We start from the raw sequence: 57671 nt of genomic DNA on the forward strand, positions 1-57671 counted from the left end.
ATCGAGATTGGACTAGAGCGCACTGCTTTTATGCACGTTGCTGATATCACGCAGAATAATCCTCAGGCACAAATTGAAAAATTATTGTTTGAAGGTCAAACCCTTTTAGTACAAGTTCTTAAAGATCCTTTAGGTACAAAAGGAGCGCGCCTTACAACTCAACTCAGCATTGCTGGGCGTAATTTGGTTTACCTACCGCCTGCTGGCAGCGATGCTGCTACCGAAAAATATATTGGCGTCTCTCAACGCATCGATCAACCCGAAGAGCGTGAAGCTATCAAGGCTCGTCTCGCTAGCTTAATGGCATCCGATGAAAAAGGTGGCATTATCGTGCGCACCAGCGCTCAGGATGCCTCAGACACTGAACTGCAGCATGACATGCTTTACCTACGCACTACCTGGGACAACATCCATGCGGCGATGAAAAATAATCCCGCGCCCACCCTGCTCTATCAAGACCTCAGCTTGGCTGAACGCGTCTTGCGCGATGTGGCCGGAGAAGAAACCACGCAAATTCGAGTTGATTCGGCTGAGAATTTCGAGAAGTTGAAGGCTTTTACTAATGCTTACATGCCTAATCTTTTAGGTAAGCTGACATTGCATCGTGGTGAACGTGCACTCTTTGATTTATTTGATGTCGATGCTGAAATTAATAAGGCACTCGGTCGTCGAGTTGATCTCAAGTCCGGTGGCTATTTGATGATTGACCAAACCGAGTCTATGACAACGATTGATGTGAACACTGGCAGCTATGTTGGTGCGCGCAATCTGGATGACACTGTTTTCAAAACGAATTTGGAGGCAGCCCAAGCAATTGCAAGGCAGCTACGCTTGCGTAACCTCGGCGGGATCATCATCATTGATTTCATCGACATGGTTGGTAAAGATCATCAAGAGTCTGTATTGCATGAGCTCAAGCGAAATCTAGAACGTGATCATGCTCGCACCTCAGTCAGCGACTTTTCTGCGCTAGGCTTAGTGGAGATGACTCGTAAACGCACTCGTGAATCCTTAGCCCATATCACCTGCGAGCCCTGTGCTACCTGCCTTGGCAAGGGTGAAGTGAAAACTGCTCAAACTATTTGTTACGAGATTTTGCGCGAGATTGTGCGAGAACACCGTCAATTTAACCCAAGAGAATTTAGAATCGTAGCAGCGCCCGATGTGATTGATCTCTTCCTGGAAGAAGAGAATCAATTCTTGGCGCAGTTAGGTGACTTTATTGGTAAGCCAATTACTCTTCAGGCCGAAGGTAGCTTCCGCCAAGAGCAATACGATATTGTTCTGAGTTAAACCTACTCGTTAATTAAGCGTTAGAAAATTGGATGCGATGCAGGTTGGCATAGAGTCCATCTTGCTTAATCAAATCTTCGTGTGAACCATTTTCTACAATCTGGCCATGCTCCAACACCACAATACGATCAGCATGTTCAATAGTTGACAAGCGGTGAGCAATGACCAAGGTAGTTCTACCCGCCATTAGGCGATCAAGCGCATCCTGCACTTGGCGCTCAGACTCTGAATCCAGGGCTGAAGTGGCTTCGTCCAAAATCAAAATTGGGGCATTTTTATAGATTGCGCGCGCTATCGCCATACGCTGGCGTTGCCCGCCAGATAAGCGATTACCGTTATCGCCTATCAGGGAATCAATCCCTTCTGGCAACTCTTTAATGAGCGCACTTAAGTTTGCAGCCTCTAAGGCTTCCATAACACGGCCGCGATCGATGCCAGCTTGATCGCTAGCGCCGTAAGCGACGTTAGCAGCAATCGTATCGTTAAAGAGAATAACGTCCTGGCTCACAAATGCGATTTGGCGACGCACATCAGCCAACACAATATCTTCCATTGGAATGTCATCCAGGAAAATATGTCCGTTAGTGGGTTTATAGAATCGAGGCAATAAGTTGACGAGAGTGGATTTACCGCCACCAGACGGGCCCACAAAAGCAACGACTTCACCCGGCTTAATGGTGAGATTGATATTGCTGAGGGCATCTTTACGATCACCCTCCTGCTCATATGCAAACCCAACATTCTCGAATCGAATGCCGCCTTTAGCCTTGTCAAGTGGCTTCATGTTTTGCTTGCGCTCTTCACCCTCTTCAAAAGGTTGATCCATTAATCCAAAAATCATCTCTGCTGCAGTGAGGCCGCGTTGGAGGGGTTGATTAATGTCGGCCAAGTGCTTCAGCGGGGAAATCACCAACATCATGGCGGTAATGAAAGCTGCAAAACCCCCAACAGTAGTGCCTTCGGTGGCTGATTGCATCAAGGCAATCACGAGAACTACGGATAAGGCCATGGAGGCAATCAACTGAGTAATAGGTTGATTCAAGCCACCCGCCACTGCAGACTTCAGAGCAAATTGGCGTAAACGCTCTGCCTTTTGCTGGAATCGACCCATCTCATAGTCTTGGGCGCCATGCACTTTAACAATTTTGTAACCAGCTGCAGCCTCTTCAACGATATAAGCAAGATCGCTGGTAAGTGTTTGTTGTTCGCGATTAAGCGATCTTAGTCGACGATTAATTTTGCTCATGATGAATGCAATCACCGGGAAAATAATCAAGACAACTAATGTCAATTGCCAATTTAAATAGATTAAGTAACCCATCAAACCAACTACGGTTAGCGAATCTCGCACCAAGCTGATTAACATGCCGCCCATCACGGTAAGTACATTATTTACCTCAAATACCACGCCATTAATTAAAGTAGATGCAGAGTTCTTTTGAAAAAAGGTTGTACTAGCATGCAATAGCGTTTGAAACATTTGCTCACGCAATTTCAGCAACACAGAGTTAATCACCTTAGTTAGCAAATAACTCGACAGAAATTGTGCCAAGCTGCGTACCAAAGCCAAGCCCACCAAGAAAACCGGCACTTGCCAAAGCTTGCTATTGAGCTGTCCAGTAAAACCGCGATCCAATAAAGGCTTCATCAGGGCTGGAATGGAGGTCTCGGCAGCAGCCACTACAGCCATAGCCAAAAGGGACCCAATAATCAAGCCAATATGGGGCTTTAGGTACGTAATTAAGCGATTTAAGGAGGTACGGTCTTGAGCATTCATATAATGAATTATGCCCACGTTATCCGTCATACTCATCACCCGCAATGAAGAGGCCAATCTGGCCGACTGTCTGGCCTCCCTGGAGGGGATTGCCCAGCAGATCGTGATTGTGGATACCAATAGCGCTGACTGCACCCTAGAAATAGCCCAAAACCATGGGGCAACCATCTCCCAGCCTTCAGACTGGCCTGGATTTGGCCCCCAAAAGAACCGGGCTCTGGATCTTGCAACAGGCGATTGGGTGCTCTCTTTGGACGCCGATGAAAGGTTAACTCCTGCCCTGCGCTCAGAAATCCAGACGGCAATTCACCATAGCGCTCATGTGGACTGCTTTGCCATTCCCAGATTGTCTTGGTACTGCGGTCGATTTATCCGCCACTCCGGATGGAGCCCTGATTATGTTGACCGTCTCTTTAAGCGTGGGACTGCCCGCTTTTCTAATGACCTAGTGCATGAACGGCTCATTCCCAATGGGCAGGTCGCCAAACTAGAAAACCCGATGTTGCATTACAGCTTTATGAACTACTCTCAAGTTTTGCAAAAACTTGATCGCTATTCGACTGCATCGGCAGAGCAAGCATTTGCCAAGGGTAAAACTAGCAGTCCTCTAAAAGCTGTTCTTCATGGTGTTTGGGCATTTATTCGCACCTATATTATTCGCGTAGGTTTTTTAGATGGCGCGCAAGGGTTTGCTTTAGCCGTATCTAATGGTCAAGGCACTTACTACCGCTATATCAAGCTCTGGCACCTCAACCAGGAAGCGAATAAATGATTTCGATTTTGTTGGCCACCTACAACTGGCCACAAGCGCTTAAGCTTTGTCTCGAATCACTTGCAACTCAAACAGATATAGGCTTTGAGATCATTATTGCCGATGATGGCTCCACTGAGAGCACCAAACAGGTCATTGAATCGTTTAAGCATTCATCTCCCATAGCCATCACGCATTTATGGCAAGAAGATATTGGTTTTCGGAAAACCAAAATACTCAATCAAGCGATTGATGCAGCCCATGGTGACTACCTGGTATTTCTGGATGGGGATTGCATTGTTCAGCCTGACTTTATAGCGCAGCATCGCGAATTGGCACAAAAAGGATATCTCGTCACCGGTAGCCGAGTGCTACTCAGTGAAGATCTCACTCAAGAGTTGCTCACCTGGCCTCAATGGAACTTCTCCACCTTCTGCACAGCTCTATTCAGCAAAAGAATTACTGGAGGCATTAATAAATACTGGCCTCTCAAAATAAAGCTGGGTAATGGCTCATGGCGTAATTACAAAAAATTTGTTTGGCGCCGTATCAAAGGTTGCAATATGGCCTGCTGGAAATCAGATGCTAAAGCCATTAATGGCTTTGATGAAACTATGACTGGTTGGGGCCATGAAGATGCCGATTTTGTTTTTAGATTGCAGCAACATGGCATCGCCCGTAAATCGGGCTCCTGGTCGACTGAAGTACTGCACCTTTTCCATAAAATTCATGATCAAAGCAATGCTGCTGAGAACGCACGGCGCGTGCGTGAAAAAATCATGGCAAAGGCACTGTAAATACTCATACTGCTATGACGAATTACTCTGCCCTCAAGCCTAAGAAAGTGCTATTCATTGCCACACGGCAGATTGGTGACGTGCTGGTAACAACCCCCCTTATTAGCAAGGCAAGAGAGCTCTGGCCAGATGCGGAGTTTCACTTCTTGGGATATCGCGGCAAGCTAGAGATGCTGCATGGTAATCCCGATATCGCTGAGATCATCGAGACCTCTGATCGCCCAGGATTTGGTGAATACCTCTCTTTATTTAATCGCCTATTTCAGCGCTATGACCTGGCTGTTGTAACCCAACCTAGCGACCGAGCCTACCTATATGGCTTAGTGTCAGCTTTTAGAAGAGTTGGCGTTCTCGGTGGTCATCCTCAAGGCAAAGATTCTGCAGATCAACACAAGCGTAGCAAGAGTGAGAAGCAAAATGCCTGGAAGAAGTTCATCTGCATCCACACCGTGGATATTGATTACTTTAATCAACACGTCATTACAGAAAAGCTGCGCCTTCTAGAAGCCTTCTTTAAAAATCCAGCGGATTTATTCTCAAAACAGATCTCGGTGACGCCTCCTGAAGGCGAACCCTTAACACCCGTCATCGCTAGTGAACTCAAGCAACCCTATGTCGTCATACATCCAGGACCTCTGACCGCTTATAAACGTTGGCCACTCGCATACTGGCAAGAGCTCATTACCTGGTTGGTTAATCAAGGCTTTCAGATCGTACTAAGCGCTTCACCCGCAAAGCAAGATGTGCAACTGAATCACGACATCATGTCTTTATTGGCGGAAGATATAAAGAGTAAGGTGATTAACGCTGCTGGCAAGTTATCTATTCCACAGGCGGGGACGCTCATTCGTAGTGCTACTGTATACATTGGAGTAGATACGTCCATTACGCATTTAGCAGCAGCTTGTAATACTCCTACTATCGCCCTCTTTGGTGCCACACCCCCAACCAACTTTGGCCCATGGCCTAATGGTTTTGTAGGTGAGCAGCCTTTTCAACTACGTGCTCGCTCACAAACCGTGGGCTATGTCACCATTTTGCAAGGCCCAGGTGAATGCGTACCTTGCCGCAAAGCAGGATGCCTTGATAAAGCAGATAGCTATAGCGAGTGTTTGGATCTACTAGAGCCTAAACAAGTAATTGAAGCGATTCAGAGGATCTTGCCAAGCTAAAGTAGTGGCAAGCTCGAAAAACTTGCTTAGTGGTACTGAACCTGCACAGGGTCTTTTTGTTTGGAAGCCAAGATTTGGCTCAAACTATGTAAGCAAGCATCATCTGGATAGATGCGCAGCTCTTCTGGGAACTGCATTAAACAGGCGCCGCCGCTAGTTGTCACCGCAGCAGTCAACATCAAGCCCTTCATGCCATCATTTGAGCCTGATAAAGCTGGAGCAGTAGCTCCTAACTTAGGATCTCTGACACGATTGGCCATCAAGTAAGGATTGATTTGGCTACGCAGCATCTTGATATCAATAGCGTTATCAATACATACGTGAACGTTACGAGCAAAACGCATTCGAGCACCGGTGATGTCCATCACCGCCTCAGACACAATCCGCATGCCGCCTGAGAACTTATCTGGGGTCACATTCACTTTAGCGACCAAGAGCTCATCTTCCTTGAGCCATGAGCGATTAGGCTCATACACTTCGCTATACAAAGTGACTTCCAGGGCTGCAGTGCCATCATCAATTGTCGCAATCATCATACGGCCGCGCTGGCCAGTCAACATCCGTGCTGAAGTGATAATGCCAGCGATCAGCTGATCTTTACCTTCGGCAACTTTTGATAAAGGTTGACGAATGAAGTGGGAGGTCTCGTCACGATAGGCATCAAACATATGACCCGTTAAACAAAGTCCTAAAGCATTCTTCTCTTCTTGTAAGCGCTTCTTCTCAGACCAAACAGGCTCACGCACTAACTCTGGTAGATGGCGATTCTCTTCGCCAGCATCTTCAAATAAGCTCACCTGGTGAATCGAAGCCTCAGCTTGCTCGGCAGCTTCAATCGCTCTTGCTAAAGAAGCAAGTAAGGTAGATCGAATGTCATACAAATTACCACCGGCAGGCACGGAGTCACGATACAGGCTATCAAATGCACCAGCACGCATGAGTGCTTCAATCGCACGGCGATTCACCTGTCTGCGGTCTACACGGGCACAGAAATCAAACAGATCCTTAAATGGTCCGCCAGTTTCTCGCGCGTTAACTATCGACTCAATTGCAGCCTCGCCGGTACCGCGAACAGCACCGAGACCATAACGGACATGACTAATTGGGGAGTCTGGGGGTGCATCGGGTGCACGCAATGGCGTGAAATCATAAACACCCGTATTAATGTCTGGTGAGAACACCCGAATGTTGTTGGCCAAGCAATCGTCATACAGAATCTTTACCTTATCGGTGTCATCCATAGCGAGCGATAAGTTGGCCGCCATAAATTCGGCTGGGTAATACGCCTTAAGCCAAGCAGTTTGATAAGCTAGAAGTGCATATGCAGCAGCGTGAGACTTATTAAATCCATAGCCCGCAAAACGCTCCATCAAGTCATAGATCTCGTTGGCCTTACCTTCAGAGATACCACCGGCTTTTGCGCCATCGCTAAAGATCTTGCGATGCTGTGCCATTTCTTCTGGCTTTTTCTTACCCATCGCACGACGCAACATGTCAGCGCCGCCTAATGAGTAGCCGCCAATCATCTGTGCCATCTGCATCACCTGCTCTTGGTAAACCATGATGCCGTAGGTTTCACGCAAAACAGGCTCAATACGCGGATCGGGATACTCTACTTTTTGACGGCCATGCTTACGCTCAATAAAGTCTGGGATCAAGTCCATTGGACCTGGGCGATACAAGGCCACCAAAGCAATGATGTCTTCAAAGCGGTCGGGCTTGGCTTCACGAAGCATGCCTTGCATGCCGCGGCTTTCTAGCTGGAATACTGCAACAGTATTAGCACGCTTGAGAACATCAAATGCTTTTTCATCATCGAGCGGTATCTCCCCAATATTCCAATCTCTGCGATCAACATGTAAAGTTTTAATCCAGCGCTCTGCAGCCGCCAAGATGGTTAGGGTGGTTAAGCCCAAGAAGTCAAACTTCACCAAGCCAATCGCTTCTACGTCATCTTTATCAAACTGACTAATGACGGAGCTACTGTCTTGATCTTTACTTTCTTGGGTATACAGCGGACAAAAATCAGTGAGACGCCCAGGAGCAATCAACACACCACCCGCGTGCATACCGACGTTACGAGTCATACCTTCTAACTGCTGCGCCAAAGATAGTAATTGACGCACCTCGTCTTCATTCTTCTCGCGTTCGGCTAATTGCTTCTCTTCCTTCTTTGCCATCTCAATAGTCATATATTGACCTGGCTTATTCGGCACCAGCTTAGCAATGCCATCCACAAAGTTATAGCCCTGCTCTAGTACGCGACCCACGTCACGAATCGCCGCTCTGGCAGCCATCGTTCCAAAAGTCGCAATCTGACTGACTGCATCCTTACCGTATTTATCTTTTACGTACTGGATCACACGGTCACGACCGTGCTGACAGAAGTCAATATCGAAGTCGGGCATCGATACCCGCTCTGGATTTAAGAAGCGCTCAAAGAGCAAGTTGTAACGCAGTGGATCTAAGTCGGTAATACCGAGTGAGTAAGCCACCAAAGAGCCCGCACCAGATCCACGACCTGGACCCACCGGTACGCCATTATTTTTTGCCCAGTTGATAAAGTCGGCCACGATTAAGAAGTAGCCTGGGAAGCCCATTTGAGAAATGGTCTTCACCTCGAACACTAAACGCTCGTGATAACGCGCCATTTCTTTTTCACGCTCTTCTACGTCCGGGAAGTTGCGCTCCATGTGGCGCTTCAAACCGATCTCAGATTGCTGCAATAAATAATCTTCCAAGCTAATTCCAGGCGGAATTGGAAAATCAGGTAAGCGCGGCTGACCTAAAACTAAAGAGAGATTGCATCGCTTAGCGATTTCAACCGAGTTGGCTATGGCTGCTGGCAAGTCAGCGAAACGCTTTTCCATCTCCTCTTGGGTGAGGAAGTATTGCTCTTCATTAAACTTTTTAGTGCGGCGAGGATTGCCCAGCAATTCACCTTCGGCAATACAGACACGGGCCTCATGCGCCGTGAAATCACTTCTCTGCATGAACTGCACTGGATGGGTTGCAACTACTGGTAAATCCAAATCACTAGCAAGATGACATGCCAGTTGCAGTTGTTTTTCATCCTGAGGATTGCCGCCGCGCTGAACTTCAATATAGAAAGACTTTGGGAATAGCTTTTCATAACGCCGCGCAACAATCTTGGCATGATCTTCTTGGCCAGCTAACAATGCCGTTCCAACTTCACCCATACGCGCACCTGAGAGTGCAATCAATCCATAAGACAAAGTGCGTTTTGCTGCTTTATCCTCCGCTTTAGCAGCAGGCTCACTAAACCAAGCTGAATCCACTTCAGCGCGACCGCGAGATTGATTATCGAGAGATGCTCTACTGAGCAACTCACATAAATTGAGATAGCCAGAATGGTTTTGTACTAATAACAGTAAACGATAGGGCTGATCCGGATCCTGAGGATTACTAATCCAAACATCAGCACCCGCAATCGGCTTGATACCACTCGAGCGTGCAGCAGTGTAAAAACGCACCAAACCAAATAAATTACTTAAATCCGTGATGGCTAGGGCACCCATCTCGTCTTTGACAGCTGCTGCGACCGCATCATCAATGCGAACGACTCCATCCGTAATCGAAAACTCGGAATGGACGCGGAGATGAACAAAACGGGGTGAAGCCATGAGATGATTTTAGCTGTGTCGACACCTAAAAACCTTGCATCCCCAGCCGGCGGCTATCGCGGGCGATTTGCCCCATCCCCTACCGGACCACTCCATGCCGGATCCCTAGCCACAGCCCTTGGAAGCTGGCTAGATGCCCGTAAAAATGGGGGCAAATGGCTACTCAGAATCGAGGATTTAGACACCCCTCGCTGCATCCCCGAAGCAACCCAGCAAATACAGTCCCAATTGCTCGCCTGCGGGCTTTCTTGGGATGAGGAGATCATCTATCAATCCCAGCGCCAAGAGGCCTACCAAGCTGCCTTAGAGCGCTTAAATGGACAAGGATGCCTATATGCCTGCACCTGCTCCAGGCAAACCATTGCCAATGCCCTGATCAGGCTTGGCATAGAAACCCCTCGAAACCAAGAAATGGTCTATCCAGGCACCTGCCGGCCTACCACTTTGGGTATCGCCGATTTAAATCGTAATCCTCAGCCCACTCTTCAAGATTTAAAAAGGGCTTGGCGTATCGCTCTTCCGGCGGATTGCCATATTCAATTTCAGGATTTAGGGTTAGGCCAGCAAAGCCAAGATCTCAATACTGCAGTAGGTGATTTTGTTCTACGGAGAAGCGATGGCCTGTTTACCTATCAACTTGCTGTTGTCGTCGATGATGCAGAGCAAGGCATTACTCATATCGTCCGTGGCGAAGATTTATTAAGCAATACTGCAAGACAAATTTACTTGCAGGACTTGCTAGGATACATAAGACCAGAGTATCTGCACTTACCTTTAGTACTCGATGAGCATGGTGAAAAACTGAGCAAGCAAACATTGGCAACACAAATCAATACTCAAGATGAAAAACACTCGCTCATCGAGTTACGTAAGGCTGCCAAACATTTGGGGTTACGTAATTTGCCTGATGGCGAGAATGTCACTATTGCAGAGTGGCTACTGGCAGCCACTCATGTGTGGAAAAGCTAAATCACTTCGCTTTTCTTCTTGCAATTGATTTTTGGTTTCTTTATTTCTTTTTAAAGCCGCCAAGCAAAGCACCGACAGCTGGCTTAGCAGGAGTAATGCCTGCTTTTTTCTCTTCAGGCTTTGCAGCATCTGTGGCAGAAGCTGGTGCGGCAGAAGGCTCATATGGCTTGTAGAAGAAAGGGTCTGACATTTTGGCGGGTGCGCTGTTATAGCTACTAGAACCACCAGACGCTGGGCGGCTTTGTGAGGGCTCACCTGCTGGTAAAGGCTGTACATCCAGCTTACGCTTCATCAACTTTTCAATATCGTCGAGTAAGCGCTTCTCACTAGCATCAACTAAGGCAATCGCATCACCCTTGCTACCGGCACGACCAGTACGACCGATGCGATGAATAAAGTCTTCTGCGTTGTATGGCAACTCATGATTAATAACGCAAGGCATATCCGGAATATCTAAACCGCGCGCTGCTACATCGGTGGCTACCAGCGCTTCAATGGCGCCAGACTTGAACGCATCTAAAGTTAAAGTGCGCTCACCCTGACTCTTGTCACCATGAATCGCGCCCGCTTTAATACCATCACGCTCAAGTGCGCGTGACAATTTTGCACAACCCAAACGGCTATTGGTAAAGATGATGCATTGACGTGATAAACCAGCACGAGTGCGGGCCTCTAATACCTTCACAATTGCGCGTTGCTTATCCGCAGAGGAAACCATGTGCACCACTTGCTTGACCGTATCAGCTGCAGCATTTTGACGGGCGACCTCAACCGTTACCGGGGTGCGCAAGTAACTTTGCGCCAGCTTTTTAATTTCTGGTGAGAAAGTAGCGGAGAACAGCAATGTTTGTCTTTGCGCTGGAATCAAATCAATGATGCGCTGCAAGTCTGGCAAGAAGCCCATATCGAGCATGCGATCGGCTTCGTCTAAGACCAATATTTCTACTTGAGAGAGATTGGCCACTTTAGAACCAATGTGGTCGAGCAAGCGCCCAGGGGTAGCAATCAAAATCTCTACGCCATTGCGTAAGATTGCAACTTGTTCTTTCATATCTACGCCGCCATAAACCACTGCAGCGCGTAAATCTGTATGTTTGGAATAACTGGCTGCGTTCTCAGCAACCTGCACTGCTAACTCACGCGTGGGCGTGAGAACCAATGCGCGAATTGGATGACGCGCCGGAGACGCGCTATTACTAGCATGGCGCAAAATCTTTTGAATAATCGGCAATACAAAAGCAGCGGTCTTACCAGTGCCAGTTTGCGCAGCACCCATTAAATCGCTTCCCGCCAAAACATGCGGAATCGATTGCGCTTGAATGGGAGTTGGAGTGTTGTAGCCCTGCTCAGAGACCGCTTTTTGAATTTTCGGGTCTAAACCAAAGTCAGCAAAAGTGATAGTTGCTGGAGGGGTGTTACTAACATCGGTAGGGGTAGCGCTATCGCTAACCCCTGTAGAAGAATTTATTTCAGTAGCAGTATTTGTCAAGGTAACTTACAAGATGGCGGCAATGCCGGCCTTAGCGGTCTCAGCATCTTCCGCAGATTTAACGCCGGAAACGCCGACTGCGCCGATGGTAAACCCATTTACCTCGATATTGACGCCGCCTTCTAACATGCCCGATACATGGGGGGCAGATAAAAAGGCATGACGACCATTATTAATAATTTCTTCGTATACACGTGTCTCACGTTTACCCATTGCAGCAGTACGTGCTTTTTCTTGAGCAATATAGGCAGACAAAGGAGCGCAACCATCACGACGAATTAAACCCAACATATGACCGCCATCATCACAAACGGCAATCGTCACTGCTAAATTATTTTTAGCGGCGTGTTGATCGGCTGCATTCAAAATCTTTTGAACATCAGCTTGAGTTAAATAAGGTTTAGTAGCCAACATGGTTAATCTTTCTTTGTCTCGAATATGTTTTATATGATGAAAGTGCTATCTATACACAGCACCTGAATTATAAGGGGTGTAGCCCGACTCCGGTCTAGAAGCCTTGCTACACCCTGTCTCCACCCAACTAATTGATTATTTAAGGCTATTTGAGAAATTCTTGGGCAGCAACTACGCCGCTGGCCTTGGGCTTAAAGCCCATAGAGCCCAAGCTCATCTCTACACCACTTAATGCAGCCATCAAGCTCAATTCATTGCAATCACCCAAATGGCCGATACGGAATGCCTTGCCTTTGATCTTGCCCAAACCAGTGCCCAGGGAGAGATTGAATTTCTCCAGCGCATGTTTACGCAATACATCCGCATCCATGCCCTCCGGTGTGGCGATACAAGTAAGCACTGGTGAATAGCAATCTTTGTCTTGACACTGAATTTCTAAACCCCAGGCCTTTACTGCCTCACGACAAGCTGCTGCCAAACGTTGATGGCGTGCAAAGATCGTATCCAATCCTTCGGCCATCATCATGTCCATCGCTTCATGCAAACCGTACATCAAATTGGTGCTCGGAGTCGTTGGCCAGTAACCTGTTTTATTGGATTCGAGAATTTCATCCCAGGCCCAATATGCTTTATGCATTTTGTTAGTCTTACTGACTTCGATAGCACGGGGTGACAAGGCGTTAAAGCCAATGCCAGGTGGCAACATCAAGCCTTTTTGTGAGCCAGAGATCGTCACGTCAGCGCCCCACTTGTCATGCTCATAATCCGCCGAACCCAAGCCAGATACGCTGTCTACAAGTAACAAGGCTGGGTGCTTTAAAGAATCGATCGCTTTACGTACTGCTGAAATATTGGAAGTGACACCAGTAGAAGTTTCGTTATGCACTACACAAACGGCCTTGATCTCGTGACCAGTATCTTTTCGCAAACGCTCTTCGATTACTGCAGCGTCAACACCCCAACGCCAGCTATCTTGTCCTGCTTTACCAACTACCTCAACATCTAAACCAAGGCGCTTGCCAAGTGCGCGCCACAAGTTAGCAAACTGACCAGTTTCGTAGAACAACACTTTGTCGCCAGGACTCAGTACGTTTACCAAAGCACCCTCCCAAGAACCAGTTCCGGAAGCGGAATAAATAATGACCGGCTGCTCAGTTTTAAAAATCTTTTTGATGTTTTCCAACACCTTGAGACCAAATGCACCAAACTCAGGGCCGCGATGGTCAATAGTTTGATAGCTGATGGCGCGCAGCACGCGCGGAGGTACAGGACTTGGACCAGGAATATGCAAAAAGTGGCGTCCTGATGCGTGGTTATCAAGTTTCAACATGCTTTGTCTCACTTATGGGTATGTTTATGGGTGTTATTTCTGGCACTAGTGTATGACAATTTTTACTAATTTTCCATTTTGCATACAAATTATTTAAAATATCTATGTAAATAAACCATTAAATAGGCATTTAAAGCCTATATTTATGCTTTATGATGGCTTATTGTTAATTTTGTATACAAATATAGGATTTAGGGGATCTCAGTATGGCAGCCATAGAACAGCCTAATTCTCAGAATTTGCACGAGGCCACCTTTCAAAAACTCAGATCACTCTTAGTCGAGGGCAAGATCGCGCCCGGCAGCAAACTCAATGAGCGCGAGTTGGCTGAAAGCCTCAACGTCTCAAGGACTCCTATTCGTGAAGCGATTCGTCGTTTGGCTGCAGACGGATTGGTCGAGCTGATTACCAATCGCGGCGCCATTGCTGTTCAACTGAGTCTTGAAGATGTGATTCATACCTTTGATGTCATTGCTGATCTCGAAGGATTCTCTGGTGAGTTGGCTGCCAATAATGTTAGCGGCACCACCCTCTCAGAGTTAGAGGCCCTCCAATATGAAATGATGGCCTCATATGCTCGTCGTGATTTATCGAGTTATTACAAACTCAATCTGCGTATTCACCATCTCATTAATCAAGCAGCAAATAATCCGGTGCTCTCTAGACTCTTCACACAAGTTAATGCGCGCATCGAAGCATTGCGCTTTCGCTCCAACCAAGATGGTGTGAAATGGGAAAAGGCTGTAGAAGAGCACCAAGAGATGCTCGATGCACTCAAAGCTAGAGATGCTGCCCGCATGAGAAAAATCATGATTCAGCACGTACAGAACAAGCGCGATGTTGTAGTGCAGCTACTGAAATCAGAAGCAGAAATCAAAGATGCCGAGACAAGCAAGTCATGAATAAGCCTTTAGACCTCAAAGAACTGATGGTGGATCAGGCCGAGCTAGCCAAACGCTTGTGCCAAGAGACTTCTGGTGAAGTGATGACCGATAGCGCAAGTCGTGGCCGTTATGCAACTGATGCTTCCATCTATCAGGCCATGCCAGTTGCCGTATTTGTACCAAAGACTGCACAAGATATTGCCAGCGCCATTCAGATTGCAGCTGAGATGGGTGTGCCGGTGCTACCCCGTGGTGGCGGTACTAGCCAATGCGGTCAAACTACTGGCGCAGCACTGGTTATCGATAACACTAAATATTTCAGAAACGTTTTAGATCTCAATCTTGATAAAGGTTATGTTGAAGTTGAGCCCGGTATCGTCCTCGATCATCTCAATGGCTCACTCAAACAACATGGTCTTTGGTATCCAGTGGATGTATCCACTGCTGGACAAGCCACTATTGGCGGCATGGCAGGCAACAACTCTTGCGGTAGCCGATCAATTGCCTACGGCAATATGGTGCATAACGTATTAGGCATTGATGCTTGGTTAGCAGATGGCCGAATTGCCAATTTCAGCGATTACGCAAGTAGTACTGGAGCTGCAAAGCAATTGGGCGACTTTGTTAAAGATCTCGCAACCACCCTCTCCCCAGAAATCGAAGCACACTTTCCGAAGGTATTAAGACGGGTTGCTGGCTATAACTTGGATATCTTTAATCCTCAAAGTGAATTGCCTTATACCCAAGATGGCAGCGTGAACTTAGCGCACCTATTAGTAGGTAGCGAAGGTACTTTGGCGTATTTCAAATCTCTGAAGCTCAAACTCGCGCCATTACCTCAACATAAAGTGCTCGGTATTGTGAACTTTGCTAGCTTTTATAAAGCGATGGATAGCGCACAACATATTGTGAAGCTTGGTCCTACCGCGGTAGAGCTAGTTGATCGCACCATGATTGATTTAGCCCGTAGCAATCCGAGTTTTAAGAAAACCATTGAAACTGCTTTAATCGATCACACAGCACAGACCCCTGAGGCGATCTTGTTGGTAGAGTTTTCAGGCGAAGCACACGCGCCCCTCTTAGAAAAGCTCAAAGCATTACAAGAACTCATGAGTGATCTCGGTTTACCAGGTTCTGTTGTGCCAATGCCTGATGCATCCCTGCAAAAGAACTTATGGGAAGTACGCAAAGCAGGTCTCAACATCATGATGAGCCTCAAAGGTGATGGTAAGCCAGTGAGCTTTATTGAGGACTGCGCCGTGCCTCTGGAGAGTTTGGCGGATTACACTCAGGCATTGACTGATGTATTTGCTAAATACGGCTCTCGTGGCACTTGGTATGCCCATGCCTCTGTAGGTACATTGCATGTACGCCCCATCTTGGATATGCGTAGAGATGGCGCCCAGAAAATGCGCGCTGTTGCTGAAGAGGCTTCTGCTTTAGTACGTAAATACAAAGGTGCCTATAGCGGCGAGCATGGCGATGGCCTTTGTCGTGGTGAGTGGATCTCTTGGCAGTTTGGTCCGAAGATCACAGAAGCACTCGCAGAAATCAAATACGCATTTGATCCAAAGGGATTATTTAATCCAGGCAAGATCGTTAATCCGCCAAAGATGGATGACTCTATTAACTTTAGATTTCCGCCAAGTTATAAAGTAATCCCACTCCAGCCAGCGCTCGATTGGTCGGCTTGGAATGTACAGAACGATCCCGTCACAGAAGAAACTACTGCGCCTGGAACGGGCGGTGACCCGGCAATGGGTTTAGCCAAAGCTGTCGAAATGTGCAACAACAATGGTCACTGCCGTAAGTTTGATGCTGAAGTCATGTGCCCAAGCTATCGCGTTACCCGTGATGAGAAACACCTGACACGTGGCAGAGCCAATACGCTGCGCCTTGCACTTTCCAATCAACTCGATATCAAAGATGAATCCTCACCCCTAGGTAGCGATGCTATTAAAGAAGTGATGGAGCTTTGTGTGAGTTGCAAAGCATGTCGTCGCGAGTGCCCTACTGGCGTCGACATGGCCAAGATGAAGATTGAGTTCCTCTCCGCTTATAAGAAGCGTGTAGGCCACTCACTCAGAGATCTAGCAGTTGCCTATCTTCCCAAATATGCCAGCACGATTAGCAATATTCCTTTCTTGCCAGCAATCCTGAACCTGCGTAATCACATTACGCCTATTGCTAAGCTTCAAGAGTGGGTCATGGGTATCTCTGCACAAAGAAGTCTACCGATTTGGAAGAGCAAAACCTTCTGGAACCAGAAAACAGCAAACCCTTATCAATACACTCCTGAACAATTAGCAAGCAATGAGAATGGTAAGGGTGTAGTTCTGCTAGCCGATACATTTAACGCTTACTTTGAAGATGAGAATCTCCAGGCGGCATTAAAGGTACTTGAAGCTGCAGGCTATCGCATACATATTCCCAAGAAGAGCCAAAGCAAAGCAGCAAGTCAAGCCGATAACTCCTGCTCTAAAGAGTTTTGCTGTGGCAGAACCTATCTTGCAGCGGGCATGGTTGATAAAGCTAAAGCTACTCTAGGTGAACTGGTTGATCATCTTGCGCCTTATGCAGATAAGCACATTCCGATTATTGGCTTAGAGCCTTCTTGCTTATTCACTCTAAAAGATGAAGCCTTGGTGATGGGTTTTGGCGAACGTGCAGTCAGCGTTTCTAAAAAAGCACAACTCCTAGAAGAGTTCTTAGCGAGCGAAGCTAAAGCCGGGAAGCTCAACATCCAACTTAAAGCCGCGGATAAGCCTGTACTGTTTCATGGTCACTGCCATCAAAAGTCATTTGCTGCCGTTACTCCGGCCATGGAGTTGCTCAAACTCATTCCTAATGCAGAGCCTAAGCTGATTGAATCATCTTGCTGCGGTATGGCTGGTAGCTTTGGCTATGAGGCTGAGCACATTGAAGTATCTAAGCAAATGGCAGAGGCCAGCTTATTACCAAGTATTCGGAAGTCACCCGATAGCTGGGTGGTAGCTGATGGTACAAGCTGTCGTCACCAGATTGCGGATGGCACTCAAAGAGAAGCAGTACACATTGCCAGAATTTTGGCTGCGCATCTATAAAAACAAAAAAGATGGGCTGGCGCTATTTGGGTATTTAACGAATCACGCCGTAACCTACCATCAGCAAGGTTCCAGTCAACAAGGCTGGAACCAATCGCTTGGTAGGCTTAGAGATCATCACACCAATGGCTAAGGCGCAAATCAGAACGCGTATCCACAAAGGTACGGTTGCCATGAGGCCCAGCGGCATCACAATCAAACGCACTGTGAGTGCAGCAACCATTGCGTAGGTCACAGCTGCTAGCCAGCGAAATATCTCGCTATCTTGATTAATACTCTGAGACAGAAACACACCAATGGCGCGGCAGAAGTAGGTGCCTAGACAGGCGCCTACCAATGCAATCCATAAACCCCAACCAGTGAGGGCATCGCTCATGTGATTTAAAGCGTCTATTGCCCCGTTCATCCAAGTACTCCTGCTTTTTTGCGCAAGAACTTACGATCAATAAAGTAGGCCAAGGTGCCCGCAACCAAACCGGATGTCAACAAGCTGGTATCGCGATCGATCAGGAAAAAGATAGGGCCAAAAATACATCCTAGCAAAAGAGCGATGCGATTGATCCAGGGCTTTACCTCAGTAAAGGTCAGCAAGAAAAATAGTGGATTGATAAACACCAAACCCAAAGTAACTGGTTTAGGCACCATTCCTGCTAAGTAATAACCTAATACGGTTCCGGGCACAGAGATCAACCAACACAAGAGTCCTAGCCCAACAAAGTAACTGAGGCGATGTTTAATTTCAATTGCATGAAACTCCCGCATCGAGATAGCCCATGCAGTCATTGCTAATAAATGTACCGAAGCATAGAGACTGCGATTGCGATCCTTTTGATGAAACTGCGGAAAGAGCGTCACCGTCATTGTGATAAAGCGTGTCGATGTCAGCGTAACCGCTAAAGCAATCGCTACAACGGATGATCCGGTGATCGCCATCTCAAGCAAGACCACCTGCCCTGGTAAGGCGAACATGAAAAACGAGGTAAAGGTAGTAAACCAAACATCAAAGCCGTTGGTTTTACCCATCGCCCCAAAACCCACCATGCCAGCAAAGAGCACCATCGCCGGTGCACCAGCCGCATCCCGAATGCCAGACCAAAATGCATGGCTTGGATTTTTAAAGCGTTGTACCGCAGCCTCTTCTAGCGCGATTTCGCTAGGATCAATATAGGGCTGGTCGTTAGATGACATAGGGCAATTGTAAAGCTTGTGGGTATTTAAGTTGGCCGCGCATTTTGACCTAAGGCCCACTCAATGTGTTCAGTCACCAAAGGATCGGCACTAGGAAGTGCTGACTTCAATGCCTCAGTAATTGCGCCCTTCTCCACTCCGCTAGCCAAAGCATTGCCCATTGCTACAGCGAGATTGCGACGCCAGCGACTGTAACCAATTCTTCGAATAGCGCTTCCTTCATGGCGTTGCTCAAACTCTTGCTCAGTCCATGACCAGAGTTGCAGTAATGTCGCCTGTCCCAAGCCGTGACGTTGCGCAAAGTCAGGTAGCTGACTTCTCTTGGCAAATTTATTCCAAGGGCAAATGAGCTGACAATCATCACAGCCATATACGCGATTACCCATAGCCTTTCTGAACTCAACCGGAATGGAGTCAGGGTTTTCAATAGTTAAATAAGAGATGCAGCGACGAGCATCTAATTGATAAGGTGCGGTGATGGCTTGTGTAGGACAAACATCAATACAGGAAGTACAGGTGCCGCAATGCTCTTCAATCGCTTGATCAATTGGTAAGGGCACATCTACCAAGATCTCACCCAAGAAGAATGTTGAGCCAGATTCTCGGTTAAGCAAAAGCGTGTGTTTACCTCGCCAGCCTAATCCTGCTTTGCGTGCCAATTCCACTTCCATGAGTGGTGCTGAATCCGTAAATACACGATAGCCCAACTTCCCAATGCGCTCTTCGATGCGTTGTGCGAATTCTTGTAAGCGATTACGTAGCACCTTGTGGTAATCACGACCCCTCGCATACATTGATACCACTGCTTGCGAAAGATTCTCCAGCCGTTGCCACTCAGCATCAAAATCCGTCTCAGGTGGAAGGTAGTTCATCGAAACACAAATGACACGTACTGTGCCAGGAACCAATAACTCAGGATTGGACCGTAACTCTGCATGGCGCTGCATGTATTCCATCTGACCATGACAGCCCTGCTCCAGCCATTCTTTTAGGCGATCTGTCGCAGGACCTAAATGGGTGTCAGTAATACGCAAGCCATCAAACCCCAGCGCCATAGCCTGGGTATTGAGCCAATCACGTAGATTGGACTCGTCGATGGATTGAGGGCTGATAGATGAAGACATATGGAATACAGAATGTAGCGCAATAATTGAATAAACTAGGGGAATGACTCAAACACAGGCCAACCAGCCCCCGCTTACTGCTATTAATCTCTATTGTAGGCAGGAAGCCGATACCGCTTCTCTTGCTAGGCAGCTTGCCGCTAATTTTGAGCGCTTTCTGACTGAACATGCAGACTCACACCTAAATATTTCTCTAGAGGGTGATCTTGGTGCCGGTAAAACGACCTTTGCGAGATACCTTATTCAAGCCATGGGGCATGAAGGCAAAGTGAAGAGTCCTACCTACACCTTATGCGAGCCTTATCCGCTGCAATTTAAAGATCAAGCGATCACCGTCCATCATTTTGATTTGTATCGCATGCGAGATCCGCTGGAGTGGCAAGAGGCAGGTTTTTCAGAACACTTTGACATTCCTGGAATTTGTCTCATTGAATGGCCAGAAAAAGCAGAAGGTACTTTGCCAGGTTTTGATATTCAGATTCAACTTACTGCCGGTGCAGATGAAAACGAACGCGCTATCAAGATCAATACCATCACTCAGTCTGGAAAAATGGCATTACAAGAGATTCAACAATAGTCATTTGCTATTAATACATGAATAATCAGAAGACCAATCTCTCGAAAAGACAAACACTGAAGACTTCAGCGAAGTTCTTGAGCTTTGCTCTATTACTCACAGAGGTTGATATTGCTTGGGGTGCCAAGATTTTAGGCGTCCGCGTCTGGCCGTCTGAGGACTACACCCGCGTTACTTTGGAATCTGACACGCCGCTTCCCATTACCCAGCAGATTCTGACTAATCCTGATCGCTTGGTAGTAGATGTACAAGGATTGGAGCTCAATCCCACGCTGAAAGATTTAGTAGCCAAAGTAAAACCCAACGATCCCTATATTTCTCAAGTTCGCGTTGGGCAATTCCAACCAGGCATTGTGCGTTTGGTATTTGACTTAAAAGAGCCAATCAAGCCCCAACTCTTTACGCTTGATCCAGTAGCTGAGTACAACTACCGCATGGTATTTGATTTGTACCCTACCACCCCACTAGATCCTTTGATGGCTTTAGTAAAAAGCAGCGCTAAAAAAGAGAGCGCGCTAGAAAAGTCCAACGAAGAAGTAGATCTGATTGCCCAATTTGCTACAAAGAAAGAGAAAGAGCTTGCTAAAGCTCCAGCAGCACCCGTAGCGCAAGCCATTCCAGAAATTAAAGAGCCTCCAGCGGGTGCCAAATATAAGCGCTTGATCACTATTGCAATTGATCCTGGCCATGGCGGTGAAGATCCTGGCGCCATCGGCGCAGCTGGTTCAAAAGAAAAGAATGTCGTACTGGCGATTGCCAAGCGACTCAAGGACAAGATTGAGGGTGAAGCTTATATGCGCCCATTCTTAACTAGAGATGGCGACTATTTTGTGCCGCTCCACGTCAGAGTACAAAAAGCAAGACGTGTTGAAGCGGATTTATTTGTGTCTATTCATGCCGATGCCTTTATTGAAAGAAATGCTAGAGGCGCTTCCGTATTTGCACTTTCTCAGATGGGGGCCAGCAGTACCACTGCACGCTGGATGGCTAATAAAGAAAATGCCTCCGATCTGATTGGTGGCATCAATATCAAGACTCAAGATAGGCAGGTAGCCAACTTATTGCTGGATATGTCGACGACCGCTCAAATTAAAGATTCTCTGCAGGTGGGCAACTCCATCCTGAAGCAAATTGGTGGATTTGCAGCCTTACATAAACCCAAGGTAGAACAAGCTAGCTTTGCCGTATTAAAGGCGCCTGACATTCCCTCAATCCTCGTGGAAACGGCATTTATTAGCAATCCACAAGAAGAAGCCCGATTAAACGATGACGGCTATCAGGACAAGATCGCAGAGGCGATTTTGAGGGGAATTAAGGACTATTTTTCCAAAAATCCACCGGTCGCCAGACGGGTAAATTCATAAGCCACTTGTAACTACAAGGGCTGACGGGCAGACCCCGTAGACCCGAGGATGGGCAACAAACTTCTTGCTATAATTTATGGCTTAACTGGGTCGGTAGCTCAGTCGGTAGAGCAGCGGACTTTTAATCCGTTGGTCGCGAGTTCGAATCTCGCCCGACCCACCAGTATCAAGAAACCCCTACTAGCAATAGTGGGGGTTTTGTCTTTTTAGGCTGGTGAAATGTGAAGACTGTTTGGAACAATGCGGAGCTTTATGAACGTTTCGAGTGGGGATGGCCGACGCTGCGTAACCGTTAGCGTCTCAAGAGGTTACTTAGCGATCTTATGATCGCACTTGTTTACATCACCTGCGGCCAGAGAAAAACACCTAATTGTATCTTTGGCATCAATCATTAATTTCTCTGCCGCTATTGATAGCTCATGCGAAGAAATCTTCTTCAAACCTTGAGATTCAGCATTAATTCTGTGAAATATTCGTTCAGTCAACTGAAGATTGGATAGCTTGCTCATTAGATAACTCCCTTATTCCCAGTAAAGAAAATTCTAACTTCATGCGCAACTCAAAAGATCTAAGCAATTCAATATAGCTAGCCTTAAATCTTGTTTTGAAATAATAAGGTTGATCAGAATAGATTGAAATTACAAATATTACAGAATTAAATTTTTCATAAAAAATTGGGTAGCAAATAAGAGATCCATCCTCATCTTTTCTTGTTGGATTCGGGGAAAACCTTGGTGAATCTTTATCCAGTTCCCGCTTAATGCTCTCAATAATAAGAATGGACTTTGTATTTGCCGCATGCCTAATAGATGAATTAGGCTTATTCAATATATGAATCGGGGTTTTAACGCTGTGATTATTAGGGTAATGAAACGGGATGTCATTTATGTAGCCATCTTGCATTTGCGCAAAATTAACCTTAAGAGTAAATTTTTCGCCTGGATTCTCAAGCTGCAAAAGCGCCAGCATAGATGAATGCAATCCTTGAACTAATTCGTTTAACTGGCTTGCAGGCTGGGTTATGGAGTTGAAAGTTTGCCCAATGTTTATAGGGCTATCCGAATTTTGAAGATCTATCAAAAAACGACTAAATCTTTGCTCTTTAGTTCCAACAATATTGTCGATTGAGCGGAGAAGAAGTGTAGGCATTTCTGTCCACCCATTTGGGTTCTCCTGATAAATGCTTTTTAGGAATTTATAGAAGGCAATTATAAAAAATGCCCACACACAACTAGCGAAGACTCCTATAACCATATATCGATCAAGAAATTCTCCGGCATCGGGTAAATACTCCTTAATTTTTAATGCGAATCTATCTATCTGATAGTACTGCTGCAAAAAATAAGGTGGGAATGTTAAAACAAAAGTTCCAAACAGCGAAAATAATATGGCGTGATTCTTTGAAAATCTTCTTGCATACGTTGCTAAGCCCACCAATATATTCGAATCTTTCCACTTTTCGAAAATGGATTTTTTGATGGGCGCAGACTTGACTACAATTTTGCGAGATCGCCTGTTCTTTTCACGGCTTTGGGTCATTAACTTAAATTCATAAATATCAATTCAACACTACACTACCATAAAGCACGCTCAGCAAATGATTGGTTCAGGGTGGCAATTGACCGCTAGCTTGTCGTGTTTCCCGACAAACTAGGCTTCCCCAGCCCTATCCCTACGGATTCTGTGCTCAAGCTCCACAGACTCGCCCACTGTCCGCTTACGCCCAAGAATAATCACTCCGAAGGGGGGATATCAGCTGAAACAGGAGCCTCCGATGATTTGACTTGAGCTGCAGAGTTTTTCGCTTTCTTTGAGATGGCTTTGGCTATTTTTTTGGATGCCTCCTTAGCCTTATCACCCTCCTGAACTTCCCTCTTAATCACCTCATTCAATAAAACTGACTTAATGTCATCAGTATCAATTTTGACGTCTGGAGAAACGCGACGAAGCTCTCTACGGATCACATCTAGCACTGGATCAGTTTGTAGCATGGCGCCAATAAAGAATCTGGAAAGGGCCTGTCGCTGGGTGTGATAGTCACCCAAAGCAGATTTGATCCATCCCTCCTTACATAGCAGATACAAAGATTCAACATCATCCTTAGATCTACTATTGATGGAAGTCATATCCAATGCCACAACTAACTCTTTATCGATTGGCTTCTCAAAAATTACCTTGTAAACAAACCAAGTAATTCCGTTCGTAAGTACTACCCAGTCAAGGCCTTGATTGGCAGCATAGTCAATTGCCTGCTTGATATGCTGCTCTTTTAACTCGATCCCAATTGCTTTAGCCTCGATTAATATGGCCAGCCGATTATCGAGTTTGATTGCCAAATCACAATAGGTACCTCTAATTGCAAACTCCGAAGTAACCTCAGAATATTTGTCATACCCAAAGATATCTGAGAGCATGTCCTTAATCAGGGTAACGGTATCCGCCTCGCCAACATCTCTAGATCTTGCGGCAACCAGAAGAGGTTGATATTTTTTTATACCAGATACAACTCTTTCGGTTATCTTTTTTGGAATGGTGGCCATACTTAATCCTTCATAAAATTGTTTAGGTGGGCATTTGATTATGTTTTTAACTAATAAATAGTACTCCACCTCAAATCATTTTGGGTTGAAGCAAAGCTGTATTTAAAAAAGCCTATTCCAGAGTATTCATTCATAGAAATTTGCAAGTCCCAAAAGCAATTCCACCACGACCATTGTTCTCAACAAACTTCATATCTGGGAAGAGCTGGATATCGTACTGACTTCTAAATAGGTAGAATTTCTTGTATCCCACGTGCTTGTCTACTTCTACCCTGTCAATATCGTAGGAATCACAAGTGACTTTATTGTCATTAGGCTTAATACTGCATCTATCAACTTTAGGCTTATCGGAATCGTGGATTCTGGCTGAAAACCTGTATTTTTCCATCTGGGCTGGCTGATAGACATTCTCAAAGTCCAGCTTTCTTGTAACAGTACAGTCATAGCTGACAGCATTGGCTAGTCCAGCCGCTAGCAGCAATCCCAGGAATGCAGGGTATTTCATTAAAAGCCTTTGGCAATTGAAGGACTGGCTCAGTTTAGTTACGGGATTGATAACTGTCTAGCCCTGATTTAGAGGGATTTATAACTAACAAGTGTCTTGTTTCGAGACACTTGCTATAGAAATTTCACCAAAGATTCTTCGTGAACTATCTTTATGGGAATGCCATCGGAGCGATATTGAATAGCTTTCTCGACTTTAGTGCCAAAATTACCATGCTTCCATTGATCGCTGCCTAAGCCGCCCACTACCAAGTAATTTAACTTTTTAGTGACACCAGCCAGCATCAAACCACCCCTCTTGGAGATCTCATTGGCACACTTATCCTTATCGCCCAAGAGAAAATTTCCACTTAAACAAAAGGTGTGGGATGCAAATTCAATTACATCTAGCTCGTCTGGATGAAAATCGATCTCCTCAGCAACCTGAGAGACTTTAGCAAGAGCACCCGCAGTAATTGCACTCAGACTATTCAACAAAGAGCTGCGCTCATTTTCTGAAACTATTCCATCGGAAAGTATTTGCTTAAGTTGCTGCGCAATCACACTCCCAGGCCACGAAGTTGAAACTGTAGGATTCGCTTTAATCCAGTCATTAACAAACATGATTTCGGAATTATGTAAATTCTTATCTGAGACTATAGCGCCCACAATGCCTAACAGGCTCTTGCAGGCCTCACTTACCTTAGGTGTAACGTTACTTGCAGCCCTTTGATAGGCATTTTCAGATGTGTTTTTAAATACGTAATCGTTTGCGGTCAAAAGATTTTTAAGATAATTTCCATTGCCTGTGGAATCGAAAAGACAAGCACTTAATGTATCTACATCTCCTTCTGCTGAATGGGCATTAAGTTGTGGAATATCTAATGCCGACGCAACCGAAGATAAAGATTTCCCCGATGCAAATGGCCAAGGCCATTGGTTGATGGTGCAGCGCCAGGATTTATCCTTGATTCCAGGGTAAAGCGGCTCAAGCATTCGACTATCAAAATCAGCGTTATGCGCAACAATAACATCAGCATTAGATAGTAAAACCGCCACTTTCTCGTGATCGAAATCCTGACCAGCAAGGTCTGCTTTAGAGATTTTATGAACCTTTTGCGCCATAAAACTAATCGGGACCGTTGGCTCACGCCTACCGCTGTAAGCATCTAGCTTTGCAACTAAATTGCCGGTCGAATCTACTTCATATAAAGCTGCAGCTATTTCAATGGGCTCGTCCGAGCTAGAAACTCCGGTAGTCTCTGTATCAAGCACTAATACCTTAGTCATCGGACTCCTCAGAAGCGCAAAGTAATTTAACGTTAGAGGTATAGGTAACAGGCACACCTGTTCGTGTGCATATCATTCGTATTTCACTCTCTAGATCTATATCCAGATTTTCCCCACGAAGACCCTGCCACATAGCCACATAAAGCAGACCACCATATTTATTCTTAGTTTTGAGGGGCTTATCTACGCCACCCTTCCAACCCAACATAACTAATTCGCCATTTTTAGCTCTTGCAGCCAATTCTGGGTCTGACTTTGCCTTATCCCTTCCGGTTTCCCAAGATGTTATTAATCCTTGGTCCTCACCATTCCATAAAACATCGTAATCAGTGGTTTGCCGTTTGGACTCGGAAATATTGCGATAAATTCTCATAATTTCCAATCTTATCAGCCTGGCGAATTTATTCAAATTTCTATAGGGATTTACTCCCGCATGCCTAGGAAAAGATATACATGGGACGCTAGGAACCCGGTTTCGCGACGCTAGCATAGCAATTTGCACTTATTTTCCAAAAAGCTCTTGAAAGAATTGATATCTCAGGTATCTTTATAAAAAAAAGAACATTTTGAGGTTTTTATGAGCAAGTGGATTATTTCTGTTTTATTACTTATTGAGCTTGGACTTGTAACGTTTGCACTATTTTATCTGGGCTTTTGTCATCCCGACGCTGCACCAGTTGCACTTAAAAACATACTGCTAAGCATCCTCTTTGGGGGTCTTGGCGGCACCATCTATTGTTTGCGAGGGGTCTACCTCAATGCATGCGTTCGCAAGAAATGGGATTCTGACTGGGCGCCTTGGTATCTCATAAGGCCATTTTTAAGTCTTGCCTTAGGGGGCATAAGCTATCTATTAATAAAGTCAGGGCTCCTTTTCTTAAATGCAAATCAAGGGGAGCTACATCAGCTTGGGATTTGGCTATTAGCCTTTTTGGCCGGCTTAAATGTAGATAAAACACTATCAAAAATTGAGTCTATAGGTCAATCAGTATGGGGAATTGAGCCATCCAAACAATCAGAAAAACATGAGGGTAAAAATGGATGATTTTTATGAGATAGATATTTTGGATGTTGATTCAGATAAGAGTGGTGATGCAATTTGCCTAAGATATAAACTTAATGGCGCAACGTATATTCATGTTGTAGACGGTGGGTTTCAGGATACAGGGAATATTCTCGTTACCCATATTAATGAGCATTATGATGACCCAATTCATATCAATCATGTAGTTCTCACACACAATGATCAAGACCATGCTGGCGGATTAAGAAAAATTCTTGAAGAATATGAAGTTGGCACCCTTTGGATGCTTAAACCATGGGACTATGCCCATGAAATTATTCATCGCTTCAGCAGGTATGCGTCCGTTGAAAGCTTGCAAAAAAAATTGCGAGAAATTTATTCAAATATTGATGCTCTTGAAAAAATTGCGATCGAAAATGGAATTGAAATCAGAGAGCCCTTTCAAGGAAAAAAAATTGGTGAATTTATAGTTTTATCGCCATCAAAAAAGGCTTACCTCGATCTAATTGTAGATTCACCAAAAACTCCAGACGCAAAAAACATAGCTGAGAATATTCAGAGGGCGGGGCTTACTACATTGCCATACCCTACACCCGTACCTCAGACTACACTCAACAGCTTTATGACATCACCACTCTCCACTCTTGGTGAAATTTATTCAAAAACAGTTGAATTTATCAAGTCAGCATGGGGTGACGAGAACCTATCTCAAGAAGAGACTAGCCCAGAGAATGAAATGAGCATTGTTCAGTATGCGAATTTACATGGAAGAAAAGTTTTATTAACTGGTGATGCAGGAAAAGCAGCGCTGAGAAGTTCAATTAACTATGCAACAACAATTGGAATTCAATTTCCTGGAATCAATTTTTTTCAAGTTCCTCACCATGGATCCAGAAGAAATGTTTCGTCAGAAATTCTTGATGAGATTCTTGGGCCCATACTAAAAAATAAACCTCTACCCGGAGAAGAGCAATTTACGGCAGTCGTGAGTGCAGCAAAGAAAGATGCTAACCATCCCAGGAAATCAGTCATTCGCGCAATAATTCATAGAGGGGGGAAGTTAGTCAAAACAGAAGGAAAGCATCTTCGCCATAGCCATAAAGCACCCCCTCGAACTGGTTGGGGCCCTGCTGAACCAGCACATTACCCAGATGATCAAGAATCATAGAGTTAAGCAATCGATAGCCATACAAAATGACAGAAAATAAATTACCGCACCTAAAAGAAACAATACAAATAAGTGCCACCCCAAATGTGGTTTGGAGATTCCTTACTGAACCACAATTGCTTTCAAAATGGTGGTGGATATCACCACACCAAGGTAGAGTTGTTGAAATGAATGTCTCAGCATGTGGACACACAACCATTTCATCAATCATTAATGGTAGAGAAGTCCATAGTACCTACGTCTATATTCTAGTTGTCAAATGTCAGAAATTGATAGCGACTACCGCCCTGACTAAGCAACTTTACCCATCATCCTCCTCGCTTGCTGAAACCATAATATTTAACTTAAGGCCATTTCAAAATGGAACGGAACTGACAGTAGATGCTCATTTTAAAGATATGAACGTAGTAAGCTGGCTTTGGAATCGTGGTTACTACACAAAGTGGATCAATAACCTCACAACTCTAAAACAACTGGCCATTAGTTTGCAAGACCAGGTTTCGAAATCAAACTCAACTCCGCCTGCCCAGCCTTAATTTTCTGTCTAGCTCGTTCGGCCTTCATAGCCTCTTGATCTCGTTTTACCCGATCCCGCATTGATTTAAGCCTAGCTTGCTCAGGGCTTAATGGCTTAACTGGAGCTATTTCATCGAATCTCATAGTTAACCAATCTGCAAGGGTTGATGTGGCACGTTTTTAGCGCCAAAGATAGCTTGAAACAACTTGTATGCCTGGGCTTGATTTTGGGCGTACAAAATCGTTTCTACCCACATCCCTGCTGCATTGACGGTTGCCTTATATCTTTTCATATAGATATTTAGCAAACCCGGTAGTCAACCACGCTTAACTTGATAATCCTCAATTTTAGGATCCCATATGTAGCTTAAGGATTCGGCATAGTCTTTGCCCACAAAAAGAAGAGTTTTCCGAATTTCATCAATTGAGACTCTATAAAGAACATTCTTTGCCTGAAGGTCCGAGCAAAGCATAATTTCAGACCAATTTCGAGTTTTATCTCGTATTGCGAAAATTGCCCTGGAATGAATAAATTGATTGGCTAAATGCTTCACGGATATCTTGTCATCAAATTCGCGATCAAAAGAATAAAGCCTCTCAATATCAAAATAATTTAACTTAGTGAGAGACCTTCCATTCCATGGCACACAGCGCACTGAAACTCTGTAATCATCAGATTTTTTTGATGTCTTATCCCTCTCAAGTAAGGTTCGGACGATATAAAAAGAAATCATGAGTTCTTTTTCAAAAATGACCAAAGCACGCTCGCTCCAGCGCTTTGGATTTTTTACAGGCCTAAGTCTTCGAGCATGATCCAGAAGGTCTTCTCGCCAATAATAAGATTCAATCATTCAAACTAACCCCCAGAAGTACTGATTAAGATCTTAATAGGATGTATTAATAATCATAAATTGGATCAAAATTGCTCTGCTTAGCAATATGCTGATATGCGCGGTCTACAGCCTGGGTTAAATCTACAAATAACGCCCTTAATTTTGCATCAAAAAGATTGATGTTTATTTCTCCAGTATGTACAAGCTGATTTCGATCGTTAACAATATTCTCTATAAGATCAAATAGACTTTCTTTTCTACCTCTATACGGCTTACGTAAAATTGCGGCAATATCAATTTTAGAATCGACATATCCAAAATTTTTTGCAATTATGCTTGGACGTTGGAATGAAAAAGATTCTGCTATTAATCTTTCCGCTTGTAGGCTGCCCGCAATCAATTTCTCAAATTCAACATGGCCAAGCTTTGCTTGCTTTAGGGCGGACTCTCTTTTCCGAGAGTAGCGCAAACAAGCAGTAAAAGTTGCTCGGAAATATTCTTCCCATGCCGCTATTAAATAGGGAACCAACATATTATTTGATAATAAGCGTGGATTTAATTCATCTATAAAAGGAAGTCCTGAAGGCACATCTTTTGCTAAGTCACCACCTAGGTTACGATGCTGTAGATAAAGCTCAGCTCGCTGAAGATTGTTGTGAAACCTCCAACGAGCAAGATAACAACCGGATGACAACGGTGAAGGTGCTGCTCCATTTGGACGCCAATAGCGATTTTTGCCTGCATCACTTTCAAAATGACCGCCAAATAGATCCTTCAATAACTTCAAAGTTCTATTTTGCTGCAAAAGATCCCAATAACTTCTCGAGACTCTTGATCTGGTGAAAATCTTAATTGGACCTTTTCTTGTTTTATATACCTCTAACTCAACACCCGTCCAAGAGCGATAATCCTCTTCATCAAACCAGTAATAGCTTGCGATTTGATTGGGCGCTTTGAAAGCATTTTTAACTTTTTTATACCCAAGTAATTCAGTAATGTCTCGAACTTGAGGAAGGGTTGCTGATAATTTAAGAATGCTAATAGAGGTATAGCTCATAGATCAGTACAAGGTAATCATTGGTTGCGCTATAGCAAGCATACAACCAACTCATGCTTTAGATTTGAATCATCAAAATCTTTCTGTTAACGCCTAAATCCACCCCGCAATCCAGCACTAGCAGTCTCGATCTGCTCATCAAGCTCCCCCGCCTCTACTGCTGCTTTAATTGACTCCAAGGCTTTAATTAAGGCCTCGCCACTAGCCACCTCCACGCTAGGCTTGCCTTTAGCTAGCTCTAGAGTCCAGCTTCCATATTTCACAGAGACGCAGACCTTACCTTCATCACTTTGAAACCACCATGGCTTAATGCGCTTAGGCACCTCCACTTGTTTGCGTAGCCCTGTTTCACGATCTTTCACAGTCTTGTATTTCATAACTATGAATGGCGTTCCTTCTAGCTGACTTTTTGCCAACTGGATCTGCTCCCAGAGTTTTGATCCCAGCTTATTCCTACGTATAACGATTGCTGGCATATTGCGGGGCTTTTTGACTGCGACTAGCTTGAGATGACTTAATTGGCTCATTTAATTCTCCTATGTAGTTAATGGGCTTATTAAGTGTGTTTTCTAGATGGCGGTTAGGTCGACCTCTTTTTGATCTTGGGTCGTTTTGACTCATTTTGGATAGAAAAAATACGGTTTTTATTAACAAGAGCTAAATATTTACGAGTCGCGTAATGAGTTGCATTGAGATGCGATTAAGAAATAAGTTGCAGTTGCAGTAAGAGATGCAGTTAGTTGCTGTATTTGGGACAAATGAGTAGCTCTGATCTGCAACTCACGCAACAGCAACTATCTTTTGTCTTCGCCTCTCAGAGCATCTCAAGCAACACCGCGACTCCTTTCAACATTCAAGGAGATTAAAAATGAAAGAAATCACAGCCCGCTTATGGGAAAACAAGATGTATGGAACAACCTTCGGCAAAGGTCAATATCGCAAGGCCATCTATAACGGCACATTAGAGATCCTCAGTCCTTATGCCAAGTATTTAGTAGATTTTGAGGAAGTCGAAGCTTGGTTTCATTTCCCAAAGAGTCCAGTGCATGTGGAAATGGCCAATCGCCTCAAGAACACCCCTACAAATGAAGACGGGGTTTTAATGAGCTGGATATATCGCTATGAAGCTGGGATCAAAAGCGCAGTTGATGGCTATGCGTCTTTGGATATGAACTACAGCAGAATTACCATCCAAATTGACGACTCAGCACACGGAATCGATGAATACTGGGAATTGCCTATCCGCAGCTGTATTGCCAGAATTCCTGGAAAACCCACTCCAGCACTAATAGCTACTACACGGTCTGAGCTAAATTCCCCTCAAAAACCATCTACAAACGGCGTATTTGTCGGGGGATATAAGCAAGCACTTGAGAACTTACAAAAGTACGCTATCCAGTGATTTGAAGCATTAGCTAAGGTCGTCGTCTAAAGACGACAGATCTTAATGAAGATTGCTAAATACTTATAAGCAAATACGGGTTAAGAAAATAACTATATTCTTAACCCGATTTGTAAGTCATTGATTCTTGGAAGGTCTTTTTGTCCTGTTACACGACACTTAGCAAACAAACTGAGGTCGACCTTTTCCCGTTAAGGAAACATACTTAAAACGCACATTTTATTTATGACAGGAAAACCAAATGGCACAAGCAAAAACCTTATCCCAGGCCGAACTTGATCAAGTTCTGGACTACGTTAGTACCAAAAAATACGCTTTGCGTGATCGCGCAATTATTCTTACCAGCTTTCTCGGAGGACTAAGGGTCGCCGAAATCGCTTCTTTAACTATGGGGGACGTAGTGAACCCAGATGGGACCATTAAGAATGAGATCCGTTTATCAGCGGCACAAACTAAAGGCAAATATCCCAGAACGGTATTTGTTTCGCAGCGTTTACAAGCGGAATTAGCCAACTACCTCACTACAAGACACGCCAAAGGCGCTGATATCCCCTTCTTTCATACTGATCACCGCTTACGCTTTAGCCCTAATGGCTTATGCGTCTGGTTTCATCAGTTGTATAAGAATGTGGGCATTAGCGGCGGAAGCAGCCACTCAGGAAGAAAATTTTTTATTACAACTTTGGCTAATAAAGGCATTGGTGTGCGAATCTTAGCCTCATTAGCTGGTCATCGGTCCATTGCGGTGACCCAAAGGTACATCGATGTTAATGATGAGCAAAAGAGAAACGCGGTTGAATTAATTTAGCAATTTCTATTCATTAATTTTTCAAACAGAGTTTTTTAGTGATTTTTTCTCAAAAATAAAATCGCCCTACAAGTCCCTGTTCATGGGGCTTTGATTTTTCGGAATTTTCTGTCAAGGAAATAAAACAACGTCCTGATTTGCGTGAAAAATACTGAAAAAATTAGACTGTCTCCATCAACACAAAAAGTTTCATCAGCACTCTCGCTAAAACGTGTTGGTAATTTTATAAATTGAAGGAGCAACACCATGAGGATCACAGCAAATCAAAAGCATGAAATCGCCAGTGCAACATTGGTAAAACTAGATACACTAGCAAACCGTCGTCAAGTTTGGCAACGGGACTTTTACGATAAATCCAATAAGGGTCTTTATGCCCTTCTCTCAGAATGTCTTGGTATGTATTACGAGATCAAGGGTAGCCCTGCTGAGAAGGTTGTTTTAGAAGGTATTAAAGCTAACCTAGAAGGACGTGGCGTTAAGGTGCAAGCCAGCACTCCAGTGCTAACCCTGATCGTAAAGTATGTGTTTAATGCCGAGCGCCGCAGAGCAAGTGCCTATTCACGTGCATTACGAGTGGCAGCCAAAGAAGCGGTATCTGTTGGCAATTTTGCCGAATGGGTAACCAAAGTAGGCGGCGTTGAGGAAGTGGCCAGCACCAAGGGCATTACTGATGAAACTATCAAAAAACGTAGTCAGCTTGATAACAAGGTGTCAGAGGTTAAGCAATTGCTTGTTAGCCAGCTGCAACACCCCTTAGCGTTGGTGCCAAAAACTGCCTTAGCCCACCCAGCCGACTCTGCTGAGTACACCTTGTTAATTGGCAAGATGCTAGCTAGCGGTCAAACGCAGGTCTTAAGCGTTGTTCCGGGTTCGTCTGGCGCCATGATTGAGCAGGCGATTCGTAAGATCGCGCAAGAATTGCTCAATAAGGTCGAGGAGCATGTCAAAGCCCAAGCAGAACTCGCAGCGCAAGCGGCGATTACTGAAGCAGCCAATCAAGCCTTCTTTAAAGAAATGGCTTAAGCCTTTGCAAGTCTTGACAGGGGTGTAGCACTTATTAGCTCACCCCTGCTTTTACCCAATCAGAAAGGAATTACCATGAGCTTCGCACTCAAATACGCCCCAACTCGTCTCGACGATGTAGTTATAGGCAGCCAAACCCTTAAAAATAGGCTATCTGACTACATCAACGATCGCGACTTAAAGCCCCTCATCCTTCACGGCGGGGTTGGAACTGGCAAAACCACGATTGCCAATTTATTGCCTGATGCCATCGAAAGTAAAAAAGCAGAAGTTACCCGTCTTAAAGCAGTGGAATTTAATTCCATCAATGATGTCATGCAGACTTTTGAAGATCACACCATGTTTTATCAAGTATTTACGATCAATGATCAAAAACGTAACTACATCATTTCTAATGAAATTAACTTCACCCCCAAAGCAGCAATAGCTTTTAGAGATGTAATCGATGACATGATCGGTCATACCCAGTTCATCTTTACAACGAACTACATCGATCAAGTCGACATTGCCTTACGTGATCGCAGCAACTGCTTGGCTGTGCCTCCAGTAACAGCAAAAGACTGGCTTATCCGAGCTCAGTGGATTTTGCAGCAAGAAGGTATCGCCCTGCCAGATGATCAACTACTGAAGATTCTCACTACACAATTGCAAGTGAGCTCCAGTAACCGCAAGCTCTTAGAGCGTCTCGAGGACTTTGTTAGATCCGTTCGTAACCCACCGAATAATCCTGGCGGAATTATTGAGCTGGCACCTATCCCAGAGCCGATTAACCCCTTGATGGCTGCTTGACCACACCAGTACTAGCCCTAGTGGCTAGTACTTATAAGGAATTAATATGCGCTACCCAAGAACAGTCTTTGTTTTTGACACTCCAAACCATGGCATTGATCCCGAATATTTTCAGATGATCAGCTCATCTTCACAGAAGATCTATGTACGCGGGCATTCAAAACCAATCGGGACAATTGATTCTGAGCTTGATGCCATCAAAATTTTGGATGGGTATCTCAACTTTACGGGACCAAATCGCTCTTATATGGTCATCGGCAATCTAAAGCATGTCGAATTTGTTGCCACTAGCCTAGCAGATAAGGATTGCTCGATCTATTGGCTCATTAATAATAATTCCGCTTTATGCATTCGCGCAGCTTTAAGCGCCCTGCTTGATCTTCATGAGATGGAAGCGTTATTTAACGAGGCACTTTACTACTACACTAAATCCAGAGATCGGTATCAAGCATTATCCGATTCCAGGCACATATCAAACGATGATTTTCCCCAGCTTATTGCGGACATCATCAATGGAGGAAAACAGGTTGAGCTACGGGCAGATATTGAAAGTTTTTTATGCGAAGAATTGCATATCGGGAAGTTTGAGATCTAAGCCAACTTAGCGGCTGCCATCATTGGGGTCAGTTTTGAGTAATGACGCTCAATCATTAATGTCGAGGTACCCATTTGCCTAGCTAGGGTGTGTATATCAATACCTTCAGCTAGTGCAAATGTGGCATAGGTATGGCGTAGGCTATACAGGCTACGATTACGCCCCGCTACATCTTTGAGTAAATTACATTCTTTTAAGAGATTCTCAAACTGAGGATTAAAGTTATAGGGCTGAACCCCTCTTGGGAAAGTAAATATCAGACGATCTAACCTGGCCTCAATGACTTCATTAAGGTCTTTATATGGCAATTGATGCCAAGCAATTAATCTTTCCAAGCAATCCACTACCAAATTTTTAGCAATTAAATATCGAGGTCCTGTTTTACCGGAAAGCCAAACCTTAAGATACCGCTGATCGCCAATCCAATGCCATTGCAAATGCTTCCAGCGCATGGGCTTTAGCTCGGTTCCGGGCCTAGCACCTGTGTAAAGTAAGAACTCTACATAGGGGCGACATAGTTGCCTCATCTCCTTGGTGCGGGATGATCTGCCGACCTTTTCCCAGCTGGGCATATAGGCTAATAATTGAGCGATCTCTTCCTTACTAAAGGCGGGTCTTGCTTGACTGGGGGAGCCATGGGGATCTAATAAAGGAACCCGATAAGTATCGGCAACCAGGTTTTGCTCTCTAGCTAAAGTGACTATCCGGTTATAGGTCGTAGCATGGGTACGCTTAGTACTTGCTTGGGGATCTCTACCCATCTGGGATAAGCGCCAAGATTCAAAATCCTTAACCAGCTCCGGGGTGATTTCCTTTAGCTGGAATTTTCCAAAAAATGGAATGAGGTATTTATTGAGAACAAACTTGTAATCCTTAAAGATGGCTTTGCCATTACCTTCTTTATTGGCAATATCCATTGCCACGAGATCTTCTTCTGCTAACTGCTTAAATGACTTGGATTTGAGGCTCAATTCCTGACTAATCTTAGCCATGGTCTGCTCATAAAGCGCTATAGAGGCATGCTTGGCCTCTTCAAGATCCGCCTGGCCAGTGCTCATGGAGTGCCACTGACAATTGGGCAACCTAAAGCGGCATTGCCATTGATTGCTGCCTGATCGCTTAAAGAGACTTACTAAACCTCGGTGGAGGTGAATTACATCAGCAGACTGGGATGCACTAGATTTGAAGAAAAGCTGGTTTAGATTTTGCACTCAAGTGTCGTGTTTCGAGACACTTGTAGCTTAACTTCAGATTTCAGGAAGGTCGATCGGAAAATTTGTCGAGTAAACCGACATTTCATGTGTGGATATCTGGTAGGCAGACTCCGACCCAAAGCAGACCATCAATTCAATAATCTGAGTACGCTAACTCTCACCCAAAACTGAGCGACCTGCTTAACGTAAGGCTTTATTTAACTGATCCACAATCTCGGCCCAATCAGCATCTAAAAGCAACTCATCACGAAGAAGCCTTGCTTGAGATGGTGTCCACAATGGTGCATCCGCTAATTCAATCGCTTCATCTAAAGGAGCATGCCGATCAATGAATGCCTTAATACTATTACCATCAGAAGGTAGTCCTAATTGAAGGAATAACTCAGAGAATGGATGAAATGACTTTTCCATGATTAATTTCTCCTTAAACGTAACGCATTTGTAATGACCGAGGCTGAGCTCAAGCTCATGGCAAGTGCAGCAATTAATGGTGAGAGTAACCATCCAGTGAAAGGATATAAGAGACCAGCAGCAATAGGAATGCCCAGTGCGTTATAAAGAAACGCAAACACTAGGTTTTGCTTCATATTGCCTACCGTATCGTCTGAAAGCGACTTAGCAATCGCAATACCTCTGAGATCACCTTTAACTAAAGTAATTTGGGCGCTATTCATAGCAACGTCAGTACCGGTGCCCATAGCAATACCAACATTGGCTTTTGCTAAAGCTGGAGCATCATTGATGCCATCACCTGCCATTGCAACAATCCGACCTTCATTTTGTAGTCGAGTTACCAATTCGAGCTTATCTGCTGGCTTAACCTCTCCATAGACCTCTTCAATCCCAAGGCGCTTGCCAACAGATTTAGCAGTTGTTAATCCATCTCCAGTTGCCATCACAATTCGCAATCCCGCCTCTCTTAAGGTTTGCAAAGCCTCTGGCGTAGTAGCCTTAATAGGATCAGAGACAGCTAAAAGTCCAGCAAGCTTTCCGTTGATAGCTAAATGCATCACGCTAGCGCCTTCAGAGCGGAGCTCCTCTGCTTGGGCTTTCAAAATATCAACAGAAACTCCCAGCTTATCCATCAATGCAGTATTACCCAACGCCAAATGAAACAAGCCAACGCTACCTTGAACTCCAATTCCTGAACTAGATTCAAAGTTTTCAGGTTTCTCCAGGGGCAAATTACCATCTCTTGCAGCACGAACAATCGCATCGGCAAGAGGATGCTCACTGCCCTGATCAAGACTTGCTGCAAGCTTTAAGACCTCATTACCATCAAAGCTGGGCGCAGGAATAACTCTATCAAAAATTGGCTTACCCTCTGTTAAGGTGCCTGTTTTATCAATAATGAGGGTGTTCACCTTACGAAGATTTTCAATGGCCGCAGCGTCGCGGAACAAAATTCCCTTTGTCGCCCCTTTACCAGTAGCAACCATAATCGACATTGGCGTGGCAAGACCTAGGGCACAAGGGCAAGCAATGATTAATACCGAAACCGCATTGATTAAACCAAAGACCCAACTTGGTTCGGGGCCAAAGATCCCCCAAATGAAAAAAGTCAGTAAAGCTATCGCTACAACCGTTACTACAAAATATCCCGCAACAATATCTGCCATTCGCTGCATTGGTGCTCTGGAGCGTTGGGCTTGAGCTACCATTTGCACAATTTGAGCCAGCATGGTTGATGAACCAACACGCTCGGCTTTAATAATCAATGCGCCATTGGTATTCATCGTTGCTCCAATCACACGATCACCGATACGCTTAGTAACTGGCAATGGCTCCCCGGTAAGCATGGATTCATCAAGCGCACTAGAGCCTTCAACAATGACGCCATCAACAGGCACTTTTTCACCTGGGCGCACCCTCAATAAGTCTTCAATATGAACATTTGATAAAGGAATATCTTCCTCAGATCCATCGCCCTTAATTCTTCTAGCTGTTTTAGGAGCTAAGCCCAGCAAGGATTTAATTGCCGCAGAAGTTTGTGAACGTGCCTTTAGTTCCAACACCTGACCAAGCAGAGTCAATGAAATAATGACGGCGGCTGCCTCAAAATACACACCAATCCTGCCCATAGACATAAAGGAAGCAGGAAATACTTGTGGAGCTACCGTAGCAACAACGCTATACAAAAATGCAGCACCTGTTCCCAATCCAATCAAAGTCCACATATTTGGACTGCGATTGGCTATGGATTGCCAGCCACGATAAAAGAATGGCCATCCTGCCCATAAAACAATTGGTAAGGATAGGAATAATTCAACCCAGGTTTGGGTTTGAGACTCAAGTAGATTAAGTTTATGGCCAAACATCGCAAGGACAGTCACCACTGTCGTCAAAGGCAGCGTCCACCAAAATCGTCTTTGAAAATCAACTAATTCTGGATTTTCTTCTTCCTCTAATTCAGGCAACAGAGGCTCTAAACTCATTCCACAAATTGGGCAATTACCTGGTTGATTCTGCCGAATTTGCGGATGCATGGGGCAGGTATAAATTGTGCCGGCCACCGAAGCAGGCGACTCTGAGTCCTTTAGTCCCCCATCTAGATACTTGCTGGGCGCTCCAATAAATTTTTCTTTACAACCATTGCTGCAAAAGTAATACGCAATATTCTTAAGCGAGTAACTATGCTTAGACTGAGAAGTGACCGTCATCCCACAAACAGGATCCTTCAAGGAATTTTCATCTGAAGAATGTTCGTGATGGGAGTGATCGTGTCCATGCTCATGATGATTGTTCTCATTGTGCTTACTCATTGCAAATCCTTGTTTACCTAATTCATTAAAACTGGCGTATCTGGGATTTCATTATCTGAAGATGATTTACCTGGGAATTGACTTTGCAATAGTTGACTCACCATTTCAATTCCAGACAAAATGCCAGCCTGATATTCATTGAGCGCAAATTTGGATTCGATCTCATGACAAATAACATCCCACGCACTGGCATCCGCATTTGAATGAATGCCTCTATCGGCAATTATCTCTACAGCATGATCGGCTAATAAAATATAAATGAGCACCCCATTATTGTGCTCGGTATCCCAAACTCTGAGATTGGTAAAGACTTCAATTGCACGATCTCTAGGGCTTAAGTCTTTTAACAAGGCAAGCGTATCCAGGGCACCTTCCACGGCAAAACAGATTTGACCCGAATGTTGAGCCTCACTATCTCGAATCGCATTTGTTATTGCGGCAAGATCTTCCTTGGAAAAGCATTTCTCTACCTTGCGACTATGAGACCAGAGATGTTTTATTAATCGATTCATATTCATGCTTACCATCTCCCCGAGGAGCCACCGCCACCAAAGCCGCCACCGCCACCACTAAATCCACCACCTCCACCATGGCCTCCACTGCTATAGCCACCAAAGCCATGTCTACCCAACCCCATTCCGGATAGAGCAACGACCAATGCCACAACACCGGCAATTAAGGCCATAGAAAACGCACCGAACATAAACCAGGCGATAAGAGCTACAAATCCTCCAGTAACTAGGGATCCAGGTAACCTGCCGAGCATCGATCGTAAGATTCCACCAAGCACTAAAGCCACAATAAAAATGATTGGTAAAAACGAACGAATATCCCCGGGGTCACGCATTTCTGTATTAGTTGGGTTTGGCGCTGGTAACGCCTCACCATCAACCACGCTAATCACAGCGTTTAGGCCATCCGTAATGCCGCCATAAAAATCCTGCTGTTTGAAACGGGGCACAATGATTTGGTCGATGATTCGCTTGCTAGTTGCATCAGTTAATACACCTTCAAGGCCGTAACCCACCTCAATCCGAAGTGCTCTATCAGCCTTAGCAATAATCAGAATCGCACCATCATCGACTTTTTTGCGCCCAATCTTCCATTGCTCCGCTACGCGAATTGCATATTGCTCAATTGACTCAGGAGCGGTAGATTGCAGCATCAAGACGACAATCTGACTACCCTTTTGAGCCTCAAAGTTACTTAAGGTTTGATCTAGAGAGCTGACCTGAGCCGGTGTAAGAGTGCCCGTTTGATCAATTACTCGCCCCGATAAAGCCGGTACCGCCTGCTGCGCCACAGAAAACTGAGGCAAGCAAAGCAGCGCCAAAACCGATAGTAAAGCTAAGAGACGTTTGGGGAACTGGAAAAAACGGGTCACGGAAGATACTCCAATTATTTCGCTGCTGGCGTATCAAATGAAACACTAGGAGGAGAAGCCAGCTCTTTCTCATTCTCAACAGTAAAGTTAGCCTTAGCCTTATAGCCAAACATCATTGCTGTTAAGTTAGATGGGAATGAGCGAATCGTGACGTTGTAATCCTGTACAGATTTAATGTAACGATTACGAGCAACTGTAATGCGATTTTCAGTGCCCTCTAGTTGCGCTTGCAAATCTCTAAACCCTTGATTTGCTCGTAAGCTCGGGTAATTTTCTGAAACGACTAATAGTCTGGATAAAGCCGAAGTGAGCTGTCCTTGCGCTTGCTGGAATTTCTGAAAAGCTTCTGGGTTGTTTACCAAATCAGGAGTAGCTTGAATTGAGGTCGCTTTAGATCTAGCCTCTACAACCTTAGTTAGAGTATCTTGCTCAAACTTAGCTTCGCCTTTGACCGTGCTTACTAGATTAGGAATCAGGTCGGCTCTACGCTGATATTGATTCAATACCTCAGACCAGCTAGAAGTTACCTGCTCATCTTGGGACTGAATTTGGTTATACCCACAACCTGATAACAATACCGCTGCTATTGCCAACAGACCGATAAGATATTTACGCATTTGTTACTCCTTTACTTAATTGAAGTTTGAGTCTTTAAGAACAGTCACCTTTTTAGATGTCTAAAAAATTGGGAATTAAAGAGAGTGTTAACCACAACAGCAACCACCAGATTTTTTCTGTGGCGCCTGAACGCCGCCATCAAGATCTAAAGAAGATGGATAACCACCCTCATTAAGCGCATAAATCAAATCATCACTCATCCAGCTCGTCCTATCTAAATGCACTTTGCCGTTTTGCAAGTCAACATGGATATTTGAAACGCCATCTAAAGATTCAAGCGCCTTGGTAACGTGTTTGACACAAGAGCCACAGGTCATGCCGGCCACATTTAAATGAATTTGACTCATATTCAGTCTCCTTTTTTTAATTCGATGACATACAGCTTTCCACCTTCGCTTGATGCTACGAATTCCACTTGGTCTCCAGACTTAAGACCATTTAAAAGAGTTTTGTTTTTCACGTTAAAAATCATGGTCATTGGGGGCATATCTAAATTCTTGATTTCCTCGTGACGAATGGTGACTTTGCCTTGCTCCAAATCAACTTTGCGTACCTGACCAGCCGTATATGCACCAGTAGATTGGGCGCTTGCTACATGAGTCAAGATTACTCCTGATAGTAGAAAAATAACACTCAAATATTTTTTTAGATTGTTCATTATTAAATTCCTATCGATAAGATTGATAAATTTGGGATTGACCATTTTTGGAGATCAATAAAACGTCATAAGGATCTTTTCTAGATCCATACTCAGGACCATCCATTCCTGGAGAGCCTATGGGCATCGCTGGTACAGCAATCCCCACAGCATTGGGCTTCTCGGCCAATAAACGCTTAATTTCCCTCGCCGGGACATGGCCTTCGATTGCATAACCATCAATGACTGCGGTATGGCAAGACCCAAACTGAATGGGCATGCCCATCTTCTTTCTAATCTGGTCATTACCATCGCTGATCACTTTAGTAGCAAAGCCATTTTTCTCCACATACGAAATCCAATCCTTGCAACAGCCACAAGTTGGACTCTTCCATACTGTGATCAATGGTTTTTCACTGACAGCACTGGATGCAAACGGCACTAGCACCAATCCCATTGCTATAGCCCTTCTTGTTAAATTAATGTTGATGGGAGCCATGGCCGTCCCCTTTCTGTGCTGGTGAAACAGATTTAGGTCCAGCTACCGAAATTGATCCCTTCATTCCCGCATCGTAATGGCCTGGTTGTAGGCATGCAAATTGCACTTTTCCAGATTTCGTAAATTGCCAAATAATTTCACCTGTTTGACCAGCGCCTAAGGTAACCATGTTTGGCTCGGCATGCTCCATTTCTGGAAACTTCATCATCTGCTTATAGTGCTCTTGTAGCTCTTGATCTGTACCAAGCACCATTTCATGTTTTGTTTTACCCAGATTCTTGACTACAAAGTGGATAGTTTCGCCTTGCTTGACTTGAATACTGCTAGGATTAAATCTCATGTTGTCTGTCATGCGAACTCTAATTGTTCGATTTACTTTGGCTGCAATACCCGGCTGTCCAACACTAGAATTTTCGCTGGCATGATCATGACCACCACTAGCGCCATGGTCATGAGACATTGCGCCCATGCCACCCATAGCCCCCATGCCTGCGCCTGATCCCTGCATCTTGTCATGCATCGCCTTACATTGACTAGCACTCATCTCAGGATGCATTTGTTGGCACATTGCCACCCTTTGTTCAGGAGTCATTTTTGCCATATTCTCGTGCATCGCCTTACATTGATCAGGACTCATTTCAGGATGCATTTTTTGACACATCGCTGCCATTGGATCTTGGTTCATGGCCCCTTGATTCATCATCCCCATACCGCCAGGTTGTGTTGCACCTTGCGCAAACACCAAACTAGATGCTGCCATCGCAATTGCTGCCAATGTAAATTGAATATTTTTCATTTTGTTTTCCTTAATTATTAATGTCCAGAATGCCCATTGGGCTTTCTTACTTGTACTTCGATTTCTTTTGTAGAGCTTGGTCTTGTTGATTGCATAGGTTTTGCAGTATTTAGTTGCGTTGGAGCTGCAGGTAATGCGCCTTTGTAAGCCTCTGCCACCGTACCAGCCGGATGCTTATACCAACCCGGATCTGCATAATCGCCAGGCTTTTGATCCTTACGTACTTTTAATACGCTAAACATACCGCCCATCTCTACCGACCCAAAAGGACCCATACCCGTCATCATGCGAGCCGTGTTATCGGGAATAGGCATTTCCATTTCAGACATATCACCCATACCCCTTTCACCCATCACCATATAGTCAGGTATCAGACTGTTGATCTTCTTGCCAACCCCCCGATGATCAACGCCAATCATGGTGGGGAGGTTATGCCCCATTGCATTCATGGTGTGGTGGCTCTTATGGCAATGGATCGCCCAGTCACCCTCTTCATCTGCAAGAAATTCAATTTGCCGCATCTGCCCAACAGCCACGTCAGTGGTTACCTCAGGCCAACGAGCAGTTTTTGGAACAGGGCCTCCATCAGTGCCTGTGACCGAAAACTCATGCCCATGAAGATGAATTGGATGATTGGTCATTGTTAAGTTTCCTACTCTGATTCGGACCTTGTCATTTAGGGCGACATTCAAAGAATCTATGCCAGGAAAAACGCGGCTATTCCAGCTCCATATATTGAAGTCAACCATCGTGGCTACTTTTGGTGTGTAACTACCAGGATCAATGTCATATGAGCTCAATAAAAAACAAAAGTCCCTATTAACATCATCAATAAGTGGATTTTGATCTTTAGGATGCGTAATCCACATACCCATCATTCCCATTGCCATCTGCGTCATTTCATCGGCATGGGGGTGGTACATGAAAGTCCCCGGGCGGCGAGCAACAAACTCGTACATAAAGGTTTTTCCCGGCGGAATACCTTTTTGAGTTAAACCTGTTACACCATCCATACCATTTGGTAATCTTTGGCCATGCCAATGCACTGAAGTCTGCTCTGGTAACCGGTTAGTAACAAATATCCGAACTCGATCACCTTCCACCACTTCGATTGTTGGCCCAGGGCTTTGACCGTTGTAACCCCATAGGTGCGCCTTAAATCCAGGAGTCATTTCTCGCACTACTGGCTCAGCGACTAAATGAAACTCCTTAACACCCTCATTCATTCTCCAAGGCAATGTCCAGCCATTTAAGGTAACAACTGGGTTGTATGGGCGACCTGTACTAGGTGTTAATGGTGGCATCGTATTAGCGTTCACCTGCGTCACTAATTCTGGGGCACCAGATAAGGCATAGCGGCCAACTGCTGCAACCGCGACAGCACCGCCAGCAATACCGGCATATTTAAAAAAATCTCTTCTTGAACTCATTATTTTTCCTTATCAATGTCCGGCAGGGTTTGCTAACGTCCCCGCCCCAGTAACGCTAGGCACCTGGAGTATTGTTGGTCTGCCAATTAAGGAGGACTGCAAAGCAGCATCTGTTAACCAAAATTGTTGCTGAGCATTAATTGCTGCAATTACTGCAGAGACCTGATCTCTTGAGTCGGCAATCAACTCAAAGACACCAATAATCATGCCGTTATAGCGAAGCTGACTTTCTTCAGCGATGGCTTTGCGTACAGGTATTACTTCTTTTCGATAGTGTTGGGATATGTCGTATGCAGTTCGATAGGCCGAGTAAGTCTCCCTCAAATTGGAACTAGCGTTTCGAGTAACGCCCTCTAGCCGATTAAATGCGGCTAAAGTTTGGGCATTCATAGCATCCCTACTCATATTTCCCCAATCGAAAATTGGTAGTCGAATCGAGATTTCATAACCCTGCTTTGGAGTGCTCTCACCAGATGCTGAATCAAATTTAGTGCCGCGATTAAAGCCCAATTCAATATCGGTAAAACTGGTGATGTTGTTAAGCCCCTGAGCTTTCGCTGCCGCCTCTAAAGTTGCTGTAGCCAAGCGAATGTCTAGCCGCTCCACGCCAGCTTGCTGCGCAATAAATTCGGTGTTTGGTGGTTGCTTAGGCAGATCAGGTAAACGATTGGGCAATTTGAGTTCTTTTGCCTGAGCTTCACTTAAGCCAAGGGCACGAACAAGCTCCTCCCTACGACTTACTGAAGTCTGTTTTGCATTAGCAAACTGCGTAGCCGAGTCTGCATAAAAAGCCTGCTGCCTTGCACGAGTAATCTTATTAAGATTACCTACTGCTTCCATGCGCCTTGCTAGCTCAGCACTTGCTTCTGCACTTCGAAAAACTTGATCGGCATATTTTAGGGATTGCTCTGCTGCAACTGCACGAACCCAAGCCTGGCGAACCAAAGTAACTTGATCAATGATTTCGGTAGTTAAACGCAATTGAGCTTGTTCAATTCGCTTATCAGCTATTCCTTTGCGTTGAGGCAAAGTAATCAGATCTAATAATCCAAATACAAACCAGCGATTAAATTCGATCTCTGGACTAGTAACCATTCGCTCAAAAGCAAAATAAGGATTAGACATTCTGCCTGCTTGGGCAGCAGACGCTGCTTCAGACCAATTCTGGGCAATAAGTGCTTGAACGGCTGGACTATTAATCAAGGCAAGCTGAACAGCATCGCTTTGATTTAAATTCTTAGCCAGCAGTTCCTGAGCTCTACCCTGAAGAACATCACGCTCATCTGACGATTTTGCTAAAACAACCTGGCCATTAGTAAATTTACTCGAATCCAGATTCGTTTTTTGTAAGGCCTCATCAATATTGACGCTAGCGCATCCAGTAAGAGCACTCACGAATAAGATTGATACGAGTTTGTATCGCTTAGCGAAAGGAATGGTCATCATCATTTAACCCCCTCGTGATGATTTCTTGAATGCCCTTCGCTTGTTGGCACCGTATCAGCCTGAGCAGCTTCTTTGGCATACGCTTTCCATCCGCCGATCTTTTGGACGGTAGCGTTAGCCTGCTTCCAAGGAATGATCTCCTCTTCCGAATAAGGCTGATAATTTTTAAATACTGACGTGTACTGCAGCGACTCGGCAATAGACTTTGCCGAAGAACCATTTACCGCCGCATCTTGCGCCGATGCAACTGGACTACCTAGTAATGTGAGCGCCAATAGAAACATTCCATTGCCCCACATGCATTTAAACATGCTCATAATTTCTCCAATAGACAAACGTAGCGACAAGACTTGTCGCCAAAATCTACTTACTACTGAGGAAATTTAAATCCGAGGGGGTTTGTAAATGTTACCTAGCGATTGGCCGAGTGCCAAAGTAGGAGCGTAAGGCAGTAGATTGTCCGCATACTGCAAAGGAGCAATCACGGAAGAAGCGGCTGTTAAATCAGCAATACCAACGCAGCACTGAGAAGCGGTATGGCACTTTGTAGCCACTTTCTTTGCCGACTTTTCTATCGATGAAGTGCAATCTTTACATTGCTTATGCTGCATATGAGAGTCAGCATTATCAGCATGAGTCGCAGCTTGGGACTGGTGCGCATGGTGTTGATCGGAAACGAATACGGGCATGCTAGCCGCATGAATCAGGCTAATAAAAAAACTTAAGCATAAGAAAACGCATAATTTCCGCATTGCTAAACTTTATACTGAATTTGGCGTTTTGTCAGCCTTACCCTTCACTTTTTTGAGTCTAGGCATTAACTTATTGAGCTATTGAGGCTATAAACCCAAGCAAATTCAAGAAGATGTGAATAATCCATTGGGTTTGGGAAGGTGCGTTTATCGTAAAGTGCTACAAGAAACCCCACCATCCCCACCAAAGAGATAGTAGATACGAATTCCATGTCAGATAAAGCCACCAAACTCAATGCCCAGTGCAACTGCATCAGCGTTGACAAACAGAAACTAGATATTGAGGTTCATCGCCTTATTAGTGATCTGGACCTTGCTGATTCAACTGCTACAAAGATAGGCTCGATGCTCTCAAGTAGCGGAGTATTTATTGACCAAGCCGCCTTAGATCAGATGAAAGCATTAGTAAAAGCGGTCTATAAAGTTTGCGAAATGCCTTTATTTCAAAAATTAGTTCTTGAGCAAGCTCCATCCATTGCTAGACATCAACAAAGTACAAGTGGTGTTTTTTATGGATTTGATTTTCACCTAGGGGTAAATGGCCCGCAATTAATTGAAATCAATACCAATGCAGGCGGCGCTATGATTTCTGCCCTTGAAATTGGGGCATCGATAAATTGCTGTGAGCCAGTAGAGAGACGCTTGGGAGCAAGAAATATGCCCAATGAAATTTATGAGACTTTTCTGGATATGTTTACCCGGGAGTGGAGATCCTTCAATAGGGATCCTTCTGCGCAATTAAAGACGATTGCAATCGTTGATGAGAGTCCAACTGAACAATTCTTATATCCTGAGTTTCAACTCTTCCAAGCCCTGTTTCAAAAGCATGGAATCACGACAATCATCACCTCTCCAGATGGTCTCGTAATTAAAGATCAAAAGGTTTACTTCGGCGAAGTCCAAATTGACTTAATCTATAACCGAACGACCGACTTTTATTTTCAAGGTTCATCATACGAAGCGCTTAGAGACGCTTATCTTCAAGATCTTGTAGCCATCACCCCAAACCCCTTTAATCATGCAGTATTTGCCAATAAAGATAACCTTTGCATCTTAAGCAATCGGGAACATCTTGACTCCCTAGGGGTTGACTTGGCTATACAAGAAATACTCCTAAGCCACATTCCGGAGACTGTAAAAGTGTCCTCTAAAAACGAAGAATCTCTTTGGACAAATCGCAAAGACTACTTTTTCAAGCCCAGTCAAGGCTATGGGAGTCGCGCTGTATATCGCGGAGATAAATTAACTAAAGGCGTATGGGGTCAAATTAAGGATAAAAGCTATATTGCACAAAAAGTAATTCCACCAAGCAAACGAACCATCACGATTGATGGTAATGAGGTTGATCTTAAAGTCGATATTAGAGATTATGTCTTTGAAGGTAATTCACTCATTTCAGTAAGTCGCATATACCAAGGGCAAACAACAAATTTAAGAACCTTGGGAGGCGGCTTCTCACCTCTTTATGGCGTAGACTAAGACTGATAAGGTTTAAGACACAATTTAAATTTCTATCTTCTTTAATTCTGAAATTGCAATCAAATAAGCTCAGTCACTAAAATTACTGCGACTACTTCTGGCCGATTTGAGTCATCTGAGTGAATTCAATCAATTTGGATCTTATCGACCCAAGGGAGACCTTGGAGGACAAGTCCAGTAACTCATCCCCCTAGTGTGTTACTACCTTGACCGATCCATCCACATATAGTTCTGCTGCATCATTTGGTTCATCATATTCTGCTGCATACCCATGTATTGATCCATCATGTATTGGCGTTGCTTTAACTGCTCAGGTGTTAATTTAGAGTAATAGGGGCCCATACCATTCCAACCCATCATGTGTCCACCCATCATGCCGCCGTTACCACCACAACAACCCATCATTCCCGAACCCCACATGCCTTGCATCATATTCATGTTGCCCTGCATTGTGCTCCAGTGAGCCTGCATCAGCTTTTGCCTTTCTTGCGGATCTTGAGTTGCACGGATCTGATCCATCTGCTGTTGCATCTTTTTAAAGTTCTCTTGAATTTGAGCGGCTTGCTTATCAAACTCCGCTACATCAACATTTTTTTGTTGTGTCTGTGAGGCTTTAGTGCCTGCCCCTGCTGATTGCGCCAAAACGGGCGCACTTAGTAAAACACCTAAACTTAAAATCCCAACCCATCCTAGCTTTTTCATTTTAGTACTCCTTGAGTTAACTGCTTGATATGAACTAACACCTAGCTTCTTAATAACCGCAATCCATTTGCCACTACTAGCAAGCTCGCACCCATATCCGCAAATACCGCCATCCACATCGTGGCTTGCCCTGTAAAGGTAAGCACAAGGAAAATAGCTTTAATGCCAAGAGCAAGAACAATGTTTTGAGTCAGAATTAGAGCGGTTGATTTGGATAGCCGAATAAAGGTAGCAATCTTGCGTAAATCATCATCCATTAGCGCAACATCAGCAGTCTCTATCGCAGTATCGGTTCCAGCCGCCCCCATCGCAAATCCAATACTTGCTCTTGCTAAAGCGGGGGCATCATTAATGCCATCTCCAACCATGCCTACCTTTACATTGGGATCCTTTTTTAGGCGACTGTCAATTATTTTGAGCTTATCTTCAGGCAATAAATTACCCATAATCTCATCGACACCCACCTGTTTACCTATTGCCTTAGCGGTGTGCTGATTGTCACCAGTGAGCATGATGGTAGTCACGCCTAATTGGTGAAGCTCATCAATAGCCTGCTTGCTTGTTTCTCTAACAGTATCGGCCACCGCAATAATGGCTAAAACCTCTGTTTGGTTGGTAAGCAATACGGCCGTTTTGCCTTGCTGCTCTAGTGGTAATAAACGATTCTCAATATCATCAGAGCACAAACCCAATTCTTCAATCAGTCGATGATTGCCAAGGTAATACAAATTACCCTCAATAACGCCTTTGACACCGCGACCCAGAATCGCCTCAAAGCTATCTACAGTCTTTAAATCATTCTTTTGCTCTTGATTAGCATGGGCAATTGCTAGAGATACGGGATGATCAGATCGTGCCGCAAGACTGATGGCAATTTCGTGAATATGCTTGTCATTGCTACTTAATGCAAAAAAGTCCGTTTGTGCAGGCTTCCCGTAGGTTAGTGTCCCTGTCTTATCTACTGCTAAGACCTTCATGCTCCGTCCTGCTTCTAAAAAAGCGCCTCCTTTAATTAAGATGCCTTTTCTTGCAGCGGCTGCTAAGCCACTCACAATCGTTACTGGTGTTGAGATCACCAAAGCACAAGGGCAGGCAATCACTAACATGACTAATGCTTTATAGATCCACTCTTGCCATGACTGCGCCATTAACAATGGAGGCAAAACAGCGACTAACACCGCAAGCAAAAAAACAGCTGGCGTATAGATCTTGGCGAATTGATCAACAAAACGCTGGGTGGGCGCACGACTTCCTTGCGCTGCTTCAACTGCATGAATAATTCGAGCTAGCGTTGAATGAGTCGCTTCTGCAGTAACTTTGTATTCGAACGATCCTGTCTGATTGATCGTTCCTGCAAATACCTCATCGCCAACTATCTTATCGACGGGTAGGCTCTCACCCGTGATTGGCGCTTGATTTACTGCCGAGTTACCACTTATTAATATGCCGTCTAAAGCTATTCGCTCTCCAGGACGCACTCGAACTAAAGCACCTAAAGCGATAGCCTTTACATCCGTTAGCACCCAAGAGCCATCGGCTTGCTGAACGGTTGCGGTTTCAGGGGTGAGGTCTAATAAGCCACGAATCGCATTACGAGCACGATCTAATGACTTGGCTTCAATTACTTCAGCTAGAGTAAATAAGAACATCACCATGGCGGCTTCTGGCCAACTTCCAATCGCCATCGCACCTGTGACTGCAATTGACATTAAGGCATTGATATTGAGATTGCCATTCTTTAATGCAATCCAGCCCTTTTTATAGGTGGTCAGGCCACCTGAAGCAATTGAGGCGATTACTAGAGCAATGACAATCCACTGATTACCAAGTTGCAGCAATTCCATGATTTCAGCCAAGGTTGCAGTGATACCTGCAACAGCCAATGGCCACCAATTTTTTTTAGGTATAGGCTCAATCGAGCTGTCCTTTGTAGAAGTCTGACCACTTTGTAGCACCGCCTGCATTCCAATTGAACCCAAAGCGGACTCGATAGCGTCAAGTGAGTTGAGATTGTGACCAACCGTGAGTATCCTTTGCATTAAGTTAAAGTCCAGCGACTCAATGCCGCTTACACTAACTAGCTTTTTGCGAATAAGCGCCTCTTCAGTTGGGCAGTCCATATTTTCAATGCGATAGATGGCCTTATTCTTGCTCGGTATTTCAGAAGCCTTTGTCACAGGGGTTGATGTTGAACAACTACAGGAGGTATTGCATTCGCTCATAGCGGAAACCTAAATGATGAAGACATAAAACATTTAACACCCTATAGTAACTATAGAGTCAAGGGATTAGAATAAAAATGTAAAAACTTGGAGGTCAAATGAGAATTGGTGAACTAGCAACAGCCACAAGCACTCAAGTGGAAACTATTCGGTTTTATGAACAAGAGGGTTTGTTAGCAAAACCGGCTCGATCTGAGGGTAACTTCCGAATCTACGGGGATCAGCACCTGCAACGCCTTACATTTATTCGCCACTGCCGCTCGCTGGACATGACCTTAAGTGAAATTCGTCAATTACTTCGCTTAAAAGATTTGCCCGATGAAAACTGTGATGCAGTAAATGAATTGCTTGATGCCCATATTGAAGGTGTAAGCAATCGAATTAATGAGCTACGCCAACTTGAGCGACAATTAAAGCTGCTCAGAAAACAATGTCATGCGAATCAGGACTCAGCACATTGCGGGATCTTAAATAAATTATCGCTACCCGTGAAGTAAAAAAGAGGTGACACTACCGCCTCTTATTAGCCGAAAGCAGTCATCGGCCTTTTGCCGATTTACCAATAACCAATCGTTAACACCCAAGGAACCCTGTCTAAAGCCAATTCGACATTTTTAAGCCCGTTGGGAACAATAGACAATATTGGGTCGTTGTGAGTGGGAATGTTAAGCACTGATTAGCCGTGAGCGTCTCGAAACACGACGGTTGTCGGGTTAACCGACATAGTAGGATGCCGTTAGCAATGGACCGATAACGACCCAAAACCAACTATAGATGGGCGCTGTCTTTACTATTCAGCGAGGTTAATCCAGATCATTTAGGGCGACCCAGAGTACAGACTAGATTGAGCTGATTTAGGCTATAAATTAAATCCTGCTGTAATCACTTTCGCTTTTATCTTGATAACTGCTATAGCCTTAGCTCCCTTGGGAATAGCGAAATTACCTTTCACTTCCAATTTGCCTCCATTAGGCAGTAGCTCATAATCTTTTTTATCTGATCCAATTAAGACTGTCAGCTTTGCGGTCCCACCATCTATAGGTATCGGTTTACCGTGGTCCGTCAAATACAGCGATAGGCTATCAGGCTTTGCAACCAATTCAACATCAATGTCCTTAGCCTCTACTATGACACCGCCATGCATTGGCTTTAAATCATGGCCGGCTCCAGCATGGGCTGGACCAATAAAACTGATTAGCAAGGTTGCAATCACCATCATTGATTTCATATAAACCCCTTTAAATTAAAATACTTCGTTAGTTTTCATATTGCTCAAGGCTATTTCAGATGCTTTTTTCCCGTAAAGCCAAAACATGGCTGGCGTTAAAAAGGTATCCAATAAGGTAGAGCTGATGAGCCCGGAGAAAATAACAACTGCTACTGGATGCAATATCTCTGTACCAGGACGCTCTGCTTCAAATAACAATGGTGCCAAGGCAAAAGCTGTGACCAAAGCTGTCATTAGTACAGGACTTAAGCGCTCAATTGATCCGCGAATAATCATTGCCAGACTAAACGATTCACCTTCTGACTGCATCAAATTTAAGTAATGGCTAATTTTTAAGATTCCGTTACGCACAGATATTCCTGCTAGCGTGATAAATCCTATTAATGCAGCAATCGAGAGTGGCTGGCCTGAAATCCACAAACCAATCACTGCTCCGACCATAGCTAAGGGAATGTTAGACATAATCATTAAAGATAGGCGCATGGACTTATAGCGGTTATTTAAAACCGCAAACATCAAAAGAAATGATCCAATCGATAGCAAACCAATTACTTTAGATGCCTCTTCTTGCGCTTTAAATTGACCATCTAAAGTAATAAAGTAACCCTCTGGAAGAGTCTGATTAGAGATCACAGTTCTAATATCAGCCACGATATCTGACAGGGCACGCTTGGAGGCATTAGCCGATAAGACAATTCTTCGCTTACCGCCGTCTCTGCTAATTTGATTTGGGCCATCCCCATCCTCAATGCTAGCAATTTTGGAGAGTGGAATTTTTCCATTTGGCGTATCAATCAAGATATCAGCAAGCCCTTCTAAATTTCTTGCTGAGTCTGGTAACTTGATCACTAAGGCAAACCGTCGATTACCCTCAATAATTTGCGAGAGCCTCTCCCCTTCAACCATGCCCTGCAAGGTGGCCATAATCTGAGATGTTGAAACTCCATATTGCGCCGCCTTATCGTAATCAATTCGGACCTTAATTTGTGGTGCTAAAACCTGCTTTTCTATTTCTAGATCAACTAAGCCTTCAATGCCTGCCAATTTCGATCTTAGAAGGTCGGCTTGGCTACGCAGCACGTCCAAATCATCGCCAAAGATCTTAATAGCAATTTGCGATCGCACTCCTGAAAGCATGTGATCTATTCGATGTGAGATTGGCTGACCGATCGCAATTGCAGCGGGTAAGTTAACTAATCTTGACCTGATATCTGCCTGTATCTCAGCCATGGAGCGATCTAAATCTCCCGCAGGCTTTAAACCAACATCTAACTCGCTCACATGTACACCTTCCGCATGCTCGTCCAATTCTGCGCGGCCACTCCTGCGTCCAACATAAGTCACTTCTGGAACCTGCCTGACTAACTTTTCTGCTTGGCTAGCTACGCCCGCCGATTCAGAGAGAGAGACACCAGGATTTAAACGCAATCCGATCAGTAAAGTCCCTTCGTTAAAGGGCGGTAAAAATGCGCTCGCCATAAAGGGAACACTGGCAGCAGCGACTATGACGGATGCAAAAGCATACATCAGAGGCTTTTTAGGCGCCGCCAATAACCTTGATAACTGAACCTCATAATGGCTTTTAAGCCAAGTGACAATCTTTGTATCGTGATCCCTCAGGGACTGCATTGAGGGCAGCAAGTAAAAGCAGAGTACTGGCGTGATAGTGACTGAAACTAAAAGCGATGCAAGAGTAGAGACTATAAATGCAATACCCAAAGGCACAAATAGTCGCCCCTCTATACCTGGTAATGCAAATAATGGGATGAATACCAAAACGATGATGGCTGTAGCATAGATAATTCCGGTTCTTACCTCAAGCGATGCGGCTCTCACAATCGCTAGTGGACTTAATTGGTCTAAAGATGCTTTATCTAGATTTACTCTAAGGCGACGAATTACGTTTTCCACATCAACTACTGCATCATCAACCAGGCCGCCGATTCCAATGGCTAAGCCTCCTAAGGTCATCGTATTAATTGATAAACCAAAGTACTTAAAAACTAGGGCAGTTAAGAGAATTGAAACTGGAATTGCTGTTAATGAGATGAGGACCGGGCGAATTGTTCCTAAAAAGAAATACAGCACTACAGCAACAAAGATTGATGCGCCAATCAGCTTACCCTCTAAAGTGCTAATGGATGCATCAATAAAGCTCGCCTGCCTAAATGTTACTTTTGGAGCTTCCATGCCAGTTGGCAAGCCCTGCTTTAATTCTGCAATAGCCGATTCAATCTTTTTTGTTAGCGCTACCGTATCTGCTGAAGGTTGTTTTTGTACACCTAGAATGACTGCTGGCCCACCTTCATAACCGGCATCGCCTCGCTTAACTGCTGGTGCAAAAGTAATATCTGCAACTTGTCTTAAAAGTATTGTTTGTCCATTGCGGTTCGATACGGCAATGTTCTTTAAATCTTCAAGGCTAGAGGTTCGCCCTATATGACGAATAAGATACTCACGATTATTGGACTCAAGAAATCCACCAGACGTATTTGCAGAGTAGCCCCGCAATGCATCTTCAATCTGCAATATGCTAAGGCCTAGCTCCGCCATACGGCGAGTATTGGGTTGCACTTGAAACTGCCTGACTTGCCCACCTATAGGAATGACTTGCGCTACCCCGGGGATAGCCATCAATCTGGGTCGCAAAACCCAATCAGCATACTCGCGAACCTGCATGGATGAAATCTTAGATTCATCAATCGGAATGGCAATTTGCATAATCTCACCCATGATCGAACTAATGGGCCCCATGCGCGAAACAATGCCATCCGGAATTGCTCCCTCCATAGATGACAGTCTTTCTGAAACCATTTGTCTGGCGCGATAGATGTCTACAGTCCAGTCAAAAGTAACGTATATGAAAGAGAGGCCGGCGCTAGATACTGAGCGAATAGCCTCTACTCCCGGTAAACCATTCATAGCCGTTTCGAGTGGGAATGTAATGAGTTGTTCAACTTCTTCTGAAGCCATTCCGCCAGCCTCGGTCATGATGGTGACAGTAGGCTTATTCAGATCGGGAAAGACATCCACAGGCATCTTGCTTAAGGTGTAGGCACCATAGAACATAGATATAGCACCGAGCAAAATCACTATCATGCGATTTTTTAAGCTGAAATCTAATAACCAAGTAAACATGTCTTAATCCTTAACGAATTTGATTGATGAGGGATGCCCCATCAGTAATGACTCGTTCACCATCTTTAATACCACTAGTAATAACAATGCTCTGACCATCTAAAGGCTCATATACAACTGTTCTTGGCTCAAATATTTCTGGGGACTTTTTAATCCAGACAATTGTTTGGTTCGAGCTGCTTTTGACTAATGATTTTGAAGGCGCCTTTACTCCAGTGATCTTGCTATCGGTATTTACAAATACTCGAATGGGCTGACCTATGGGTAAAAATTGGAGATCGTCCGATTTAGCAGAAAAAGTTAGAGGTAAGGCTTGCTCTCTGAGGGTCTGTCCACCACCAAGATACTTGAGCTCAATCACTTTGCCATTGACATCCACCTTGCCATCAGCAATGTTCTTACTCAGACTTGAATCGTAGGCAAGCGCTTCTATTAATAGCTTGGATGGATTAACGACCTCAAAGATTAGATCTCTTGCTTGCACTACTTGGCCAGATACGACACCCGTAGTAGAAATAATTCCGCTGACTGGGGCTCTTAATTCTTCATTAGCAACAGCGGCTTCTGCCTCTTCAATAGTCTTACGAGGGACCGTATCGCTCAGATCTCGCAAACGCTTTAGTCGACTTTCCGCAAGTGATCTTGATTTTCCTGGGCCAGCCTCTGGCGTTACATACGCCAAGACATCGCCTTTACTAACCTTCTGTCCGGGCAATGGAAAACCAGCTGGTCCCGGCGTAATACGGCCAGCAACAATCGCTTGCACCTTACCGCCAAAGTTAGGATCCATAATGACTTTTCCAGCTAAATCATAGGTTTTGGCATATTCGCCGAACTGGCCAGGAGCTGTCATCACGTGTAACTGGCGTTGCGCAGGCTTGGGAATAAAAAGACTGCCGTCCGACTGTCTTTTAGGGGCGTCACCTTGAACTTGGGATACTTCCGACTCGCCATGACCCGGCCCAGCATAAACCTTAAAAGCAAATAGCGCCACAGATAAACTAATGAGGACAATGGGGCGAAATACAAAATCTCTCTGTTTGCGATTCATACCCGCTCCTTAATTTGTTTGATTAGTTTTTTTGTATTCGTCATCAACACCTCTTTCTTGCGATAAGACAAATAGGCAATTGCCATCAAGAGGCTGAAATAAAGCAAGATCTTTATTGCTGATTTCCAAGTGATCAATGAGGAGCGCTCAAAGGAACTTAGATCTATAGTGGCTGCTAGTATGTCGGTAACATCATCATTAATCGTGATGGTGATCGCAGTAGGCTGATCTTTAATTTTATTTTTTAGGCGAAAGAGATACTCTCCATCGCCATGAGGCTCTGAACTAATTTTAGAGCCCTCAAGCTCAATTTCAACCTTGGCTCCTTTGACCAATTCATTGGAGGAGTAGCGATCTAGGTAGAGCGTGATTTCCTTGCCGTTAATCACTCCTACCGCCTCATAGAGATCAGATTCAGCATAAAAGCGAGGTAGTGATTGAGTTTGTGCAGTGGTGGGTTTTTCCTCCCCATGACCAGGACCTGCATAAGTTGCCGATGCGATCGTCAGAAATAGCGCAATTAATAGTTTTGACGCCCACTGACTATATTTGTTCAATAAATTCATAGTTAAAGTGACCTTACTCTGGTAACAGGCCAAGGGCCTGTCGTAAATTTGAAACTGAAACTGCGTAATTGATTTTTGCAATTGCAGCCTGCCTATTTGCATCCACTGCTTCTAGCTCAATACGTAGTCTTGTGGGCAAATCGGTTTCACCAAAGCGAAATGATTTGTCAAAAAATTGACGTGTTTCATTGGCTAAGTTAGACCTCTTATCTGCAGCGCCAAGCTTCATTTTTGCCGACTTCACTAAAGCCACATTTGACTCCACATTACTTAATGCAGACTCTCGCTCATAGGACAATCGAACCTCTGAATCGACCATCTCAGCAGTAGCACTGGCCAATCTATTGGTATTGCGAGCATCAG

The 57671-nt window shown here is 44.6% G+C and carries 57 protein-coding genes and 1 tRNA gene (1 of these 58 only partly in view); 20 read left to right on the forward strand and 38 right to left on the reverse strand.

Annotated features, from left to right (window positions below; genetic code table 11):
- The coding region (locus ICN23_RS01315) for an Rne/Rng family ribonuclease (protein WP_216230579.1) at window positions 1-1293 on the forward strand (1293 nt) is incomplete at its 5' end.
- 13 nt (window positions 1294-1306) lie between these two features.
- On the opposite strand, the gene msbA is transcribed toward ICN23_RS01315, so the two are convergent.
- The gene (gene msbA / locus ICN23_RS01320; protein WP_216230580.1) at window positions 1307-3070 is read right to left on the reverse strand and encodes a lipid A export permease/ATP-binding protein MsbA; all 1764 of its coding nucleotides are present in this window, start codon (window positions 3068-3070) and stop codon (window positions 1307-1309) included.
- Window positions 3071-3080: 10 nt separating this feature from the next.
- Here msbA and ICN23_RS01325 point away from each other — a divergent pair, with 10 nt between their 5' ends.
- From ICN23_RS01325 to ICN23_RS01335, 3 genes are read left to right on the forward strand one after another with little or no spacing between them, the layout of a single operon-like run.
- The gene (locus tag ICN23_RS01325) at window positions 3081-3842 is read left to right on the forward strand and encodes a glycosyltransferase family 2 protein (protein ID WP_216230581.1); all 762 of its coding nucleotides are present in this window, start codon (window positions 3081-3083) and stop codon (window positions 3840-3842) included.
- Complete coding sequence (locus ICN23_RS01330) at window positions 3839-4618, forward strand: glycosyltransferase family 2 protein (RefSeq protein WP_216230582.1); 780 nt, start codon at window positions 3839-3841, stop codon at window positions 4616-4618. Before ICN23_RS01325 ends, ICN23_RS01330 begins: the two co-directional genes overlap by 4 nt.
- Before the next feature lie 14 nt (window positions 4619-4632).
- Complete coding sequence (locus tag ICN23_RS01335; RefSeq protein WP_216230583.1) at window positions 4633-5790, forward strand: glycosyltransferase family 9 protein; 1158 nt, start codon at window positions 4633-4635, stop codon at window positions 5788-5790.
- Window positions 5791-5816: 26 nt separating this feature from the next.
- Here the strand turns inward: ICN23_RS01335 and dnaE are convergent, their stop codons facing one another.
- Window positions 5817-9434, reverse strand: coding sequence for a DNA polymerase III subunit alpha (gene dnaE, locus ICN23_RS01340; protein ID WP_216230584.1), 3618 nt, complete (start codon window positions 9432-9434; stop codon window positions 5817-5819).
- A gap of 3 nt (window positions 9435-9437) precedes the next feature.
- Here dnaE and gluQRS point away from each other — a divergent pair, with 3 nt between their 5' ends.
- Window positions 9438-10403: a tRNA glutamyl-Q(34) synthetase GluQRS gene (gene gluQRS, locus ICN23_RS01345; protein WP_216230585.1), complete on the forward strand. Its 966-nt coding sequence runs from the start codon at window positions 9438-9440 to the stop codon at window positions 10401-10403.
- A 40-nt stretch (window positions 10404-10443) separates the two neighbouring features.
- On the opposite strand, the gene ICN23_RS01350 is transcribed toward gluQRS, so the two are convergent.
- The 3 genes from ICN23_RS01350 to ICN23_RS01360 form a co-directional block, all read right to left on the reverse strand.
- Complete coding sequence (locus tag ICN23_RS01350) at window positions 10444-11892, reverse strand: DEAD/DEAH box helicase (RefSeq protein WP_216230586.1); 1449 nt, start codon at window positions 11890-11892, stop codon at window positions 10444-10446.
- 6 nt (window positions 11893-11898) lie between these two features.
- A complete protein-coding gene (locus ICN23_RS01355) occupies window positions 11899-12303 on the reverse strand; it encodes a heme-binding protein (RefSeq protein ID WP_216231871.1) in 405 nt (134 codons plus the stop codon).
- 148 nt (window positions 12304-12451) lie between these two features.
- Window positions 12452-13636 (reverse strand): alanine--glyoxylate aminotransferase family protein, encoded by a 1185-nt coding sequence (locus ICN23_RS01360; RefSeq protein ID WP_216230587.1) that lies wholly within the window; start codon window positions 13634-13636, stop codon window positions 12452-12454.
- 206 nt (window positions 13637-13842) lie between these two features.
- Here ICN23_RS01360 and ICN23_RS01365 point away from each other — a divergent pair, with 206 nt between their 5' ends.
- Entirely contained in the window at window positions 13843-14538 is a 696-nt protein-coding gene (locus ICN23_RS01365) for a GntR family transcriptional regulator (protein ID WP_216230588.1), read from the forward strand.
- Window positions 14535-17603 (forward strand): FAD-binding and (Fe-S)-binding domain-containing protein, encoded by a 3069-nt coding sequence (locus ICN23_RS01370; RefSeq protein WP_216230589.1) that lies wholly within the window; start codon window positions 14535-14537, stop codon window positions 17601-17603. The genes ICN23_RS01365 and ICN23_RS01370 overlap by 4 nt, the downstream gene beginning before the upstream one ends.
- A 34-nt stretch (window positions 17604-17637) precedes the next feature.
- Here the strand turns inward: ICN23_RS01370 and ICN23_RS01375 are convergent, their stop codons facing one another.
- From ICN23_RS01375 to queG, 3 genes are read right to left on the reverse strand one after another with little or no spacing between them, the layout of a single operon-like run.
- Entirely contained in the window at window positions 17638-18009 is a 372-nt protein-coding gene (locus ICN23_RS01375) for an AzlD domain-containing protein (protein ID WP_216860528.1), read from the reverse strand.
- Window positions 18006-18791 (reverse strand): AzlC family ABC transporter permease, encoded by a 786-nt coding sequence (locus ICN23_RS01380; protein WP_216230590.1) that lies wholly within the window; start codon window positions 18789-18791, stop codon window positions 18006-18008. The genes ICN23_RS01375 and ICN23_RS01380 overlap by 4 nt, the downstream gene beginning before the upstream one ends.
- Window positions 18792-18817: 26 nt before the next feature.
- Window positions 18818-19915: a tRNA epoxyqueuosine(34) reductase QueG gene (gene queG, locus ICN23_RS01385; RefSeq protein ID WP_216230591.1), complete on the reverse strand. Its 1098-nt coding sequence runs from the start codon at window positions 19913-19915 to the stop codon at window positions 18818-18820.
- Between the two features lie 43 nt (window positions 19916-19958).
- Between queG and tsaE the strand changes: the two genes are divergently transcribed.
- The 3 genes from tsaE to ICN23_RS01400 all read left to right on the forward strand — a co-directional run bounded on the left by tsaE (window position 19959) and on the right by ICN23_RS01400 (window position 22019).
- Window positions 19959-20492, forward strand: a complete 534-nt coding sequence (tsaE, locus tag ICN23_RS01390) for a tRNA (adenosine(37)-N6)-threonylcarbamoyltransferase complex ATPase subunit type 1 TsaE (protein WP_216230592.1) — start codon at window positions 19959-19961, stop codon at window positions 20490-20492.
- A gap of 17 nt (window positions 20493-20509) precedes the next feature.
- Entirely contained in the window at window positions 20510-21856 is a 1347-nt protein-coding gene (locus ICN23_RS01395; protein WP_216230593.1) for an N-acetylmuramoyl-L-alanine amidase, read from the forward strand.
- An 87-nt stretch (window positions 21857-21943) separates the two neighbouring features.
- Window positions 21944-22019 (forward strand) — tRNA-Lys (locus ICN23_RS01400).
- A gap of 314 nt (window positions 22020-22333) precedes the next feature.
- Here the strand turns inward: ICN23_RS01400 and ICN23_RS01405 are convergent.
- From ICN23_RS01405 to ICN23_RS01425, 5 genes are all read right to left on the reverse strand, one after another.
- Window positions 22334-23395 (reverse strand): hypothetical protein, encoded by a 1062-nt coding sequence (locus ICN23_RS01405; RefSeq protein ID WP_216230594.1) that lies wholly within the window; start codon window positions 23393-23395, stop codon window positions 22334-22336.
- 194 nt (window positions 23396-23589) lie between these two features.
- Window positions 23590-24396 (reverse strand): type I restriction enzyme HsdR N-terminal domain-containing protein, encoded by an 807-nt coding sequence (locus ICN23_RS01410; RefSeq protein ID WP_216230595.1) that lies wholly within the window; start codon window positions 24394-24396, stop codon window positions 23590-23592.
- Window positions 24397-24526: 130 nt separating this feature from the next.
- Window positions 24527-24901: a hypothetical protein gene (locus ICN23_RS01415; protein ID WP_216230596.1), complete on the reverse strand. Its 375-nt coding sequence runs from the start codon at window positions 24899-24901 to the stop codon at window positions 24527-24529.
- Window positions 24902-25014: 113 nt separating this feature from the next.
- Window positions 25015-26169: an exonuclease domain-containing protein gene (locus ICN23_RS01420; protein ID WP_216230597.1), complete on the reverse strand. Its 1155-nt coding sequence runs from the start codon at window positions 26167-26169 to the stop codon at window positions 25015-25017.
- The gene (locus tag ICN23_RS01425) at window positions 26162-26542 is read right to left on the reverse strand and encodes a hypothetical protein (RefSeq protein WP_216230598.1); all 381 of its coding nucleotides are present in this window, start codon (window positions 26540-26542) and stop codon (window positions 26162-26164) included. Before ICN23_RS01425 ends, ICN23_RS01420 begins: the two co-directional genes overlap by 8 nt.
- Window positions 26543-26746: 204 nt before the next feature.
- Between ICN23_RS01425 and ICN23_RS01430 the strand changes: the two genes are divergently transcribed.
- Genes ICN23_RS01430 through ICN23_RS01440 form a run of 3 tightly spaced genes read left to right on the forward strand, consistent with a single transcriptional unit; the run spans window position 26747 to window position 28897 of the window.
- Window positions 26747-27214 (forward strand): hypothetical protein, encoded by a 468-nt coding sequence (locus tag ICN23_RS01430; protein ID WP_216230599.1) that lies wholly within the window; start codon window positions 26747-26749, stop codon window positions 27212-27214.
- A complete protein-coding gene (locus ICN23_RS01435) occupies window positions 27207-28361 on the forward strand; it encodes an MBL fold metallo-hydrolase (RefSeq protein ID WP_216230600.1) in 1155 nt (384 codons plus the stop codon). The genes ICN23_RS01430 and ICN23_RS01435 overlap by 8 nt, the downstream gene beginning before the upstream one ends.
- Window positions 28362-28387: 26 nt before the next feature.
- Complete coding sequence (locus ICN23_RS01440; RefSeq protein WP_216230601.1) at window positions 28388-28897, forward strand: SRPBCC domain-containing protein; 510 nt, start codon at window positions 28388-28390, stop codon at window positions 28895-28897.
- 126 nt (window positions 28898-29023) lie between these two features.
- Here ICN23_RS01440 and ICN23_RS01445 read toward each other — a convergent pair whose 3' ends face one another.
- From ICN23_RS01445 to ICN23_RS01460, 4 genes are all read right to left on the reverse strand, one after another.
- Window positions 29024-29170 carry a hypothetical protein gene (locus ICN23_RS01445; RefSeq protein ID WP_216230602.1) on the reverse strand — a complete coding sequence of 49 codons (147 nt, stop codon included), beginning with the start codon at window positions 29168-29170 and terminating at the stop codon, window positions 29024-29026.
- A 24-nt stretch (window positions 29171-29194) separates the two neighbouring features.
- Window positions 29195-29728, reverse strand: coding sequence for a hypothetical protein (locus tag ICN23_RS01450; RefSeq protein ID WP_216230603.1), 534 nt, complete (start codon window positions 29726-29728; stop codon window positions 29195-29197).
- 46 nt (window positions 29729-29774) lie between these two features.
- A complete protein-coding gene (locus tag ICN23_RS01455) occupies window positions 29775-30767 on the reverse strand; it encodes a hypothetical protein (protein WP_216230604.1) in 993 nt (330 codons plus the stop codon).
- 86 nt (window positions 30768-30853) lie between these two features.
- Entirely contained in the window at window positions 30854-31294 is a 441-nt protein-coding gene (locus ICN23_RS01460; protein ID WP_216230605.1) for a DUF6641 family protein, read from the reverse strand.
- Between the two features lie 341 nt (window positions 31295-31635).
- Between ICN23_RS01460 and ICN23_RS01465 the strand changes: the two genes are divergently transcribed.
- From ICN23_RS01465 to ICN23_RS01485, 5 genes are all read left to right on the forward strand, one after another.
- Window positions 31636-32169, forward strand: a complete 534-nt coding sequence (locus tag ICN23_RS01465; RefSeq protein WP_216230606.1) for a hypothetical protein — start codon at window positions 31636-31638, stop codon at window positions 32167-32169.
- 241 nt (window positions 32170-32410) lie between these two features.
- A complete protein-coding gene (locus ICN23_RS01470; RefSeq protein ID WP_216230607.1) occupies window positions 32411-32977 on the forward strand; it encodes a site-specific integrase in 567 nt (188 codons plus the stop codon).
- Between the two features lie 246 nt (window positions 32978-33223).
- On the forward strand, window positions 33224-34000 hold the full coding sequence (locus tag ICN23_RS01475) for a hypothetical protein (protein WP_216230608.1): 777 nt from the start codon (window positions 33224-33226) through the stop codon (window positions 33998-34000).
- Between the two features lie 75 nt (window positions 34001-34075).
- Window positions 34076-34789: an AAA family ATPase gene (locus ICN23_RS01480; protein WP_216230609.1), complete on the forward strand. Its 714-nt coding sequence runs from the start codon at window positions 34076-34078 to the stop codon at window positions 34787-34789.
- A 46-nt stretch (window positions 34790-34835) separates the two neighbouring features.
- Window positions 34836-35384, forward strand: a complete 549-nt coding sequence (locus ICN23_RS01485) for a hypothetical protein (protein ID WP_216230610.1) — start codon at window positions 34836-34838, stop codon at window positions 35382-35384.
- Here the strand turns inward: ICN23_RS01485 and ICN23_RS01490 are convergent.
- The 14 genes from ICN23_RS01490 to ICN23_RS01555 form a co-directional block, all read right to left on the reverse strand.
- The gene (locus ICN23_RS01490) at window positions 35381-36442 is read right to left on the reverse strand and encodes a site-specific integrase (protein ID WP_216230611.1); all 1062 of its coding nucleotides are present in this window, start codon (window positions 36440-36442) and stop codon (window positions 35381-35383) included. The two genes, ICN23_RS01485 and ICN23_RS01490, sit on opposite strands and share 4 nt — an antisense overlap.
- A 336-nt stretch (window positions 36443-36778) precedes the next feature.
- Window positions 36779-37009 carry a DUF2789 family protein gene (locus ICN23_RS01495; protein WP_015421810.1) on the reverse strand — a complete coding sequence of 77 codons (231 nt, stop codon included), beginning with the start codon at window positions 37007-37009 and terminating at the stop codon, window positions 36779-36781.
- Window positions 37010-37011: 2 nt separating this feature from the next.
- Window positions 37012-39360, reverse strand: coding sequence for a heavy metal translocating P-type ATPase (locus ICN23_RS01500; RefSeq protein ID WP_216230612.1), 2349 nt, complete (start codon window positions 39358-39360; stop codon window positions 37012-37014).
- Window positions 39361-39377: 17 nt separating this feature from the next.
- Window positions 39378-39878, reverse strand: coding sequence for a TPM domain-containing protein (locus ICN23_RS01505; RefSeq protein WP_015421812.1), 501 nt, complete (start codon window positions 39876-39878; stop codon window positions 39378-39380).
- Window positions 39879-39880: 2 nt separating this feature from the next.
- Entirely contained in the window at window positions 39881-40744 is an 864-nt protein-coding gene (locus ICN23_RS01510) for a YgcG family protein (RefSeq protein ID WP_370624743.1), read from the reverse strand.
- A 14-nt stretch (window positions 40745-40758) separates the two neighbouring features.
- On the reverse strand, window positions 40759-41361 hold the full coding sequence (locus ICN23_RS01515; protein WP_215386697.1) for a LemA family protein: 603 nt from the start codon (window positions 41359-41361) through the stop codon (window positions 40759-40761).
- A gap of 87 nt (window positions 41362-41448) precedes the next feature.
- Window positions 41449-41709 carry a heavy-metal-associated domain-containing protein gene (locus ICN23_RS01520; protein ID WP_216230613.1) on the reverse strand — a complete coding sequence of 87 codons (261 nt, stop codon included), beginning with the start codon at window positions 41707-41709 and terminating at the stop codon, window positions 41449-41451.
- Between the two features lie 2 nt (window positions 41710-41711).
- A complete protein-coding gene (locus ICN23_RS01525) occupies window positions 41712-41966 on the reverse strand; it encodes a copper-binding protein (protein ID WP_251367863.1) in 255 nt (84 codons plus the stop codon).
- Between the two features lie 64 nt (window positions 41967-42030).
- Window positions 42031-42498, reverse strand: coding sequence for a DUF411 domain-containing protein (locus ICN23_RS01530; RefSeq protein ID WP_082784133.1), 468 nt, complete (start codon window positions 42496-42498; stop codon window positions 42031-42033).
- The gene (locus tag ICN23_RS01535) at window positions 42479-42985 is read right to left on the reverse strand and encodes a plastocyanin/azurin family copper-binding protein (protein WP_215350260.1); all 507 of its coding nucleotides are present in this window, start codon (window positions 42983-42985) and stop codon (window positions 42479-42481) included. Before ICN23_RS01535 ends, ICN23_RS01530 begins: the two co-directional genes overlap by 20 nt.
- A gap of 326 nt (window positions 42986-43311) precedes the next feature.
- Window positions 43312-44724, reverse strand: a complete 1413-nt coding sequence (locus ICN23_RS01540) for a multicopper oxidase family protein (protein ID WP_216230614.1) — start codon at window positions 44722-44724, stop codon at window positions 43312-43314.
- Window positions 44725-44736: 12 nt separating this feature from the next.
- Window positions 44737-46170 carry a TolC family protein gene (locus ICN23_RS01545; protein ID WP_216231873.1) on the reverse strand — a complete coding sequence of 478 codons (1434 nt, stop codon included), beginning with the start codon at window positions 46168-46170 and terminating at the stop codon, window positions 44737-44739.
- Window positions 46170-46481: a hypothetical protein gene (locus tag ICN23_RS01550; protein WP_216230615.1), complete on the reverse strand. Its 312-nt coding sequence runs from the start codon at window positions 46479-46481 to the stop codon at window positions 46170-46172. Before ICN23_RS01550 ends, ICN23_RS01545 begins: the two co-directional genes overlap by 1 nt.
- A 72-nt stretch (window positions 46482-46553) precedes the next feature.
- Entirely contained in the window at window positions 46554-46859 is a 306-nt protein-coding gene (locus tag ICN23_RS01555) for a hypothetical protein (protein WP_041484939.1), read from the reverse strand.
- Between the two features lie 456 nt (window positions 46860-47315).
- On the opposite strand from ICN23_RS01555, the gene ICN23_RS01560 reads away from it, so the two are divergent.
- Window positions 47316-48401 carry a hypothetical protein gene (locus ICN23_RS01560; RefSeq protein WP_215346986.1) on the forward strand — a complete coding sequence of 362 codons (1086 nt, stop codon included), beginning with the start codon at window positions 47316-47318 and terminating at the stop codon, window positions 48399-48401.
- 201 nt (window positions 48402-48602) lie between these two features.
- On the opposite strand, the gene ICN23_RS01565 is transcribed toward ICN23_RS01560, so the two are convergent.
- Together ICN23_RS01565 and ICN23_RS01570 are read right to left on the reverse strand one after the other, a co-directional pair.
- Window positions 48603-49103, reverse strand: a complete 501-nt coding sequence (locus ICN23_RS01565) for a hypothetical protein (RefSeq protein WP_216230616.1) — start codon at window positions 49101-49103, stop codon at window positions 48603-48605.
- A 41-nt stretch (window positions 49104-49144) separates the two neighbouring features.
- Window positions 49145-51325, reverse strand: a complete 2181-nt coding sequence (locus ICN23_RS01570) for a heavy metal translocating P-type ATPase (RefSeq protein ID WP_216230617.1) — start codon at window positions 51323-51325, stop codon at window positions 49145-49147.
- Between the two features lie 98 nt (window positions 51326-51423).
- Here ICN23_RS01570 and cadR point away from each other — a divergent pair, with 98 nt between their 5' ends.
- The gene (cadR, locus tag ICN23_RS01575) at window positions 51424-51822 is read left to right on the forward strand and encodes a Cd(II)/Pb(II)-responsive transcriptional regulator (protein WP_015421828.1); all 399 of its coding nucleotides are present in this window, start codon (window positions 51424-51426) and stop codon (window positions 51820-51822) included.
- A gap of 362 nt (window positions 51823-52184) precedes the next feature.
- Here the strand turns inward: cadR and ICN23_RS01580 are convergent, their stop codons facing one another.
- The 5 genes in view from ICN23_RS01580 to ICN23_RS01600 are tightly spaced (at most 15 nt apart) and all read right to left on the reverse strand, a layout consistent with a single transcriptional unit that may run on beyond the window.
- Window positions 52185-52553, reverse strand: a complete 369-nt coding sequence (locus ICN23_RS01580) for a hypothetical protein (protein WP_015421829.1) — start codon at window positions 52551-52553, stop codon at window positions 52185-52187.
- 15 nt (window positions 52554-52568) lie between these two features.
- The gene (locus ICN23_RS01585) at window positions 52569-55691 is read right to left on the reverse strand and encodes an efflux RND transporter permease subunit (RefSeq protein ID WP_015421830.1); all 3123 of its coding nucleotides are present in this window, start codon (window positions 55689-55691) and stop codon (window positions 52569-52571) included.
- A 10-nt stretch (window positions 55692-55701) separates the two neighbouring features.
- The gene (locus ICN23_RS01590) at window positions 55702-56742 is read right to left on the reverse strand and encodes an efflux RND transporter periplasmic adaptor subunit (RefSeq protein ID WP_015421831.1); all 1041 of its coding nucleotides are present in this window, start codon (window positions 56740-56742) and stop codon (window positions 55702-55704) included.
- Window positions 56739-57308, reverse strand: a complete 570-nt coding sequence (locus ICN23_RS01595; protein WP_015421832.1) for a hypothetical protein — start codon at window positions 57306-57308, stop codon at window positions 56739-56741. The genes ICN23_RS01590 and ICN23_RS01595 overlap by 4 nt, the downstream gene beginning before the upstream one ends.
- A gap of 13 nt (window positions 57309-57321) precedes the next feature.
- Window positions 57322-57671, reverse strand: the 3' portion of a protein-coding gene (locus ICN23_RS01600) for a TolC family protein (RefSeq protein ID WP_015421833.1). Its footprint extends 934 nt past the window's final position; 350 of the gene's 1284 nt are visible here — the last part of the coding sequence; the start codon falls outside the window, past its right edge; the stop codon is at window positions 57322-57324.

The organism is Polynucleobacter sp. MWH-Jannik1A5 (genome assembly GCF_018881795.1).
In the GTDB taxonomy this organism is placed as follows: domain Bacteria; phylum Pseudomonadota; class Gammaproteobacteria; order Burkholderiales; family Burkholderiaceae; genus Polynucleobacter.

Excerpts from the sequence above, each read along its gene's own strand:
- msbA (WP_216230580.1), bottom strand. The coding sequence starts at position 3,070 with ATGAATGCTCAAGACCGTACCTCCTTAAATCGCTTAATTACGTACCTA.
- ICN23_RS01325 (WP_216230581.1), top strand. The coding sequence starts at position 3,081 with ATGCCCACGTTATCCGTCATACTCATCACCCGCAATGAAGAGGCCAAT.
- ICN23_RS01330 (WP_216230582.1), top strand. The coding sequence starts at position 3,839 with ATGATTTCGATTTTGTTGGCCACCTACAACTGGCCACAAGCGCTTAAG.
- ICN23_RS01335 (WP_216230583.1), top strand. The coding sequence starts at position 4,633 with ATGACGAATTACTCTGCCCTCAAGCCTAAGAAAGTGCTATTCATTGCC.
- dnaE (WP_216230584.1), bottom strand. The coding sequence starts at position 9,434 with ATGGCTTCACCCCGTTTTGTTCATCTCCGCGTCCATTCCGAGTTTTCG.
- gluQRS (WP_216230585.1), top strand. The coding sequence starts at position 9,438 with ATGATTTTAGCTGTGTCGACACCTAAAAACCTTGCATCCCCAGCCGGC.
- ICN23_RS01360 (WP_216230587.1), bottom strand. The coding sequence starts at position 13,636 with ATGTTGAAACTTGATAACCACGCATCAGGACGCCACTTTTTGCATATT.
- ICN23_RS01365 (WP_216230588.1), top strand. The coding sequence starts at position 13,843 with ATGGCAGCCATAGAACAGCCTAATTCTCAGAATTTGCACGAGGCCACC.
- ICN23_RS01370 (WP_216230589.1), top strand. The coding sequence starts at position 14,535 with ATGAATAAGCCTTTAGACCTCAAAGAACTGATGGTGGATCAGGCCGAG.
- ICN23_RS01375 (WP_216860528.1), bottom strand. The coding sequence starts at position 18,009 with ATGAACGGGGCAATAGACGCTTTAAATCACATGAGCGATGCCCTCACT.
- ICN23_RS01380 (WP_216230590.1), bottom strand. The coding sequence starts at position 18,791 with ATGTCATCTAACGACCAGCCCTATATTGATCCTAGCGAAATCGCGCTA.
- queG (WP_216230591.1), bottom strand. The coding sequence starts at position 19,915 with ATGTCTTCATCTATCAGCCCTCAATCCATCGACGAGTCCAATCTACGT.
- tsaE (WP_216230592.1), top strand. The coding sequence starts at position 19,959 with ATGACTCAAACACAGGCCAACCAGCCCCCGCTTACTGCTATTAATCTC.
- ICN23_RS01395 (WP_216230593.1), top strand. The coding sequence starts at position 20,510 with ATGAATAATCAGAAGACCAATCTCTCGAAAAGACAAACACTGAAGACT.
- ICN23_RS01405 (WP_216230594.1), bottom strand. The coding sequence starts at position 23,395 with ATGACCCAAAGCCGTGAAAAGAACAGGCGATCTCGCAAAATTGTAGTC.
- ICN23_RS01410 (WP_216230595.1), bottom strand. The coding sequence starts at position 24,396 with ATGGCCACCATTCCAAAAAAGATAACCGAAAGAGTTGTATCTGGTATA.
- ICN23_RS01415 (WP_216230596.1), bottom strand. The coding sequence starts at position 24,901 with ATGAAATACCCTGCATTCCTGGGATTGCTGCTAGCGGCTGGACTAGCC.
- ICN23_RS01420 (WP_216230597.1), bottom strand. The coding sequence starts at position 26,169 with ATGACTAAGGTATTAGTGCTTGATACAGAGACTACCGGAGTTTCTAGC.
- ICN23_RS01425 (WP_216230598.1), bottom strand. The coding sequence starts at position 26,542 with ATGAGAATTTATCGCAATATTTCCGAGTCCAAACGGCAAACCACTGAT.
- ICN23_RS01430 (WP_216230599.1), top strand. The coding sequence starts at position 26,747 with ATGAGCAAGTGGATTATTTCTGTTTTATTACTTATTGAGCTTGGACTT.
- ICN23_RS01435 (WP_216230600.1), top strand. The coding sequence starts at position 27,207 with ATGGATGATTTTTATGAGATAGATATTTTGGATGTTGATTCAGATAAG.
- ICN23_RS01440 (WP_216230601.1), top strand. The coding sequence starts at position 28,388 with ATGACAGAAAATAAATTACCGCACCTAAAAGAAACAATACAAATAAGT.
- ICN23_RS01445 (WP_216230602.1), bottom strand. The coding sequence starts at position 29,170 with ATGAAAAGATATAAGGCAACCGTCAATGCAGCAGGGATGTGGGTAGAA.
- ICN23_RS01450 (WP_216230603.1), bottom strand. The coding sequence starts at position 29,728 with ATGATTGAATCTTATTATTGGCGAGAAGACCTTCTGGATCATGCTCGA.
- ICN23_RS01455 (WP_216230604.1), bottom strand. The coding sequence starts at position 30,767 with ATGAGCTATACCTCTATTAGCATTCTTAAATTATCAGCAACCCTTCCT.
- ICN23_RS01460 (WP_216230605.1), bottom strand. The coding sequence starts at position 31,294 with ATGAGCCAATTAAGTCATCTCAAGCTAGTCGCAGTCAAAAAGCCCCGC.
- ICN23_RS01465 (WP_216230606.1), top strand. The coding sequence starts at position 31,636 with ATGAAAGAAATCACAGCCCGCTTATGGGAAAACAAGATGTATGGAACA.
- ICN23_RS01470 (WP_216230607.1), top strand. The coding sequence starts at position 32,411 with ATGGCACAAGCAAAAACCTTATCCCAGGCCGAACTTGATCAAGTTCTG.
- ICN23_RS01475 (WP_216230608.1), top strand. The coding sequence starts at position 33,224 with ATGAGGATCACAGCAAATCAAAAGCATGAAATCGCCAGTGCAACATTG.
- ICN23_RS01480 (WP_216230609.1), top strand. The coding sequence starts at position 34,076 with ATGAGCTTCGCACTCAAATACGCCCCAACTCGTCTCGACGATGTAGTT.
- ICN23_RS01485 (WP_216230610.1), top strand. The coding sequence starts at position 34,836 with ATGCGCTACCCAAGAACAGTCTTTGTTTTTGACACTCCAAACCATGGC.
- ICN23_RS01490 (WP_216230611.1), bottom strand. The coding sequence starts at position 36,442 with ATGAGCACTGGCCAGGCGGATCTTGAAGAGGCCAAGCATGCCTCTATA.
- ICN23_RS01495 (WP_015421810.1), bottom strand. The coding sequence starts at position 37,009 with ATGGAAAAGTCATTTCATCCATTCTCTGAGTTATTCCTTCAATTAGGA.
- ICN23_RS01500 (WP_216230612.1), bottom strand. The coding sequence starts at position 39,360 with ATGAGTAAGCACAATGAGAACAATCATCATGAGCATGGACACGATCAC.
- ICN23_RS01505 (WP_015421812.1), bottom strand. The coding sequence starts at position 39,878 with ATGAATATGAATCGATTAATAAAACATCTCTGGTCTCATAGTCGCAAG.
- ICN23_RS01515 (WP_215386697.1), bottom strand. The coding sequence starts at position 41,361 with ATGCGTAAATATCTTATCGGTCTGTTGGCAATAGCAGCGGTATTGTTA.
- ICN23_RS01520 (WP_216230613.1), bottom strand. The coding sequence starts at position 41,709 with ATGAGTCAAATTCATTTAAATGTGGCCGGCATGACCTGTGGCTCTTGT.
- ICN23_RS01530 (WP_082784133.1), bottom strand. The coding sequence starts at position 42,498 with ATGGCTCCCATCAACATTAATTTAACAAGAAGGGCTATAGCAATGGGA.
- ICN23_RS01535 (WP_215350260.1), bottom strand. The coding sequence starts at position 42,985 with ATGGGGGCTATGGGTGGCATGGGCGCAATGTCTCATGACCATGGCGCT.
- ICN23_RS01540 (WP_216230614.1), bottom strand. The coding sequence starts at position 44,724 with ATGAGTTCAAGAAGAGATTTTTTTAAATATGCCGGTATTGCTGGCGGT.
- ICN23_RS01545 (WP_216231873.1), bottom strand. The coding sequence starts at position 46,170 with ATGATGACCATTCCTTTCGCTAAGCGATACAAACTCGTATCAATCTTA.
- ICN23_RS01550 (WP_216230615.1), bottom strand. The coding sequence starts at position 46,481 with ATGTTTAAATGCATGTGGGGCAATGGAATGTTTCTATTGGCGCTCACA.
- ICN23_RS01555 (WP_041484939.1), bottom strand. The coding sequence starts at position 46,859 with ATGCCCGTATTCGTTTCCGATCAACACCATGCGCACCAGTCCCAAGCT.
- ICN23_RS01560 (WP_215346986.1), top strand. The coding sequence starts at position 47,316 with ATGAAAGCATTAGTAAAAGCGGTCTATAAAGTTTGCGAAATGCCTTTA.
- ICN23_RS01565 (WP_216230616.1), bottom strand. The coding sequence starts at position 49,103 with ATGAAAAAGCTAGGATGGGTTGGGATTTTAAGTTTAGGTGTTTTACTA.
- ICN23_RS01570 (WP_216230617.1), bottom strand. The coding sequence starts at position 51,325 with ATGAGCGAATGCAATACCTCCTGTAGTTGTTCAACATCAACCCCTGTG.
- cadR (WP_015421828.1), top strand. The coding sequence starts at position 51,424 with ATGAGAATTGGTGAACTAGCAACAGCCACAAGCACTCAAGTGGAAACT.
- ICN23_RS01580 (WP_015421829.1), bottom strand. The coding sequence starts at position 52,553 with ATGAAATCAATGATGGTGATTGCAACCTTGCTAATCAGTTTTATTGGT.
- ICN23_RS01585 (WP_015421830.1), bottom strand. The coding sequence starts at position 55,691 with ATGTTTACTTGGTTATTAGATTTCAGCTTAAAAAATCGCATGATAGTG.
- ICN23_RS01590 (WP_015421831.1), bottom strand. The coding sequence starts at position 56,742 with ATGAATCGCAAACAGAGAGATTTTGTATTTCGCCCCATTGTCCTCATT.
- ICN23_RS01595 (WP_015421832.1), bottom strand. The coding sequence starts at position 57,308 with ATGAATTTATTGAACAAATATAGTCAGTGGGCGTCAAAACTATTAATT.